This is a genomic window from Nocardioides nanhaiensis (assembly GCF_039542785.1).
GTDB lineage: Bacteria > Actinomycetota > Actinomycetes > Propionibacteriales > Nocardioidaceae > Nocardioides > Nocardioides nanhaiensis.
In genome coordinates this window covers 1-55,082 of sequence record NZ_BAABIM010000002.1, presented here as the reverse complement: position 1 = coordinate 55,082, position 55,082 = coordinate 1, and the positions used below count along the sequence as shown (strand labels likewise).

Sequence of the window (55,082 nt, the reverse complement as noted above, 5' to 3'; positions counted from 1 at the left end):
CCAGCTCGGTGTCGCGCCCCTCGTCACCGGTCACGAGGGCGTCGACGCCGGCCGCGACCTCGCGGTGCACGCGGGTCTTGCCGCTCGCCCGCAGGGCGGCCTCGAGCTCGTCGGCGTGGCGCACCTCGATGCCGAGGGAGGCCTGCAGCTCGCCCAGCGAGGGGCGGCGCCCGGCCCACAGCTCGCCGTACTGCCGGTCGCGGAAGAACTCGTCGGTCTCGCGGGTGGCGCGGGGGCGGGCGTAGAGCACCGCCTCGCCGTCCTCGATCACCAGCGTGGCGTCGGAGGTCTGGTTGCCGCAGTAGTAGGTGTGCGCGGTGTCGACGCGGAAGCGGTAGTCGGTGTCGTTGCTGCGCACCCGGTAGCCGCCGCCGGGCAGGACCAGTCGCTCGCCGGGGAAGGCATCGGCCAGGGCGCGGCGCCGCTGCGCCATCTGCTCGGCCGCCGGGTGCGGGGCGACCTCGCGCTGCCGGTCGTCCCAGCCGGTGCGCATGAAGGCCAGGTAGGCCTCCGGCACGGCCGGGTCGTGGGAGGCGACCTGCGTGGCGCCGGTGGCACCGTCGACGTCGGCGGTCTCCGGACCGGCGGGCTCGACGGCGGGCTCGGTGGGGGTGCTCTCCTGCTCGCTCACCCGGCCACTCTACGGCGCGTGCCGGACGGCTGCCGTTCGCCGCGTTGCCGCTGGTGGGACGCCTTCTCGATAGGGTTCCCCTGTGTCCCCCTCCCCCCGTCGCGAGAGCATCGCGTTCACCCTCACGGTGAGCGTGCTCGTGGGCGTGGGTGCCGTCGCGATGCTGGTGCTGCTCGCGTTCTCCGGGGCGCCCTCGATCACCCTGCTGGCCACCGTGCTGGCCGCGATCCCCGTCGTCCCGCTGGTGCTCTGCTACCTCTGGCTGGACCGCTACGAGCCCGAGCCCAAGCGGCTGCTGGCCCTCGGGCTGGCCGGGGGTGCCTTCGTCGCGACCGTCTCGGCGATCCTGATCGGCGGCATCGGGGGCCTGGTGGTGCCCGTCACCGAGACCCAGTCGCTCGCCGTCGTCGCGCCCGTCACCGAGGAAGCCACCAAGGGCCTGTTCCTCCTGCTGCTCCTGTGGTGGCGCCGCCACGAGCTCGACGGCCTGCTCGACGGCATCGTCTACGCCGGCATGGTGGGCATCGGCTTCGCGTTCACCGAGAACATCCTCTACCTCGCGGCCGCCTACAACGGCAGCGACGGGCTCGGCCCCGGCGGCGTCGCCGGCATCACCGCCACGTTCGTGCTGCGCTGCCTGATGAGCCCGTTCGCGCACCCGCTGTTCACCACCTTCATCGGCCTCGGCGTGGGCATCGCGGTGGCCTCGCGCAGCAGCGCCGTGCGCTGGCTGGCGCCGGTGGCCGGCTACGTGCTGGCCGTGCTGGCCCACGGTCTCTGGAACGGCTCGACGGTCTTCGGCGCGGGCGGCTTCTTCGGCGTCTACGTGGTCCTGATGGTGCCCGCCTTCGTGGCGCTGGTGGCGCTGGCCGTGTGGGCCCGGCGCTCCGAGGCGCGGGTGCTCGGCGCCGCCCTGGGCGACGCCGCCTCCCGTGGGTTGCTGCCGGCCACCGACATCGGCTGGGTCGTCGACCTGCGCGCCCGCCGCACCGCACGCACCTACGCCCGGCAGCGCGGTGGCGAGCAGGGCCTGACCGCCATGCGCGAGTACCAGCAGGCCGTCGTCGAGCTCGGGTTCCTGCACCACCGGCTGCTGCGCGGCACCGCCCCCGCCGACTGGCAGGCGCGCGGCCAGGAGCACGTGGCCCGCATCGCAGCCGTGCGTCCCTGGATCGCCTTCCCCGGACAGGTGGTGCCCGTTCGATGAGCGACCCCGACACCAACCGGATGCTCACCGCGCTCGTGCGGCTGCGCGGCGCGCTGCAGCAGGTGGCGCTGCCCCTGGAGATGCCCGGCGCCGCCGAGCAGCGCGAGGCCCAGCGCGAGATGGTCGACCAGCTCGAGGACTACCTGCTGCCGCGGCTGATGACGCTCGAGGCGCCGCTGCTCGCCGTCGTCGGCGGCTCCACCGGAGCCGGCAAGTCCACGTTGGTCAACGCTCTCGTGGGCACCGTCGTCACCACCCCCGGCGTGCTGCGGCCCACCACCCGCTCCCCGGTGCTCGTGCACCACCCCGACGACGCCTCCTGGTTCGGCCAGGACCGCCTGCTGCCCGACCTGGCGCGGGTCACGCACTCCACGAACGACCCCGACGCCCTGCAGCTCGTGGCCTCGGAGAGCGTGCCGCGCGGGCTCGCGGTGCTCGACGCGCCCGACGTCGACTCGGTCGAGGAGCGCAACCGCCAGCTGGCCGCCCAGCTGCTGGCCGCCGCCGACCTGTGGATCTTCGTCACCTCCGCCGCCCGTTACGCCGACCAGGTGCCGTGGGGCTTCCTCAAGCAGGCCGCCGAGCGCTCCACCGCCGTGGCCGTGGTGCTCGACCGCACCCCCACCGAGGCCGTCGAGACCGTCGCCTCGCACCTGGCCCGGATGCTCGCCAGCCGCGGCCTGAAGGACTCACCGCTGTTCACCGTCACCGAGGGCACGATCGGCGAGGACGGGCTGTTGCCCGCCTCGCACGTCGCGGAGATCCGCGGGTGGCTGGAGTCGCTCGCCGCCGACACCGAGGCCCGCGCCCTCGTGGTGCGCCAGACCCTCGACGGCGCCGTCCGGTCGCTGAGCCGCCGCACCCACGCCGTCGCCGACGCCTCGGCCGAGCAGGTCGCGGCCGCCGAGCGCCTGCGCACCGACGCCGACCGCGCCTACGAGGAAGCCCTGCAGCAGCTCACCGCCGCCACGGCCGACGGCACCCTGCTGCGCGGCGAGGTGCTCGCGCGCTGGCAGGAGTTCGTGGGCACCGGCGAGCTGCTGCGCTCGCTCGAGGACAGGGTGGGCCGCATCCGCGACCGGCTGGTCAACGCCGTCAAGGGCAAGCCCCAGCAGGCCGAGCGGGTCACGGTCGCCGTCGAGTCGGGCCTGGAGTCGCTGATCCTCGAGCACGCCGAGGCCGCCGCCGAGCGGGCCGAGGCCTCCTGGCGACAGCTGGCCGCCGGGCAGAACCTGCTCGCGCAGGCACCCGAGGACCTCGGCCGGGCCTCGCGCGACCTGCGCCGTCGCGCCGAGCGCGCGGTGCGCGACTGGCAGGGCGACGTGCTCGAGATGGTGCGCGTCGAGGGTGCCGACAAGCGGGGGACTGCGCGGTTCCTGGCGTTCGGCGTCAACGGTCTCTCGGTCACGCTCATGGTCGTCGTCTTCGCCCACACGGCGGGCGTCACGGGCACCGAGGCCGGCATCGCCGGCGGGTCCGCCGTGCTCGGGCAGAAGCTGCTCGAGGCCGTCTTCGGCGACCAGGCCGTGCGCACGCTGGCCGAGCGCGCCCGCCGCGCCCTCGAGGAGCGTGTCCGCGCGCTCCTGGAGGAGGAGCGCCGGCGCTACGCCGTCCTGGTCGACGGGCTCGGTCTGCGTCCGGGCGTGGCCGAGCAGGTCCGCGAGGCCTCCCGGCGCGTGGACGACGTACGCTTCGCCGCCCGTGCGGGCGGCACCACCGGCGCCGGACCCGCCGGACCCGCCGGCACCGCGGGGCACGCCGGGCACGACCGAACGGCGGGCTCCGCCGTCCCATCGACCACCCGGGGAGGAGACGCGTGAGCGGAGTGCTCGAGAGCGCTCGCAAGCTGCTGACGCGCAACAGCGCCGAGATCGGCGCGCGCGTGGAGGGCCTGCACACGGCCGCGGAGATCGCCGAGGGGCGGCTGCCCGCCGAGGCGGTCGACGACGCCCGCGCGGTGGCCGAGAAGGCCGCGGCGCGGCTGCGGCTCTCGGCCGAGCACACCGTGGTCGCCATCGCCGGCGCCACCGGCTCGGGCAAGTCCTCCACCTACAACGCGCTCACCGGGCTCGAGCTCTCCTCGGTGGGCGTGCGGCGACCCACCACCTCCTGGGCCACCGCCTGCGTGTGGGGCAGCGAGGGCGCCGACGAGCTGCTGGAGTGGCTCGGCATCCCCGCGCGTCACCAGACCACCCGCGACTCGATGCTCGACGGTCGCGACGGCGCCCGCGACCGCGACCTCGACGGCGTCGTCCTGCTCGACCTGCCCGACCACGACTCCACCGAGGTCTCCCACCACCTCGAGGTCGACCGGCTCGTCGAGCTGGCCGACCTGCTGGTGTGGGTCCTCGACCCCCAGAAGTACGCCGACGCCGCCATCCACGACCGCTACCTGGCGCCGCTGGCGACCCACGGCGACGTGATGGCCGTGGTGCTCAACCACATCGACACCGTGCCGGCCGAGCGCCGCGAGTCGATGGTCGACGACGTGCGCCGGCTGCTCGCCGCCGACGGGCTCCCGCAGGTGCCGGTCTTCGCCATCAGCGCCCGGCACGGCATCGGCGTCGACGAGCTGCGCGGCTTCATCGCCCAGCGGGTGGCGGCCAAGAAGCAGACGCGGTTGCGGCTCGAGGCCGACCTGCGCGCGGCCGCCGGACGGCTCGAGGAGGTCGGGGGCGCCGGTGCTCCCCGCACCTTGGAGAAGAAGAAGGTCTCGGGCCTGGAGGACGCACTGGCCGAGGCGGCGGGCGTGCCCACGGTGGTGTCCGCCGTGGAGTCCTCCGTGAGGCTGCGCGCCGGTCGTGCCACCGGCTGGCCGATCGTCTCCTGGGTGGGCCGCCTCAAGCCCGACCCGCTCAAGCGCCTGCACCTGGACCTCGGGTCCGCCGGCAAGCAGCTGGCGGGCACCGCGCGCACGTCGGTGCCGAGCACGACGCCGGTGCAGCGGGCGCGCGTCGACAGCGAGGTGCGGGCGCTGGCCGACGACGCCTCGCGCGGGCTGGGCAAGCCCTGGGTCGAGGCCGTCCGCCGCGCCTCCACCTCGCGGCTGCCCGACCTCGGCGACCGGCTCGACGCCGTCCTCGGCGCGGCCGACCTCGGCGTGGACCGGCTGCCCGGCTGGGTCCGGTTCGTGCGGCTCGTGCAGTGGCTGCTCATCACCGCGGCGCTGCTGGGTGGTGCCTGGCTCGTCGCCCTCGGCGTCGTCGCCTGGTTGCAGCTGCCCGAGCTGCCCACCCCGCAGGTCGGCCCGGTGGCACTGCCCACCCTGCTGCTGCTCGCCGGGGTGCTGCTCGGGGTGCTGCTGGCCCTGGTCTGCCGCGCGCTCGTGGCGGCCACCGCCCGCTCGCGCGCTGCCGCGGTCGACTCCCAGCTGCGCCGTGCGGTGCACGACGTGGCCGAGGAGCTCGTGGTGCAGCCCGTGTCGGTGGAGCTGCAGGCCTACACCACGCACCGCGAGGCGCTGCAGCGGGCGCTGGGCTCCACCCGCCGCTCCTGACCCGCGGCCGGTCCGGCCCACGAGTCGTCCACAGGAGCCGCTCGCGGGGCTCGTCCTCCACAGGTGCCGGGTCGCTGCTCGTCGTCGTCCGGGGAGCCGGTGCAGCCCGGGCTCCTCCCGGGGGCGAGGGACGCCCCCGGCCGTGACGCAGGAGGTCCAGATGGCCCACGACACCATGATCACCGTCCAGGGGTACGTCGGCAGCGACGTGCGACTCGTGCAGGCAGGCGGGCACCCGGTGGCCAACCTCCGGGTCGCCACCACGCCGCGCCGCCGGGTGCGCAGCACCGGCGAGTGGGTCGACGGCGAGACCCAGTGGTTCGACGTCAGCGCGTGGCGCGGCCTGGCCGAGCACGTCGCCGAGTCGGTGCACCGGGGCGACCCCGTGCTCGTGCACGGGCGTCTCTCGGTGCGGCGCTTCACGCGTCAGGACGGCACCGAGGGCATCGCTCAGGAGATCGAGGCCCTCGTGCTCGGCCACGACCTCACGTGGGGCGTCAGCCGATTCACCAAGGCGGTGCGCCCCCAGGCGGCACCTGCCGCCTGAGGGGCGCCGCCGGGACGCGTCAGGGCCTCTAGGCACGCCAGACCGGGTCGACGGCCAGGTCCAGCACCTGCTCCGGTGCCAGCGGGGGAGTCGGGGCCGAGGGCTCCTCGTAGCCCGGCTTCTCGCCCGAGGAGTCCGCCACGTAGAGGTAGACCGAGGCTCCGTCGTCGGCCACCAGCACGGTGCTGTGGTAGGTCGTGCCCCGCTCCCGGTCGGTGCTCAGGCGTCCGGTCAGCTCACCGTCCGGGGAGGAGACCTCCGTGCAGGTCACGACGGCCGCGGCGCCCGGACGCTCGCGGGGGCACCGGGCGTCCCGCAGGACCGGGCGGCCACGCTCGTCGCCGAGGCTCGGTGCTCGCAGCAGCAGCTGGAAGGCGCCGGACCCCGCGGGGCCGGTCAGCACGCCGCTGAGCGCACCGTCCGCCGTCTGCGGGCCCGCACCGTCGCCGTTGTCGAAGGTGGTCAGCGCGCTGGTCACCCGCACGTCGTCGGGCAGCAGCGTGCGCAGCGTGCGCAGCATCTGGGGGGAGGGGGTGTCCCACCAGCCGGCGGGCGCCGGCGCCTCGGTGGGCTCGAGGGGCGGGGGCGTCTGCTCCACGCCCTGGCCGGCGGGGCCGACGGGGCGGTCGCTGCCGCCCGACAGCGCGACCGCGAGCCCGCCCACCAGGGTCACCGAGGCGGCCACGGCCAGTGCCAGTCCGGCGCGACGGCGGGTGAGGGCCCGGCGTCCGTCGGCGACGGCGGTGGCCACCAGGGCGGCGGAGCCGCCCGGGGCTCGCAGGTCGGCGAGGGTGTCGTGCAGGTGACTGTGCAGCGGCTCGTGCAGCTCCGCGTCCAGCTCGTCGTGCTCGAGGTCGAGGTCGTGGGTCATCGGTTGCTCCGGGAGGTCTGGTTCGGGGTGTGGCGAGGGGTGTCGCCGGGGATCTCGTCGAGGGGTTCGGTGAGGAGGCCGCGCAGTGCGCGCAGGGCACGCAGGCTCCGGTTCTTCACCGCCGCCTGGCTCAGCCCGAGGTGGGTGGCGGTCTGGGCGACGCTCTGGTCCTCCCAGAAGCGGAGCACCACCACGGCCTGGTCCAGGGGAGCCAGCTCGGCCAGGGCGGCGGCGAGGGCCAGACGCTCGGCCGGGTCCGTGTCCGGTGGTCGTCGGGTGTCGCCCGGGTGCCAAGGCTCGGGAGGCTCGGCGAAGGTCAGGTCGCGGCTGCTGCGCCGTCGTCGCTCGGAGAGGAAGGTCTTGGTCAGGATGCCGTGCACGTAGGCCACGGGGTCCTCGGCGGCCCGGACGCGGCCCCAGGCCACGTAGACCTTGGTGAGCGTGGTCTGCAGGAGGTCCTCGGCGGAAGGCTCGGAGGTGGTGAGCAGGTAGGCGCTGCGGTAGAGCCGGTCGGCTCGCGCGGCCACGAACTCGGTGAAGTCTGCGTCGGGGGTCGAGCCTCCTGTCGGGCCTCCCATCGGGCGCTCCTCACGGGTCGGGGGACGTGGTCGGGTGCGGGTGGTCACACCCCTCAGACGCGCTCACCCCCGCCTGGGGTCTCACGCCGGTTTGCCCGTAGGCTCGCCGACCATGGCGGAGTATGTGTTCACCCTGCGCAACGTGCGCAAGGCCCACGGCGACAAGGTCGTCCTCGACAACGTGACCCTCTCGTTCCTGCACGGGGCGAAGATCGGCGTCGTCGGGCCCAACGGCACGGGCAAGTCGACCCTGTTCAAGATCATGGCCGGCCTCGAGCAGGCCAACAACGGCGACGCGATCCGCGACCCCGAGGCCACGGTCGGCATGCTTCAGCAGGAGCCCCCGCTCACCGAGGGCAAGACGGTGCTCGAGAACGTCGAGGAGGCCGTCGGCGACCTCAAGGCGAAGATGAAACGCCTCGAGGACGCCTACATGGAGATGGGCGACCCCGACGCCGACCAGGACGCCCTCATGAAGGAGACCGGCGACCTGCAGACCGAGCTCGACGACGCGAACGCCTGGGACGTCGACAGCCGCCTCGAGCAGGCCATGGACGCGCTGCGCTGCCCGCCGTCCGACGTCGTCGTCGACCACCTCTCCGGTGGTGAGCGTCGCCGCGTCGCGCTGTGCAAGCTGCTGCTGCAGCAGCCGGACCTGCTGCTGCTCGACGAGCCCACCAACCACCTCGACGCCGAGTCGGTGCAGTGGCTCGAGGGCCACCTGGCCAGCTACCCGGGCGCCGTCCTGGCGATCACCCACGACCGGTACTTCCTCGACAACGTCGCGCAGTGGATCCTCGAGCTCGACCGCGGCAAGACCCACCCCTACGAGGGCAACTACTCCACCTACCTGGAGACCAAGAAGGACCGGCTCAAGATCGAGGGGCAGAAGGACGCCAAGCGCGCCAAGATGCTCGAGAAGGAGCTGGAGTGGGTCCGCTCCAACGCCAAGGCGCGCCAGACCAAGTCCAAGTCGCGCCTCGCGCGCTACGAGGAGATGGCGGCCGAGGCCGACCGGATGCGCAAGATCGACACCTCCGAGATCAACATCCCGGCCGGTCCGCGCCTGGGTGACATCGTCCTCGAGGCCGACCACCTGACCAAGGGCTTCGAGGGCCGCACGCTCATCGACGACCTCTCGTTCTCGCTGCCCCGTGCCGGCATCGTCGGCGTCATCGGCCCCAACGGCGTCGGCAAGACCACGCTGTTCCGGATGATCACCGGCTCCGAGCAGCCCGACGACGGCACGCTCACCGTCGGCCAGACCGTCAAGCTCAGCTACGTCGACCAGAGCCGCGGCGGCATCGACCCGAACAAGAACGTCTGGGAGGTCGTCTCCGACGGCCTGGACTTCATCAAGGTCGCGAACTTCGAGATGAACTCGCGCGCCTACGTGGCCTCCTTCGGCTTCAAGGGCCCCGACCAGCAGAAGAAGGCCGGCGTGCTCTCCGGTGGTGAGCGCAACCGCCTCAACCTGGCGCTGACGCTGAAGATGGGCGGCAACCTGCTGCTGCTCGACGAGCCCACCAACGACCTGGACGTCGAGACGCTGAGCTCGCTCGAGGACGCGCTGCTCGACTTCCCCGGTTGCGCCGTGGTCACCTCGCACGACCGGTGGTTCCTCGACCGCATCGCCACCCACATCCTGGCCTGGGAGGGCACCGAGGAGCACCCGGACCGCTGGTTCTGGTTCGAGGGCAACTTCGCCTCCTACGAGGAGAACAAGATCGAGCGCCTCGGCATCGACGCTGCGCGCCCGCACCGGGTGACGCACCGACGCCTCACCCGCGACTGACCCGCGCCTGACTCCGACAGCTCGACCATCCCCTCGAGCGCCCGAGGGGGCCTGGCGCTCGCCCCACCAGCACCTCGCGTCACACCGGGGGACCAATCACGGAACCGGGGGGCCAGTATTCCGGCCCCCCGGTTCCGTGATCCCACGTGGACGTGGGATCACCCCCCCGCCCCGTGGTGACGACACCCCCCGGGGCATGCGGGACGGGTCGGCCCCGCGCGCGGTCAGCCCCGCTCGCCGCGGTCGCGGATCTCCATCTCTGGGTGCCCGGAGATCAGGTGGTCGGCCACGAGGTCGAAGACCCGGCCCGCGGCGGTGAAGTCGGCGGGGTCGGCGAGGTCGACCAGGTAGGCGCGCACACCGGCGACGTGGTCGTGGGCGGCCCGCTCCAGCAGCGCGCGCCCGCGCGGGGTCAGCTCGGCCACGATGCCGCGCTTGTCGTCGTCGAGCCGGGAGCGCGCCACCAGGCCCGCCTTCTCCATCCGGTCGATCGTGTGGGTGACCCGGCTGCGACTGTGGGCGAGGGCGTCGGCGAGCGCGGCCATCCGCAGCCGCCCGTCGCGCTCGGAGAGGCGCACGAGGATCTCGTACTCGACCAGCGAGATGCCGTGCAGCTCGCGGAGGTCGCCGTCGAGGCGGTCGATGAGCAGGGTGTGGCCCATCACCAGCGCCCGCCACGCCCGCTGCTGGTCGACGTCGAGCCAGCGCGTCGACTCCTCGTCGAGATCGCTGCTCTCAGATCCTGCGGCGGCACTCACCCGCGCAGTCTAGGTTCGCGGATCCGCGCAGCGGCCCAGGACGCACCGGTGCCCCGCCGCGGATCGCGACGGGGCACCGGTGGATGTCAGGCCGGGGAGAGGACGTGGATCAGGACATCCGCTCGAGGATGAGCGCCATGCCCTGGCCGCCGCCGACGCACATGGTGATCAGGCCGGTGGACTTGTCGTGGAAGTCCAGGCTGTTGAGCATCGTGTTCTGCAGGCGGGCGCCGGTCATGCCGAAGGGGTGGCCCACCGCGATGGCGCCACCGTTGACGTTGAGGCGGTCCAGGTCGATGCCGAGGTCCTGGTAGGAGGGCACCACCTGGGCGGCGAACGCCTCGTTGATCTCGACCAGGTCGATGTCGCCGATGCTCATGTTGGCGTGGGCCAGCGCGCGCTTGGTGGCCTCGACGGGACCCAGACCCATGATCTCGGGGGAGAGGCCGCTGACGCCGGTGGAGACGATGCGGGCCAGCGGGGTGAGGCCGAGCTCGGCGGCACGGGTGTCGCTCATGATGACGACGGCGGCGGCGCCGTCGTTGAGCGGGCAGCAGTTGCCGGCGTTGACGACGCCGTCCTCGCGGAAGACGGGCTTGAGCTGCGAGACCGCCTCGTAGGTGACGCCGGCGCGCGGGCCGTCGTCGGTGCTGGCGACGGAGCCGTCGGGCAGGGTCACCGGGGTGATCTCGCGCTCCCAGAACCCCGCGTTGATGGCCTTCTCGGCCAGGTTCTGCGAGCGCACGCCGAACTCGTCGAGCTCCTGGCGCGAGAGGCCGCGCGAGGTGGCGAGGTTCTCGGCGGTCTGGCCCATCGCGATGTACACGTCGGGCAGCAGGCCGTCCTGGCGCGGGTCGTGCCAGGTCTCGTTGCTCGCCGCGGTGGCCTCGGTGCGGGCCTTGGCGTCGTCGAAGAGGTGGTTGTGGGTGTCGGGCCAGTGGTCGCTGGTGCCCTTGGCGAAGCGCGAGACCATCTCGACGCCCGCGGAGATGAAGGCGTGCCCCTCACCGGCCTTGATGGCGTGGAAGGCCATCCGGGTGCTCTGCACCGAGGAGGCGCAGTAGCGGGTGACCGTGGTGCCGGGGATGGAGTCGTAGCCTGCCAGCACGCTGACGACGCGACCCATGTTGTTGCCGGACTCGCCGCCCGGCAGACCGCAGCCGAGGATCAGGTCGTCGATGGTGTTCGGGTCGAGCGCGGGCACCTTGTCGAGCGCCGCCTGCACGATGGTGGCGGTCAGGTCGTCGGGGCGCAGGTCCTTCAGCGACCCCTTGTTGGCACGGCCGATGGGGGAGCGGGCGGCGGAGACGATCACGGCCTCGGGCATGCAGGGACTCCGATCTGAGGGGCGCGCGGCCTCGGTGCCGGCGCGGTGCTCGTCACACTAGAACAGAGCGGGGATCGCGTCTCTGGCAGAGTCCATGCCGTGCGTCACGTCTACGAGTGCCCTCTGCGGTGGGCCGACCTCGACCAGCTCGGCCACGTCAACAACGTCACGTACGTGGACTACCTGCAGGAGGCTCGGGTCGACCTGCTGCGCTCGCACGCCCGTCGCGACCCCGGCGAGGCGCTCACCGAGGGCGTCGTCGTCGTGCGCCACGAGGTCACCTACCTGACGCCGCTGACGTTCCGGTTCCGCCCGGTCAAGATCGAGTGCTGGGTCACCGAGATCCGCGCGGCCACCTTCACGATGGCCTACGAGGTCTTCCACGACGACGGCCCCGACGGCGAGCGCACCGTCTACCTGCGTGCCCTGACCGTCCTCTCGCCGTTCCTCTTCGCCACCGAGCAGCCGCGTCGGCTCACCGAGGAGGAGAAGACGACGCTCGCCGCCTACCTCGAGCCGGCGCCGCGAGCGCGTCCGGACCGCTTCGCCGTCGACCGCGCCACCGCCCACCACTACCCGGTGCACGTGCGCTTCTCCGACGTCGACGTGTACGGCCACGTCAACAACGTCCTGTACTTCACCTACCTGCAGGAGGCGCGGGTTCGCTGGTTCGCCGAGGTCAACCGCGGGCTCGAGACCGCCGGTCCCCAGTTCGTGATCGCCCAGACCGATGTCGACTACCGTGCACCGCTGCTGTTCCGGCCCGAGCCCTACGACCTGTACACGCGGCTCGCCCGGCTGGGGACGCGCTCGTTCTCGGTCGAGTCGGAGATCTGCGACGGCGAGCGCGTGCTGGCGCGCGCCCGGGTGGCGATGGTCTTCTTCGACCTCGAGTCCGGGCGCTCCCGCGAGCCCGACCCCGCCGTTCGCGAGCGGCTCGAGGCGCGCCTGGAGCGGGATGCGGTGACGTCGGGCTAGCACCCCGCGCCCATGAGGTCACCCTCGGTGGCGACCCGGCCCCGCCGGTCGGTGAGTCGGTAGGCCGAGCAGTAGCGGGTGCTCAGCTGGTCACCGGCACGCAGCGTCACCGGCGCCCACCGCCCGCTCCCACGTGGCTCGAGGTAGCGCAGCCGCGGTGCGAGCAGTGCTCGCGGCGAACCGCGGTGCTTGAGCTGCAGGTCCAACCAGCGCTGCACGTAGACGCTGGTGACCGCCTGCCCGTACCGGCTGGCCGGCAGCACCAGGGGGATGTCGGTGTACTCCAGGTGCGTCGAGGAGCGCGGCACCACGAGCAGGCTGTCGACGCCTGCGGCGGCCCAGCGGTCGAAGCCGGCCGAGCGCTCCCGACGGGGATCCGGCCCGGCCGGCGTCGGGGTGGGCACCAGCGAGCTGCCGCCCGAGAGCGCCGCCGGCGTCACGGTGAACCCGTACTCCGACTGCACCGCCAGGGCCGGGACCCGGGGACGCACCGCAGGGTCGCCGTCGCCCCCGGCCAGCTTGTCCAGCGCCACCACGGTGGCCACCCGCCGGTCGGTGCCCTGCACGCGCGAGACCGCCTGTGCGCCCAGTGAGTGGCCGATGATCGCCAGTCGCATCGGCCGGCCGGCGGCGGCCCGCGGGTCGCGTCGGCGGTCCAGCCACCTGGCGAACGGGTTGTGGGTGTCGATGCGCGCACCCGCCGAACCGGGGTTGCGGTAGGGCAGCGCGGCGGTGCTGGTGAAGAAGTCGACCGCGTCCTCGGTGCCCACCACGAAGTTCGCCAGCTGCTGGAACGGGACGCCGGGGCAGCCGAGCTGCTCGCCGTCGCGCGGCGCAGCGAACGGGTTGCAGAAGGGCAGCGCGTTCGAGGTGGTGTGGGGGAGGGTCTCGCCGCGCCCCTGACCCTGCACGTCGAAGGTCAGGACGACGTACCCCCGCTCGGCGAGGTCCTGGGCCAGCCAGGAGTACATGCCCTCCGACCCCTGCACCGACCCAGGTGTGAGGACGACTCCGGGGAACGGCGGTCGCAGCCGCTGCCCCGTGTAGGGGTCACGTGCGCCCGGCAGCGGCCGGTGCACGGTGCCCTGCAGCAGTGCGCCGTAGCGGTTGGTGAACGCCACCCGGCGGGCGAGGCCGCGCGTGCCGTGCCACCCCGCGCGCAGCGGGTTGCCCACGTTCCACCCCGGCACGACGTTGCCGGCGGTGAGCGCCAGCCGGCTCGGCGTCGCCGCCTGCGCCACGAGCTGGGCCACGGTCAGCGCGGAGGTGGCCTGCACGAGCGCCGGCAGGTAGGCCGGGTTGCGCAGCTGCCCGCCCGGCCCGGTGATCCGGCCGTACGCCGCCGCCATCGCGGCCAGGTCATCGACACCCGCGACGCGCGCCGAGGTCCCCGGGGCGGGCGGGCCGGCCGGATCGACCGGGGCCGCGGGCGCGGCGCCGAGGGTCAGGGCGACGGCGAGCGAGCCGAGCAGGGCGGTCACGGAGCGCGCGAGCGGGTTCACCACCGCCCAACGACCCCGCCCCGTCCCGCGTTACCCGACCCCTCGCAGCGGCCCGGCGGGCCACCGACCTGGCGCGAACGCGCACGGGTGGGGTGCCGACCTGGCGCGAGTGCGCACGGGTGGAGGGCCGACCTGGCGCGATTGCGCACAGGTCGACCACCGACCCGTCCTTCGCTGCGCCGGGTCGGTGCCTTGTTGACGCGCATTCACGCCGGGTCAGTGCCTTGTTGACGCATGTTCACGACGGGTCGGCGGTGAGGGCGGGGTCGGGGGGCGCCTGGATGCCGGCCGCGGCGCGCAGCTTGCGCAGCCCCCGGTGCCGGGCCACGCGCACCGCGACGGCGCTGATGCCCAGGGCACGGGCGGTGCCGGCGACGTCGAGACCCAGCCCGTCGATGCAGCCGACGACGTCGCGCTCGCGCGGCGGCAGCTGCGCCAGCTGGGCGCGGACCCAGGCGTCGCCGGCCACGGCCTCCTGGGGCGCCGGCACCGGGTCCATCCACGAGTCGTCGACGACGTCGGTGGCGTAGGTCGCCCGGCGGACCACCGTGCGGTGCCGGGTCGAGGAGATCTTGCGGGCGATCCCGAAGATCCACCCGGCGAACTCGTCCGCGCTGCCCTCGAAGGAGTGCATCTTCTCGGCGGCGACCACCCAGGCGTCGGCGGCGACGTCCTCGGCCCCGGCGATCCCGTCGGACTGGCCACGGGTCGAGAGCCACACGACCAGACGCCCGGCGTGGGCTCGGTAGAGCTCACGCCAGGCGTCCGGGTCGCCCGCCTTCGCAGCGCGGACGAGGTCGTCGTCAGGCACCCCTAGGAATCTCCCGCCGATGCGGTGTCGGAGGCGTCGAGGGTCCCGGGCCGGTTGCCGCGATCGCCCGGCGAGTCGGGCCGGCCCTGGCCCGGCCCCTGCGTCCCGGGTTGCTCGGGCTGGCCGGTGCGGGGTGTCGGCAGGTCGGAGGGTCGCCCGCGCGGGGGCTCGGTAGGCCGGACCCCTCGGCCGTCGTCGCGGCCGTTCTCGCCGGGGTCCTGGCGCCCTCGGCCCTGACCGTTGCCGCCGGGGTCGGCGTCCTCGCCGGCGTCGGCGGGCCGGCTCGGCGGGGCGGAGGAGGGGAGGAGCCCGGAGGCGTCGGAGGCCGCGTCCGAGGGTCGCCCCGAGGACGCACCCCGGTCCCGGCGAGAGGCACCCTCGCCGGGACCGGGCGTCGGTGCGCCGGGGCTGCCCGGCCCGACCCCGGGAACCGCGGGAGATCCGGCCGGGGAGCTCGGGGACCGACCCGGCACCAGCTCGGACGTCGGGGCGGACGGCGGCCCGGTGGGGTCCTGCTCACCGGAGGGCAGCACCCAGGTGACGGCGGCGACCGCACCGCCCACGGAGACCGCCAGCAGGGCGGTGGTGGCCACGGCCAGCCGGACGCCGAGGGGGCGGCGTGACCGGCCGGCCGCAGCGACGGAGCCTGCGCGGGCCAGGGCGGCGAGCCGCCCCGCGGTCACCTCGTCGAGCTCGTACGGGGGGACGTCGAGCTCGAGATCGGGGTGCTTGCGCTGCATGGCCTCGCTCAGTCTCCGCACCGGCCCCGAGGGACCGGCTGATCGGGGTGGATCGGTGGTTCAGGTGTCGATGAGAGCTGCTGTGGTGCCCGGCACCGGAGTCGGGGCTCCCTCCCTCCCCCGACGCCGGGCACACACCGGGTACCTGTCACGGCACCGCTGTGGCGTTACCAGGTGCGGGAGAATTTTCTCGTTCCGCGATCGCGGCGGCACCGTCAGGGTCCGGCGACCCGGAACACCGGCCAGCCGATCTCGGTGCGCCACGCGGTCGGGTCGTCGGTGTCGCGCGGGCCCACGAGGTAGCGCTCCCGGACCGACCCGGCCACCGTCAGCGCGTTCCGCACGACCCAGGCCCCGAGCTCGCCGTAGGTCACCTCGGCGCCGTCGTGCTCGCCGTGGTGGGTGGTGACGACGAGCTCGACCTCGGGCAGCCGTACCGGGTGGACGCGTCCGCGCGTGCGTGGCTCGGACGAGGGCCGGTAGAGCAGCACGTGCCCCCGGCCGTGCTCGAAGAGCGCGTTGTCGTAGAGGCCGCCGGCCGGGCCGTCGTCGGCGGGGCCCAGCACCGCGTCGAGCTCGGCCATCGCCCCGGCGAACCACGCGGCGACGTCGCCCTCGTCCACGTCGTCCTCGACGGCGGCGACCGTCACCGCGGGCTCGGAGCGCACCTCGACCTCCAGGGGTGCCGGCTCCGGCGCCAGCAGCCGTCGCAGCGAGGTGACGGCCGCCCGGGTCCGCGCCAGCTCGGACTCCAGCCGTCCCAGGTGCTCGGCCACCAGTGCCCCCCGCTGCTCGGGGTCCGGGGAGCGCAGGATGCGCCGGACGTCGGCGAGTGGGACGTCGAGCTCGCGCAGCCGTTGGATCACCTGGGCGGTCGGGATCTGGTCGACCGAGTAGTAGCGGTAGCCGCTCCCGGCATCCACCATCTCCGGCTCGAGCAGCTCCGCCTCGTGGTAGCGCCGCAACGTGCGGATGCTCAGGTGCGTCACGCGCGAGAACTCGCCGATCGCCATCATGCCTGGATCCGGGGGAGAGCGCGGAGCTGGTCCGGAGGCGCTCGTTCGCGCCGAGGACCACGCGCATCCTGCACCCGGGCGAGCACCGCGTGGAGCTTCAGGTGAACGGGCGGCGGTTCGGCGAAGCCCGGTTCGAGCTGCTGCCACCACCTCACGCCCGCACGCGGGAGGACCCGGTCACCTGAGCGCGGCCTGGCGGTCTACTCGAAGGTGTTGACCATGAACTGCGCGGCGTGGGTGACGTACTCCCAGAACCGGGCGTCCTGCTCCGGGGTGAGGTCGGCGGCGTCGAGTCCGGCGCGGAAGTGGTGCAGCCAGCGGTCGCGCGCCTCGGGGTTGACGGCGAAGGGGGCGTGGCGCATCCGCAGCCGCGGGTGCCCGCGCTGCTCGGAGTAGGTGGTGGGCCCTCCCCAGTACTGCACGAGGAAGAGCAGGAAGCGCTCCTCCGCAGGAGCGAGGTCCGCCTCCGGGTAGAGCGGCCGCAGCACCTCGTCCTCAGCCACCCCCGCGTAGAAGGTCGACACGATCGTGCGAAAGGTCTCGAACCCGCCGATCTCGTCGTAGAAGGAGGTCTCGCTCACCCGGTCATCCTGCCGGAGTGCCCTGCGAGGTGCTGCCGCCGGGGCGGGTGGGCTCGTCGTCACCGTCGTCGTGGGCGCCGGCCTGGGACGCCGCCTTCTCGTCGCGGTGCCACACGACCCGCTGGGCGAAGGGGATCTCGATGCCCTCGGCGTCGAAGCGGCCCTTGATGCGCTGGCGCATCTCGCGCGCCACCGCCCACTGCTCGAGCGGCGCGGTCTTCAGGGCGACCCGCACGGTGACGGCGTCGGCGGCCAGCTCCTGCACGCCCCACACCGAGGGGCGCTCGATGATGCGGCCCTCGAAGTCCTCGTCCTCCCACAGGTCGGTGGCCACCTCGTCCAGCACGCGCCGCACCCGGCCCAGGTCCTCGTGGTAGGCGACGGCGACGTCGAGCACGGTGCGCGCCCAGTTCTGGCTCATGTTGCCCACGCGCAGGATCTCGCCGTTGCGGACGTACCAGACGGTGCCGTTGACGTCGCGCAGCCGCGTCACCCGCAGGCTCACCGCCTCCACGGTGCCCACGGCCTCGCCGAGGTTGATCTCGTCGCCCACGCCGTACTGGTCCTCGATGATCATGAAGACGCCCGAGAGGAAGTCGCTGACCAGCGACTGAGCGCCGAAGCCCAGCGCGATGCCGATGATGCCGGCGCTGGCGATGATGGGCGCGATGTTGACGCCGATCTCACTGAGCATCATCGTCACGATCACCGCCGCGACGACGCCGGTGATGATGCTCTTGAGCAGCGAGCCCATGGTCTTGGCGCGCTGCACCCGGCGGGTGTTGCCCGCGGCCAGTGACAGCGACGGCGCCGCGGCCGGCGTGGGTTCCTCGCCCCGTCGGGCGGCCGCGCGGCGACGGCGCCAGCGACCCACGCCCTGGGGGAGCACGCCGTCCTCGGCGCTCACCACGAGCCGGTCCACGAGACGGTGCAGCACCCAGCGCAGCAATAGGCCCAGCAGCAGCAGCCCGATGAGGGCGCTGGGCTTGCCGATCACCCAGTCGGAGATGGTCGCCAGCGTCTGGTTGCCGCTCCAGTCGAAGACCCGCTCGCAGACCTGCTCCTCCTCGCTGCACGGGCTCGCGGCCGTCGACACTCCGGGGAGGGGGACGGGCAGGGCGCTCAACGGGGGGTGTGACATGCGCCCATGCTTAGCATCCGAGGCGACGAGGATCGAGCCGTGCCGATACCCTGGAGGCGTGACCTCCGCGAACTCCGCTGCACCGCGCCGCGCCACCGCTCCCGCTGTGTCCCGACTCACCTCCGCCGCCCTCGCCGTCCTGGCCGCGACCACCGTCGCCGTGCTGGCCGGAGCGGTCCTCGCCGCCCCGGCGAGCGCCGACGTCCCGGAGGGCTGGCCCGAGGCGCCGGGCGTCGACATCCTCACCATGCTGGGGCTGTTCGTCGGCCTGCCGGTGCTGATGGCCGTCGTGATCGTCGCCTTCATGTACGTGCCGCCGGTGGTGCGCGGCGAGAGCATCAAGCCGGGCAGCGGCCCGGTCACCGACCAGTGGCTCGGCGGCCCTCGCCGCAGCGCCGGCGAGCTCGCCGCCCCCGACGGCGCGCAGTCCCGGGCCGGTGGTGCCAGTGGCCGCTGGTGACCCCTTCAGCAGCAGCGAGCGTGCCGCGCTCGACGAGGCGATGCGCCAGGCCGAGCAGCGCTGCCGTGCGGAGTTCTCGGTGTTCGTCGGCGCCTCGCACGGCGACCCCCGCGCGTTCGCCACGAGCCTCCACAACTCGCTGGTGGCGCCGTCGCGGAGCGTCCTGATCATGGTCGACCCGTCCGCGCGCGCCGTCGAGGTCGTCACGGGCGGGCACGTGCGCCAGGAGCTCACCGACCACGAGGTCGAGCTGGCCGTGGCCTCGATGCAGAACGACTTCGCCGCCGGTGACCTCGCCGGCGGCCTGCGGCGCGGCATCACGATGCTGGCCGACCACGCTGTGCCACTGCCCAGCCGGCACGGCGAGGACGACGACTGACCGGCGTTCGGCGCCTCGCAGCTCAGCTGGCGATGAACAGGGTGACCTGGCCGGTCTCCTCGCGGGCTCCCTCGAAGTAGGGGAGGTCCCAGGTCGTCGAGCCCGTCGCGGCGGGGGCGTCCTCGAGGCCCGCCCGCAGGTAGGCGAGCGCGGCGGCGTGGTCGCCGAAGACCGCGCGGGTCGCGAAGTCGTGGCGCACGACCGCCTCGAAGCTGCCGCGCAGCAGGGCCTCGCCGTTCTCGCTGCTGAAGGGCAGGTCGACCGGCGCACCGCCGGCCTCGCTGCGCAGGGACGCCACGTGGCCGGCGCCGTGGGTGACGGCGACCAGCACGCCTCCGGGGGCCAGCACCCGACGCAGCGCGGCGATGCCCGCGGGCACGTCGTCGAGGTGGTGCAGCATCCACATCGCCGCGGCCGCCTCGACGTGGCCCGCGGGGAAGGGCAGGTGGTGCAGGTCGGCGACGCGGGCGTCGATGCCGCGCCGCGAGGCGAGGTCGACCATCCGCTCGGAGAGGTCGACGGCGAGCACCTCGGCGTCCGGCAGGGCCGCCACCAGGCGGGCGGCGAACTCGCCGGTGCCGCAACCCACCTCGAGGACCCGGTGCGGCTGCGCGCCGCGCAGGACGGCGAGCGCCTCCGAGGCCGGGTCGAGGCCCTCGGCGGTGGGCAGCCACGCCTGGCGGCGCACGTCGAGGAGGGCCTCGGTGGCCACCTGCTCGCGGATCGCCGTGGCGTCGTCCATCGTCATCTGGTCGGTTCACGTCCCGTCATCGCGTCGACGTCGAGGGCGGCGTCGAGCTGCTCCTCGGTGAGTTCTCCGCGCTGCAGGTACCCCAGGTCGACGACGGCATCCCTGATGGTGACGCCGTGCGCCAGCGCGTGCTTGGCGATGGCGGCCGCGGCCTCGTAGCCCACGTGCTTGTTGAGCGGGGTGACCACCGAGGGCGAGGACTCCGCGTAGCGCCGCATCCGCTCGGCGTCGGCGGTGAGCCCGGCGATGCAGCGCTCGGCGAGCAGCGGTGCGCACGCGGCGAGCAGGCGCACCGACTCCAGCACGTTGCGCGCGATCACGGGCATGGCCACGTTGAGCTCGAAGCTGCCGCTGGCGCCGGCCACCGTGACGGCGGCGTCGTTGCCGATCACCTGGGCGCACACCATCAGCGTGGCCTCGGGCAGCACCGGGTTGACCTTGCCCGGCATGATGCTCGACCCGGGCTGCAGGTCGGGCAGGTGCAGCTCGGCGAGACCGGTGGTGGGACCCGAACCCATCCAGCGCAGGTCGTTGCAGATCTTGGTGAGTCCGACCGCGACGGTGCGCAGCACCCCGCTGAGCTCGACCAGCGAGTCGCGGGTGCCCTGCGCCTCGAAGTGGTCGCGTGCCTCGGTGAACGGCTGCCCGGTGGCCTCGGCGAGCGCGGCGATGGCGCCGGCGGCGAAGCCGGGCGGCGTGTTGATGCCGGTGCCGACCGCGGTGCCGCCCAGCGGCAGCTCGCGCACCCGCGGGAGCACCGAGGTCAGGCGCTCGCCGGCGTAGCGCACGGTGGCGGCGTACCCGCCGAGCTCCTGGCCGAGGGTGACCGGGGTGGCGTCCATCAGGTGGGTGCGCCCGGACTTGACCAGCGAGGCGAACTCCTCGGCCTTGGCGGCCAGCGCCTGCTCGAGCACCTCGAGCGCCGGCAGGAGGTCCTCGACGACGGCGAGGGTGGCGGCGACGTGGATGGCCGTGGGGAAGGTGTCGTTGCTGGACTGGCTGGCGTTGACGTGGTCGTTGGGGTGCACCTCGCGACCCAGGCTGCGGGTGGCGAGGGTGGAGACGACCTCGTTGGCGTTCATGTTGCTGCTGGTGCCCGAGCCGGTCTGGAAGACGTCGACGGGGAACTCGGCGTCGTGCTCGCCCCGCGCGACGGCGCCGGCGGCCTCGGCGACGGCCTCGGCGAGGTCAGGCTCGAGCACACCCAGCGCTGCGTTGGTGCGGGCGGCCGCCGCCTTGACCTGGCCCAGCGCGTGCACCAGCCGAGGTTCCAGCGGGGTGCCGCTGATCGGGAAGTTCTCGACCGCCCGCTGGGTCTGTGCGCGGTAGAGGGCGTCGGCGGGCACCTGGACCTCGCCCATGGAGTCGTGCTCGGTGCGGAACTCGGTCATGGGATCGACAGTAACCACGGGCACCGACGTCGGCCCGCCCTCCTCGGCCCGAGCCCTCGCCAGGTGCGGCACGGCGTCCTGCGTCGGAGTCCGCCCGTAGGCTGCCCCCCATGTCGGCGTGGCTGGAGGGACTGAGCACCCTGCAGGTGCTCCTGCTGGTGGTCGCGGTGGTGGTGGGCGGCTCGATCCTCGCCGCGCTGGTGGGCGGGCTGCTGGTCCGCCAGGGGATGCGGCAGCCCTGGGTGGTGCGCCGTGCCGGGGGGCTGGCCACCAAGCTGCTGCTGCTGATCCGCCGTCCGCTCACGATCGTGGTGCTCGACGAGGTCGCCGCGGTGATCCAGACCGGTCGCTACACCAAGAACATCTCCGACGCGCTGCTGGAGAACCACGACCAGCTGCTGGCGCTGGTGGCCGAGAAGGTGCGCAACGACCCGAACGCGCGCCTGGTCAGCAAGCTGCCCGGCTACGACACCGTCGTCGGCGAGGTGAGCGAGACGGTGCTGCGCATCATCGTGGAGATGCTCAGCGACCCGCGCACCGACGAGCTGGTCTCCGACCTGCTGCGCAACAACCTCGAGCAGATCCGCCAGGCGGTGCGCCAGCGCGAGCACGAGGAGCTCGGCGACATGGCGCCGCCCGACCCCATCCCCCCCAGCGCCTCGGAGCTGGCGCGGCGCGCCGGGTCGCGCCGACGTCGCTGACCCGACCTCGCGCCGCCGGGTGTGAGCACGCCCTCCTCGTGCCGGGCCGGCTCCGGGGGTACCGACAGGGCATGAGCTCGACGCCTGGAGAGACCACCCGCCGCGACGACGAGGCGCACCCGACGTCGGGGCGCGACGTCACCGTCAGTGGCCAGCGCGAGCGTGAGGCGGCCGCGACCGAGGAGGACTCCGATGACGGGGCCGGCCAGGTGAGCGAGGTCGGGACGCTGGCCGACGCGGGCGAGCCGATCGAGCCCGACCAGGCCGTGGCCGGCGCGCCCGACGGGGAGAGCGGCGCCGCCGACGAGGGTGCGGCGGGTCCGAACGCGATCCCGCCGGAGAACCGCGAGGCCAACCGCGCCTGATCGAGCCTGACCGCGGCAGACCGGGTGGCCGCGGCTGCGCATAGTTCTAGTACTATGCGAACTATGTTGTTCACCGTGGACCCGTCCAGCACCGTCGGCCTGGCCGACCAGGTGGCCGGTCAGGTCCGTGCGTCGCTCGCCGCGGGGCGGCTCGCCCCGGGCGACCGGCTGCCGGCGGCCCGCGAGGTCGCGACCGGGCTCGGCATCAACATGCACACGGTGCTGCGCGCCTACGCGGCGCTGCGCGACGAGGGGCTCATCGAGCTGCGCCGGGGACGGGGCGCCGTCGTGCGCGCCGACCTCGACGACCTCACCGCCCGCCTTGCGGCCCTGCGCGAGCGCGTCGGTGCCCTGCTCGCCGAGGCAGCGGCGCTGGGCCTGGGGCCCGACCACGTCATCGAGGAGATCAGGAGCTTTCCGTCATGAGCACACACCCGCGCACCCGCGCCGACCTCGGCCGCGACCTCGCCGCCGGACTCCTGCTGCTGGCTGCGCCCGTCGTCGTCGTGACCGCACGGGCGCGCCTGGGCGACCGCGTGCCCGACCCGGTGGCCACGCACTGGAGCGGTGGCGGGACGGCGGACGGCTCCACGGCCCTGCAGCCCTACACCGTGGGCGTGCTCGTGGCCGTGGCCGTCGCAGCAGCCGTCGGTCTGGGGACGCTGGTGGCGCTGCGACGCCGTCCCGGGCGGGCCGGCGCGGTCGCCGTCGCCGGCTGGGTCGCCGGGCTGCTGGCCACCACCTACGCCGCGACGCTGCTCGCCTCGCGCGGTGCCGCCCGGGCCGAGGACGTCGCGCTGCCCTGGTGGCTGGTCGTGGCGGTGGTGGTGCTGCCGCTGGTGCTCGGTGCCGTGCTGCTGGTGGTCGTGCCGCCGGGCCGCGTCGAGCGCCCGTCGGCCGCGACGCCGCCGCCCACCGACCTCGTGCTGGTGCAGGGCGAGCGCGCGACCTGGGTGGGTGGCGCCGGCTCGCGCCCGCTGCTGGGCGTCGCGGCCGTCGTGGGGGTGGCGGCGGTGCCGTTGGCGCTGGTGCAGCTGCCGCTGGGCCTCGGGGCCGGCCTGCTGGCGCTGGTGCTCTGCGCCGTGCACCGGATCAGCGTCCGGGTCGACCCGACCGGGGTGACGGTGGGCTGGGGCCTGGTGCGGTGGCCGCGGCAGCACTTCGAGCTCGCCGGGCTGGAGGGCGCCGAGGTGACCGAGATCGACCCGGCGGCCTGGGGTGGCTGGGGCTACCGGGTCACCGCCTCCGGGCGCGCGTGCGTGGTGCGTCGAGGGCCCGGACTGGTGCTGCGGCGCCGCGGCCAGGTGCCGGTGGCCATCAGCGTCGACGACCCGCAGGGAGCGGCCGCGCTGGTGAACGCCTACCTGCACCGCCGCGCCGTCGACGCCCCGATGTAACGCTGCGCCGTCGTCGCGGCAGGACCAGGGTGAGGGCGCACGGCAGCCACGTCGTCGCGCCCCCTCGCCATGAGTGGGACGACGCCGGCAGCAGCCGGTACCCCCCGACCGCTGGTGGTGAGGTGTGGGCGGCCCCGGGTGCAGCGGCTCCGGGGGCGCCCGACGACCACGACGCCGTCCCGGGCTCCCCCCGGCTCAGGACGGCGTCGTGGCCGGCGCCACCACCTCGTCGGTGCCACCGGCGGGCGTGGCCGGCGGCGCGGGCGAGGCGGCCGGGTGACGGCGCCGCAGACGCCGCAGGCCCCGGTGCCGCGCCACTCGCAGCGCCACGGGGCTGATGTCCAGCACCTCCGCGGCGGCCCGCGGCTCCATGCCCAGCCCGTCGACCAGCCCGACGACGGCGCGCTCGCGCGGAGGCAGCGAGGCCAGCAGCTGCCGGGCGACGTCCCCGGCCTCGACGCCGGCTGCCGGCCCGGGGGCGGGCGGCAGGTGGGCGCCCACCTCGCCGGGCTGGGTGCGGCGCCGGTCGGCGCGGCGTCGGCTCCCGGCGGACTTCTTGCGCGCGATGCCGAACAGCCATCCCGCGAAGTCGTCGGCGGAGCCCTCGAAGTCGGCGATCCGGGTGGCGGCCACCAGCCAGGCGTCGTGGGCCACGTCCTCCGGCGCGGCGGTCACCTCACCGGTCGGGCGGGTGCGCAACCACGCCTCGAGGCGTCCGGCGTGGCGGGTGTAGAGGGTGCGCCACGCCTCCGGGTCGCCGGCCTTGGCGGCGGCGACCAGCTCGTCGTCAGCCACCGTCGTCACCTCCCTGGGGCCCCGGCCCGGCGGTGATCCCCACCGAGGCGTCGGCCGAGGGGCTGGCGGAGGGGGCGGTGGGTGCCGAGGGCGTGGGGGAGGGCGAGGCGGAGGGGGAGGGGAGGGAGGTCCCCGGCAGGGGGCTGCCGGTGACCTCGGGAGGCTCGGGGGTCGCCGGCGGCGAGGGGGTCGGCTGCGGCGCCCCGGACGGGGTGGTGGTCAGGGGTGCCGTGGGGCTGCTGCCGGGAGCAGAGGGGCGCCCTTCGCCGGACCCACCCGGCTCACCGGTCTCGTCCGGCCGTCCGGATCCCTCGTCTCCCGGGGGTGTCCCGGGGTCGACCGGGGTGTCGGGATCCCGGGGCGCGCCCGGCCCGGTGGGGGAGATCGGCGCGGGTGACCGGTCGCCGAGGTCGGGCAGGCCCGGTATCCGCAGCGCGCCGGTGGCCCACGCACCGCCGACCGAGACCACCAGGATCACGGCCGCTGCGGCCACCAGGGCCAGGCCGCGGCGCGCGGCGGCGCGTGGCGTCGGCGTGCTCGCCCTCGCCAGCTGCGCGAGCTGCTCGACGACGTGGTCCTCGGGCACCTTGACGGCGTCGCGCAGACCGAGGTCGAGCGGGTCCGGTCCAGGTCGCACGGTGCCTCCCCTCGGGTCGCCCGCACGGACAACGAGCACCCGGTACCCCGGGCTGCTGCCCGACCTACTGGGCCGAGCGCACCCGGATGCCGGAGAGCGGGACCGTGACAGTACCCGAGGGATCGGTGAAGAAGTCGTTGCCCTTGTCGTCGACGACGATGAACGCCGGGAAGTCCTCGACCTCGATCTTCCAGACCGCCTCCATGCCGAGCTCCTCGTACTCGAGGACCTCCTGGCTGCGGATGCAGTCCTGGGCCAGGCGCGCCGCCGGGCCGCCGATGGAGCCCAGGTAGAAGCCGCCGTGGGTGCCGCAGGCCTCGGTCACCGCCTTCGAGCGGTTGCCCTTCGCGAGCATCACCATCGATCCGCCGGCGGCCTGGAACTGCTCCACGTAGGAGTCCATGCGCCCGGCGGTGGTCGGGCCGAAGGAGCCGGACGCCATGCCCTCCGGCGTCTTGGCGGGCCCGGCGTAGTAGACCGGGTGGTCGCGCAGGTAGTCGGGCATCGGCTCGCCGGCGTCGAGCCGCTCCTTGATCTTGGCGTGCGCGATGTCGCGGGCCACCACCAGCGGTCCGGTGAGCGAGAGCCGCGTCTTGACCGGGTACTGGGAGAGCTGGGCGAGGATCTCGCTCATCGGCCGGTTGAGGTCGACCTGCACCACCTCGCCGCCGCTGATGTCCTCGGCCACGCCGGCGTCGGGCATGTATTGGGCGGGGTCGGTCTCGAGCTGCTCGAGGAAGACGCCCTCGGGCGTGATCTTGCCCAGCGCCTGGCGGTCGGCCGAGCAGGAGACGGCGATGGCCACCGGGCAGGAGGCGCCGTGCCGGGGCAGGCGGACCACGCGGACGTCGTGGCAGAAGTACTTGCCGCCGAACTGCGCCCCGATGCCGAAGCCCTGGGTGAGCTTGAAGACCTCCTCCTCGAGCGCGAGGTCGCGGAAGCCGTGCGCGGCCATCGATCCCTCGGTGGGCAGCTCGTCGAGGTAGTGCGCCGAGGCGTACTTGGCGGTCTTGAGCGCGTACTCCGCCGAGGTGCCGCCGATGACGACGGCGAGGTGGTACGGCGGGCAGGCGGCGGTGCCGAGCGAGCGGATCTTCTCGTCGAGGAACTCGAGCAGGCGAGTGGGATTCAGGACGGCCTTGGTCTCCTGGTAGAGGAAGGACTTGTTGGCCGACCCACCGCCCTTGGCCATGAAGAGGAACTTGTACTCCGGCTTCCCCGAGGACTGGGGGGTGGAGTAGAGCTCGATCTGCGCCGGCAGGTTGGTGCCGGTGTTCTTCTCCTCGAAGGTGGTCAGCGGCGCCAGCTGGGAGTAGCGCAGGTTGAGCTTCGTGTACGCGTCGTAGACCCCGCGCGAGATCGCCTCGCCGTCGTCGGCCCCGGTGAGCACGCCCTCGGACTTCTTGCCCATCACGATCGCGGTGCCGGTGTCCTGGCACATCGGCAGCACGCCGCCGGCCGAGATGTTCACGTTCTTGAGCAGGTCGAGCGCCACGAAGCGGTCGTTGCCGGAGGCCTCGGGGTCGTCGATGATCCGGCGCAGCTGCGCGAGGTGCGCGGGCCGCAGGAAGTGCGCGATGTCGTGCATCGCCTCCGCTGTCAGCCGCTGGATCGCCTCGGGCGTGACGCGCAGGAACTGCTGCCCGTCGGCCTCGAAGGTGGAGGCTCCCTCGGTGGTGACCAGGCGGTAGGGCGTCTGGTCGGGACCGATCGGCAGCAGGTCGGAGTAGCGGAACTCGGGGCCGGTGCTCACGCCGCGATGCTAGTGGTGACCACCAGCGCTCGGTCGTCGCCCTCAGGCGGGGCGGTATCGCGCCGGCCCGCCCCGGAGCTCGAGGCCCGCGCCGTCCGCGCGCCAGCGCACCGGGAGCGGGTCGACCACGCCGCCGGTGAACACGCCGTCCGGGCCGCGGTTCTCGAAGGCGAGCAGCTGCCAGGCCCCCTCGTGCTGCACGAGTCGACCCACGTAGAGGTCCTCGCTGGTGAGCCGGACGGCGCGCCGCGCGTCGACGGGCGAGCCGACGCCCGCGACCGGAACCGACCAGACCCCGCTGGCCCCGGGCGCGGCGTCCGGCATCTCGGGCGACAGGCACGAGAAGAGCAGCACCCAGCGACCCTCGACGCACCCCAGGTTGACCACCTCCAGCTGGTCGAACCGGCCGGCGGGTCCACCCAGTGGCGGGCCGACCTCCCAGTGCTCGAGGTCGCGGGAGGTGGCGTGCGCGACGACGCCGTGGCCCCGCCCGCCCGACACCTGGCTGCGGGGCACCCGCGCGGTGACGTACATGTGCCACAGGCCCACGTCGTCGCGGACCACGAAGGGGTCGCGCCAGTCCACGGGCTCGGCCTCGTCGGCCAGGTACCAGCGCGGGTCGGCCTCGAGCCGCAGCGGCCGGCGCTCCCAGGTGATCAGGTCGGGGGAGGTGGCGGCGCCGATGCGCTGGACGCGTCCCTGCTCGGCGTGGGCGATGCCGCTGGTGAACATCCACCAGGTGCCGCCGTCGTCGCGGACCACCGAGCCGGTCCAGGTGGCGAGGTCGTCGAGGGTCTCGGGCAGTGCCTGCGGCAGCGCGTCGGGGAGGTGCTCCCAGGTGCACAGATCGGTGCTGATGGCGTGCCCCACCCGGGCGCGGTGGTGACGGGCGTTCGGGTCGCCCGGGGTCCGCGGCGCCCGGAGGAAGAAGACGTGGTGGTGCTCGCCGTCGTGGGCGGTCCAGAAGTCCCAGACCCAGGCGTCGTCGAGCCGCAGCATCAGTGGTGCTCCTGGCGGACGCCCGGGGCCGCCACGGACCCGCCGTCCACCACGGGCATGGGCAGCAGCACCTGCGCCTGCTCGCCGTCGAGCAGCGCTCGCACACCGCGGGCGCCCATCTCGTCGAACGGGATGGCCACGGAGGTGACCGAGGGACGCAGCCACTGCGCGATCTCGCTGCCGTCGAAGGAGACCACCGAGACGTCCTCGGGCACGCGCAGGCCGAGCTCGGCCAGCGCCTGGTAGGCGCCCATCGCCACGCGGTCGGTGAGGCAGACCAGGGCCCGCGGCCGGGCGCCGCCGTGCAGCCACGGAGCGAGGCCGGCGTAGGCGCCCTCGACAGTCCACCCGCACGCGATCCGCTCGGCGGGCGGGAGGCCGGCGGCCGAGAGGGCCTCCGCGATGCCCGCCAGCCGCAGGCGCCCGGCGAGGACCTCGGGGGCCGCGTCCTCGCCGGCGACGACGATCCCGCGGTGACCGGCCTCCAGCAGCACCTGGGCCGCCGCGCGCCCCCCGGCGCGCTCGTCGGGCAGGACCGAGGTGCTGCTCGCGTCGGGGTCGGTGCAGTTGACGGTGACCACCGGCAGCGGGCCCAACCCCTCGGGCAGGCGGACCTGCGAGGTGGCGGCCGTGACGAGCAGGACGCCGTCGACCCGACGGTCGACCATCTCGGTGATGATCGCGGCGGCCGTCGCGGGCTCGCCGCCGGACTCACCGATGAGCAGCACGTGGCCCTGCTCGCGGGCCGCGCGGCCCGCCCCGACGAGCAGCCGGGAGGAGAACATGCCCCCGGCCACGTGGTCGCTGATCACCCCGATGGTGCGGCTGCGCCGGGTGCGCAGGCTGGCGGCGGCGAGGTCTGGTCGGTAGCCGGCGCTCTCGGCCACCGAGCGCACCCGCTGCTCGACGGCGGGGGAGATGCGCATCTGCGCGGTGCGTCCGTTGAGCACGTAGGAGGCGGTGGTCCGCGACACCCCGGCACGCGAGGCCACCTCGGCCAGCGTGACGCGCCCTCGCGGGCGGGCACCAGGCACGAGAGCCTCCTCTCGGGTCGTGACCATCCGGTCCGGCCGGACGGCGCTGATTCGATTCAGCGCCGCTCGGTGACCACCCTGGCCCGCGGGCACCGACGTCGTCAACTGGTCTTGACAGGCGCTGTCGGCCGCGGTGATCATGCTGCTGATTCGATTCAGCAGTGATCGCAGTCACACGTGACCAGCCATTCCGGGGAGTGCCCATGACCGTCGACCGCCCACGCCGGGAGCCGTGCGGGGAGCCGCGACGCCGGCCCCGGCCGCGCGCGGCGGCCGCCGCCGTCACCGCCAGCCTGCTGCTGGGAGGCTGCTCGGCCGGCGGCGGTGGCGCGGCCGCGGGGGGCGCGCCGGAGCTGACGATCTGGACCGACCAGCTCAAGTACGAGGCGGTGCTCGCCGTCGCCGAGCAGTTCGGTGAGGAGCAGGGCATCGAGGTGGAGGTCGAGGCGGTCTCCTCCGAGCTGCAGTCGGCGTTCGTCACGGCCAACGCGGCCGGCAACGGACCCGACGTCGTCGTCGGTGCCCACGACTGGATCGGCAACCTGGTGCAGAACGGCGCCATCGAGGCGCTCCCGCTCAACCCCGAGGAGCTCTCGGCCTACGACGAGACCGCGATCGAGGCCACCACCTACGCGGGGCAGCTCTACGGGGTGCCCTACGGCGCCGAGGCCGTGGCGCTCTACCGCAACACCGACGTCGTGCCCGAGGAGCCCGCCACGCTCGACGCCGCCATCGCGGCGGGGCGCCGCGCCGTGGCCGAGGGCCAGGTGGAGTCGGCCCTCAACCTGCCGGTCGGGCAGGAGGGCGACGCTTACCACATGGAGGCGCTGCTGACCTCCGGTGGCGGCTACCTGTTCGGCACCGACGAGGAGGGCTACGACGCCGCCGACCTCGGCATCGGCCAGCCGGGCTCGCTGGCCGCGGCCGAGCGGATCGGCGAGCTCGGCGAGCGCGGGGAGGGCGTGCTGCGCCGCTCGATCAGCGGCGACAACGCCATCGCGCTGTTCGCCGCCGGCGACGCCGCGTTCCTGATCTCGGGCCCCTGGGCCCTGGCCGACCTCGAGGGCGCCGGGCTGCCCTACGCCGTTCAGCCGGTGCCGCCGTTCGAGGGCGCCGACCCGGCCGTCCCGTTCATGGGCGCCCAGGCGTTCATGGTGGCCGCCAACGGTGAGAACAAGGCCTACGCGCAGGAGTTCGTCACCCGCGGGGTCAACAACGAGGAGGCGATGACCACCCTCTACGACCTGGCCGGTCTGCCGCCCGCGATGCTGAGCGTCGCCGAGGCCGTGGCCGCCGAGGACCCCACGGTCGAGGTGTTCACCCAGGCCTACCAGGGCGGCGCGCCGATGCCGGCCCTGCCCGCCATGGCCGCCGTGTGGGAGCCGCTGGGCCAGGCCTACTCGGCCATCGTCGGTGGCGCCGACCCCGCCGCCACCATGCGCACCGCGGGGGAGACCATCTCCTCGGCCATCGGCGACTGAGCGGCCGGGACCACCTCGATGGCTCTGCTCGCCCGCATCCTGGGCCTCGGCCTCGCGCTCGCCGTCGCGATCGCCCTCACGCCCACCCTCGTCCTGCAGGAGCAGTGGCTGCTGCTCGTGCCCCTGTGGGTCATCGTCGGCGGGCTGCTCGCCGTCTACGCCACCGGCCGGTTCGTGCCCGGCAAGTACCTGCTGCCCGGCACCCTGCTGCTGACCGTCTTCGTGCTCGTGCCGATCGTGCTCACCGCGCAGCTCTCCACCACCAACTTCGGCGACGGGACGCGCACCACCAAGGCCGAGACGGTCGAGCGGATCCTGGCCCAGTCCTTCGTCCAGACGCCCGACACCACCACCTACCAGATGACGGTGGGCACCACCGGCAGCCCGGTCACCGGCCCGTTCGTGCTCTACCTGGTCGACCCCGCCACCGACGAGGTGCTGCGCGGTGACGAGCAGGGCCTCGAGCCCGTGGAGGGCGCCGAGGTCGACGACGCCGGCCGCGTCACCGCCGCGCCCGAGGGCGACGTCGAGCTCCTGACGCCGAGCGAGGTCAACGCCGCCTCCGCGGAGGTGCTCGTGGTCGCGGTGCCCACCGACGGCGGCGAGATCCGGCCCGTCGGCGTCTCCCGCGCCATCGAGGGCACCACCCGCGTCACCTACGACGAGGCCAGCGACACCTTCATCGACGCCGAGGACGGCACCACCTACACGGTGCAGGCCGACGGCGACCGCGACTACTACGTCGACGCCGAGGGCGAGCGGCTCTCCGAGCAGTCGTGGCGACAGGGGGTCGGGCTCTCCAACTACCAGCGGATCTTCACCGACGACCGGATCAGCCGCGACTTCCTCAGCATCTTCGCCTGGACGCTGATCTTCGCGACGGTCTCGGTGCTCACCACCTTCGCCCTCGGGCTCGGGCTGGCCATCACCATGAACGACCGGCGGCTGCGCGGCCAGAAGGTCTACCGGGCGGCGATGATCATCCCCTACGCCATCCCGGGCTTCATCTCGCTGCTGGTGTGGGCCAGCTTCTACAACACCGACTTCGGGCTCATCAACGACCTGACCGGCCTGAGCGTCGACTGGTTCGGCGGCACCTGGTCGGCGCGCTTCGCGGTGATCCTCACGAACCTGTGGATGGGCTTCCCGTACATGTTCCTGGTGTGCACCGGGGCGCTGCAGGCGATCCCGGAGGACCTCAAGGAGGCCTCCTCGCTCGACGGCGCCAGCGGCTTCGCGGGCTTCCGACGGGTCACGCTGCCCCTGCTGCTGGTGGCCGTGGCGCCCGTGCTGGTGGCCACCTTCGCCTTCAACTTCAACAACTACAACACCATCGCGCTGCTCACCGAGGGCGGCCCGTTCGACCCCGCCAACCCCACCGCGGGCGGCACCGACATCCTGATCAGCTACACGATCCGCCTGGCCTTCGGCGCCGGCGGCGCCGAGATCGGGTTCGCCTCGGCGGTCTCGATGGTGCTCTTCGTGCTCACCGGCGTCATCGCCGCGCTCCAGTTCCGTGCCACCCGCCGACTCGAGGACGTCAACTGATGGCCATCACCCCTGTCCCCGGATCCGCCCCGACGCGCAGCTCGCTGCCGCGCTCGCGCTGGTGGCGCGAGGTGGGGTGGCGCCACGTCGTCGGGGTGCTCGCCGTCGTCTGGGCGCTGGTGCCGGTGCTCTACATCGTCTCGGCCTCGCTCAACCCCAGCGGCTCGGTGGCCTCGACGACGCTGGTGCCGCGCGAGGTCAGCCTGGTCAACTTCCGAGAGCTGCTCACCAGCGACTCGATCCCCTTCGGCCGCTGGGCGCTCAACACGGTGCTGGTGTGCACGGTCGTCACGCTGGCCCAGCTGCTGTTCAGCGCGCTGGCGGCCTACGCCTTCTCGCGGTTCCGCTTCCAGGGCCGCCGCGGTGGCCTGCTGGCCCTGCTGCTGATCCAGATGTTCCCGCAGTTCCTGGCCGCCGTCGCGCTGTACACGATGATCAGCTCCATCGGCGACGCCGTGCCGGCCATCGGGCTCAACACCCTGCTGGGATACACGCTGGTGCTGATGGGCGGCGCGCTCGGCCAGGTGTGGCTGATCAAGGGCTTCTTCGACACCATCCCGCTCTCGCTCGACGAGGCGGCCAAGATGGACGGCGCCGGCCACGCCACCACGTTCTTCCGGATCATCCTGCCGCTGGTGCGGCCCATCCTCGCCGTCAGCGGACTGCTGGTGTTCGTCTCGGTCATCGCGGAGTTCCTGCTGGCCTCGATCTTCCTCACCGACAACAACCGCAAGACCCTCGCCGTCGGGCTCTACGGGCTCATCGACGGCGACCGCTCCAACAACCTCGGGCTCTTCGCCGCCGGAGCAGTGCTCACCGCGGTGCCGGTGGTGGCGCTGTTCCTGTGGCTGCAGCGCTACATCGTCGGCGGCATCACCGCGGGCGGCGTCAAGGGGTGATCGCCGCGGCCGCCCGCGTCTCGTAGCCTGGAGCCGTGACCGAGCCCGAGCAGATGCGGATCTCCGACGCGGACCGCCACAAGGTGGCCGAGGTGCTGCGCGAGGCCGCCGGCGAGGGCCGCCTGGACCTCGAGGAGCTCGACGAGCGGCTCGAGGCCACCTACGCCGCCAAGGTGTACGGCGACCTGGTGCCGCTGCTCGTGGACCTGCCCGCCGGGGAGGTCGACATTCCCCAGGTGACGACGCCCGCGGTGCGCGCGGGCGGCCAGCCGGTCCCCGCGGACACCCCGACCCACGCCTCGAGCCTGGCGATCATGAGCGGGCAGGACCGCAAGGGCGTCTGGGCCATCAGCCCCACGCACACCGCCCTCGCGATCATGGGTGGGGTGACCCTCGACCTGCGCGAGGCGATCTTCACCGCACGCGAGACCGTGATCACCGCCAACGCGATCATGGGCGGCGTCGAGGTCTACGTGAACGCCCATACCCACGTCGTGGTGGAGGGCGTGGGGATCATGGGCGGCTTCGACCAGGGCCGCGACAAGGTGGACGCCGAGCTCGACGCCGGCTCGCCCGTGGTGCGGGTCAAGGGCGTCGCCCTGATGGGCGGCGTCACCGTCACCCGCAAGCAGATGCCCGGCGAGGGCGGACGGCTGCGCAAGATGCTCGGCCACTGAGGTCCCCAGGAGCGGTGAGGCTTTCCGGTGATCGAGTAGCGCCGTCCCGAGGGACGAGGGGCGGGGCGTACCGAGATCCCGGGCGGCCGGGCGCCCTCGGTGACCCGTGCGGGGTGAGGGTGGGTGGCTCGGCGTCGGGGGTCTCGGTACGGCCGGTGTCTCGCGAGCTCGCCACCGGCCTACTCGACCAGCGGTGGGTGGGTGTTGTCGGTGATCGAGTAGCGCCGCCCTGAGGAGCGGTGGGTGTGGTCGGTGATCGCCGCCACCGGCCTACTCGACCAGCGGTGGGTGGGTGTTGTCGGTGATCGAGTAGCGCCGCCCTGAGGAGCGGTGGGTGTGGTCGGTGATCGAGTAGCGCCGCCCTGAGGAGTGGTGGGTGTTGCCGGTGATCGAGTAGCGCCGTCCGAGGGACGAGGGGCGGGGCGTACCGAGATCCCGGGCGGCCGGGCGCCCTCGGTGACCCGTGCCGGGTGAGGGTGGGTGGCTCGGCGTCGGGGGTCTCGGTACGGCCGGTGTCTCGCGAGCTCGCCACCGGCCTACTCGACCAGCGGTGGGTGGGTGTTGCCGGTGATCGAGTAGCGCCGTCCCGAGGGATGAGGGGCGGGGCGTGCCGAGATCACGGACAGTCGAACGCCCTCCCGCACCGCGCGGCGGTGGGGGAGGGCGCTCGTCGAGTCGGACCCGCGGGGGGGGGTCAGCCGGCGTGGGCCGCCTGCTGGCGCTCGGGCACACGCCCGGCGCGCTCGAGGTCGATGGTGAGGTTCTCGCCGGTGGCGGGGTCGAAGAGGTGCATCTTGGAGGTGTCGACCCAGATCTCGGCGTCGTCGCCCTCGGCGATGGTGCTCGCGCCGTCGAGGGAGACCACCATCTGCGTGCGCAGGCCCTCGCCGTCGAGGTCCTTCTCGAGCTCGGCGAGCTGGCTGCGCACCGCGTCGGGGGCCTCGAACGGGATGTAGGCGTAGGCCTCGTTGCCCAGCCACTCCACGGCCTCGACCTTGGCGCGGAAGGTGGAGCCGCCGCTCTCGTTCTTGACCGCGGCGTCCTCGAAGTGCTCGGGGCGGATGCCGGCGATGAGCACGTCGCTGGTGGCGTTCTCGACGCGCTGCGCACTCCGCTCGGGGATCTGCACGTCGCCGAAGGGCAGCGTGACCGTGGTGCCGTTGACGGTGGCGGGCAGGAAGTTCATCGGCGGCGAGCCGATGAAGCCGGCCACGAACAGGTTGCCCGGGTTGGTGTACAGCTCGCGGGGGGTGGCGAGCTGCTGCAGGATGCCCCGCTTGAGCACTGCCACGCGGTCACCCAGCGTCATCGCCTCGGTCTGGTCGTGGGTCACGTACACGGTCGTGATGCCCAGGCGCTTCTGCAACCGCGCGATCTCGGTGCGCATCTGGCCGCGCAGCTTGGCGTCGAGGTTGGAGAGCGGCTCGTCGAAGAGGAACGCGTCGGCGTCACGCACGATGGCGCGCCCCATCGCGACGCGCTGGCGCTGACCACCCGAGAGGTTGCCGGGCTTGCGCTCCAGGTGCTCGTCGAGGTCGAGGGTCTTGGAGGCGGTGCGGACCTTCTCGTCGACCTCGGAGTCCGAGGCCCCGGCGAGGCGGAGCGGGAAGGCGATGTTCTCGTAGACGCTCAGGTGCGGGTAGAGCGCGTAGTTCTGGAACACCATCGCCAGGTTGCGCTCGCGCGGGGCGAGGTCGTTGACGCGGCGGTCGCCGATCATCATGTCCCCGTCGGTGATGTCCTCCAGCCCCACGATCATCCGCAGCAGGGTGGACTTCCCGCAGCCCGAGGGCCCGACGAGGATCATGAACTCCCCGTCGGCGACGTCGATCGAGACGTCGTTGACGGCCGGGAAGCCGTCGCCGTACTTCTTGACGATGTTCTTCATGTCGATGGCAGCCATGACTCAACCCTTCACTGCGCCGGAGGTCAGGCCGGCGACGATCTTGCGCTGGAAAATCAGGACGATGATGATGATCGGGATCGTGGAGACGACGGCGCCCGCCGCCAGCAGCGAGGCCGGGCGGTTGAACGGGTCCGCGCCCACGAAGAACGACAGCGCGGCCGGGATCGGCCGGGCGCTCTCGGTCGAGGTGAGCGAGATGCCGAAGACGAAGTCGTTCCAGGCGAAGAAGAACGTCAGGATGGCGGCGGTGAAGACGCCGGGTGCCGCCAGCGGCACGATCACCTTGCGGAACGCCTGCCACGAGGTGGCGCCGTCCACCTGGGCCGCCTGCTCCATCTCCCACGGGATCTCGCGGAAGAAGGCCGACAGGGTCCAGATGGCCAGCGGCAGCGTGAAGGACATGTAGGGGATGATCAGGCCCGGCCAGGTGTCGTAGATGCCGAACGTGCGCCACATGTCGAACAGCGGCCCCACCAGTGAGACCACGGGGAACATCGCGATCACCAGCGCCGTGGTGAGCACGAACTTCTTGCCCTTGAACTCCAGCCGTGCGATCGCGTAGGCCGCCAGCGTGGCCAGGATGACCGACAGCGTGGTGGCGATCAGCGAGATGCCGATGGAGTTGAAGATCGCGCGGCGGAACTGGTCGTCGGCCAGCACGTCGGAGTAGTTCTGCCAGCCCGCGCCACCACCGGCGGCGGGGAAGAACCCGGGGCTGCCGTTGGTGATGGCGGCCTGGGACTTGAAGGAGAGCGAGATGATCCACGCCACGGGGAGCAGGCACCAGACCAGGATCAGCGCGACCCCGACCACCATGCCGATCTTCTGCTTCATCTCAGGACTCCTGTCGGGCTGCGGCCAGGTCGACGCGGAACAGCTTCACGATGATCGCGGCGACGAGGATGACGGAGAGGAACAGCAGGACCGAGAGCGCTGATCCGATACCGAGCTGGAACTGCTCGATCACCTGCCGGTAGGTGAGGAACGAGATCGACTCGGTGCCGTTGGCGCCGGCGGTCATCACGAAGATGTTGTCGAAGATGCGGTAGGCGTCGAGGGCGCGGAAGAGCACCGCCACCATGATCGCCGCGCGCATGTTGGGCAGGATCACCTTGAACAGCCGCTGCCACCACGTGGCGCCGTCGACCTTGGCGGCCTCCAGCATGTCCTCGCTGACCTGCGCGAGGCCGGCCAGCAGCAGCAGCGACATGAACGGCGTGGTCTTCCAGATCTCCGAGACCATGATGGCCGCCATCGAGGAGGGGTACTCCGCGAACCAGTTGAAGTCGGCGCCCACGAACGGCAGCCAGCTGTTGATGAAGCCGTTGGTGTTGGAGAAGGCGAACTGCCAGGCGAAGCCCGAGACGACGGTGATGATGCCGTAGGGGATGAGGATCGAGGTGCGGATGACCCCGCGCGCGAAGATCACGCGGTGCATGACCATCGCGAACGCGAAGCCGATCACCAGCTCGACGGCCACGGTGACGACCATGATCAGCACGGTGTTGGCGGTGGTGGACCAGAAGAGCGGATCGGTCAGCGCCGTCACGTAGTTGGAGGCCCCGACGAACTCGCGGTCGTCGGGCGCGGTGAGGCTGTAGCTGAAGACCGAGAGGTACAGCGCGCGCAGCATCGGGAACGCGGTGACCAGCAGCATCAGGATCAGCGCGGGAGCCACCAACCGGCGACCCAGGCTGTTCTCGGCCTTCGCGCGGTCCGACTCCTCCGGGGCCGCGACCCCCTGGTGCCCGGTGCGGGGCGGGGCGGTGGTGCTCACAGGATCGCCTCCGTCTTCAGGACCTGCCGCAGGAACTCCGCGGACTCCTCGGGAGTGGTGTCGGGATCGACGTTGGTGGGCGAGTGCCAGCGCGACTGCACCGCGCCCGAGATCTGGCTGTAGAAGGCGCTCTTGGGGCGGGGGCCGCCCGTCTCGAGGCTGCTGCTCCAGAGCTCCAGCAGGTCGGCCGGATAGGCCTCGACCAGCTCGGGGGAGTCGTAGACGGACTGGCGCGAGGGCATCAGGCCCTCGTTGACCGCCAGCTGCGCCTGCGCCTCCGGGCTGGTGACGCAGAGCGCCGCCTCCTGCGCGAAGTCGAGGTTCTCGGAGTACGCGCCGACGCCGATGTCGATACCGCCCACCGGGGGCCGGGACTCCTCACCCTCCACCGTCTGCGGGTATCGGGCCCACCCGAGGTCCTCCAGCTGGGCCTCGTCGGCGGGACCGCCGGTCTGCCCGACCGTGCCCGCGTAGTTCTGGTAGACGAAGGTCCAGTTCACCATGAACTCGCCGGGGCCGTCTGCCGGGAACATCCGGCCCAGCGAGGTGCCCTCGTTGGAGGTCGTGAAGTCGGGCTGGGTGGCGCTGGAGTCGGCGAGCTTCTGGATGACGGCGGCCGCGGCACGGCCGGCGTCGGAGTCGAGCGTGACCTCGGCGTCCTTGCCGTCCTCGACGGTCTCGGGGTCCAGGATGTTGCCGCCGGCGCCCTGCATCAGCGAGTTGATCCACACCACGTAGGCCTCGTACCGGTTGGCCTGGACGCCGACGGTGGCGCCCTCCACCGAGTCGGCGGCGTCGATGACCTGGTCCCACGTGACCGGGGTGTCGGGGCCGATCTCGAGACCCGCCTCCTCGGCCAGCGACTTGCGGTACCAGAGCACCTGGGTGTTGGCCCACTGCGGCGCGGCCACCACCTGGTCCTCCCACTGCACCGTCTCGCCGGGCGCCGCGAGCACGTCGTCGTCGAGCACCTGGTCGGCCATCTCGCCGTCGAAGGGCTCGAGCCAGCCGGCGTTGGCGAACTCCGGCACGAAGACCGGGTCCAGGCTCATCAGGTCGGTGGAGGAGTCGCCGGCGGCGAGTCGCCGGGCGAGCTGGGTGCGTTGGTCGGTGGCGCTGGCGGGCAGCAGCTGGATGGCGATGTCGTACTGGTCGGTGGAGCAGGACTCCGCCAGCGCCGTCAACGTCTCCTGGCCGTCGGGGTTGATGTACCAGTTGAGCGTGGGCTTGCCCTCGTCGCCGCCGCAGGCGCTCAGCAGCCCGGCGCTCAGCACGAGCGCGGCCAGGCCCGGTAGGCGGCGCCGGAGCCGGCCGGCCCCGGGGGATGCGGGTCGTCGTCGTGCTCGCTGCACCGAGATCGCCTCCTGTTGGTGGTGTGGATCACACCGTGGTGTCTGCTCCCGGATTTGTCCACCCGTGGCGCACGGACGGTATCCACCCGTGTCCTGACGATGCGCCGACCCGACGACGGGGCCGCGGACAGGAGCCCGGGTGGCGGGCGGCAGCACGTAGGGTGACCCAGGTCACTTCACTACGGATCGTCCGGCACGTACCTGCCGGTGAAGGGAGCTAGGTCGACATGGCCACAGTGACGTTCGAGAAGGCCCAGCGCTGGTACCCCGGCGCCGATGCCCCGGCAGTGCCCGGCATCGATCTCGAGATCGGCGACGGCGAGTTCATGGTGCTCGTCGGACCCTCGGGATGCGGCAAGTCCACCACCCTGCGGATGCTGGCCGGGCTGGAGGAGGTGAACGAGGGCAAGATCTTCATCGGTGACCGCGACATCACGCACACACCGCCCAAGGACCGCGACATCGCGATGGTCTTCCAGAACTACGCGCTGTACCCGCACATGAGCGTCGCCGACAACATGGCGTTCGCGCTGAAGATGGCCAAGGTGCCCGAGGCCGAGCGCAAGGAGCGGGTCAAGGAGGCCGCGGCCCTGCTGGGGTTGACGGAGTACCTGGACCGCAAGCCCAAGGCGCTCTCCGGCGGCCAGCGCCAGCGCGTGGCCATGGGGCGCGCCATCGTGCGCAGCCCCCAGGTGTTCTGCATGGACGAGCCGCTCTCCAACCTCGACGCCAAGATGCGCGTCCAGACCCGCACCGACATCGCCAAGCTGCAGGCCGACCTGGGCGTCACCACCGTCTACGTCACCCACGACCAGGTCGAGGCCATGACGATGGGCGACCGGGTCGCGGTGATGAAGGACGGCTACCTGCAGCAGGTCGACAGCCCGCTGGGCCTCTACGACAAGCCGGTCAACCTGTTCGTGGCCGGGTTCATCGGCTCCCCGCAGATGAACCTGCTCGAGGCGCGGGCCGAGGAGGGCCAGGCGCGCATCGGTGAGTACCTCGTACCGGTCGACCCCGCCGCCTCCCACCGGATGCGCGGCAACGTCACCGTCGGCGTGCGCCCCGAGGCGTGGCGCGTCGTCGGAGCCGAGGGGGGCGGCCTCCCGGTGCGCGTGACGGTGGTCGAGGAGCTCGGCGCCGATGCGTTCGTCTACGGCACCAGCGGGGTGGAGGGCACGCCCAGCAACATCATCGTGCGGATCAGCGGACGCGACCAGGTGCGCAAGGGCGAGACGATCCACGTGACCACCGACCCCGCCAGCGTTCACGTCTTCGACACCGACACCGGGGAGCGGCTCTCGGAGTAGCCCGCTCGACCAGCCGTCGTGGTGGCCCACCCGGCCCGACCAGCAGGCCCTGTCGCTGGTCGAGCCGGGTGGCGCCACCCGGCCCGACCAGCAGGCCCTGTCGCTGGTCGAGCCGGGTGGCGCCGCGGTTCAGCGGGCGCGCGCAGCAGTGCGGGCGACGACGTCGGTGATCGTGGGGAACAGCTCCGGCGGGATGTCGTGGCCCATGCCCTCGACGAGCAGGAGCTCGGCGCCCGGCAGGGCCGCGGCGGTGGCGCGTCCGCCGGAGACGTGCACCATCTTGTCGGCGAGGCCGTGCACCACGGCGGCCGGCACGTGCAGGCTCGCCAGCCGTGCCGAGCGGTCGGGCTGGCTGACGACGGCCGCCATCTGCCGCAGGGTGCCCGCCGCGCTGACCCCGCGGTCCCACGTCTCCGCCGCGCGGGCGCGCGCGGCGTCGTCGTCCTGCGGGAATCCCGGCGAGCCGATCAGGCGACCGATGGTGACGCTGCCCTCGACGTAGGCCTCGCGGCCGCTGCGACCGCTCAGCAGCACCGGGATCAGGCTCGGGTGCTGCCAGCCGACGGTGCGGCGGCCGGTGGTGGACATGATGCTGGTGAGCGAGCGGACCCGGGAGGGTGCCTGGATCGCCATGGTCTGGACGATCATGCCGCCCATCGAGACCCCGGCGACGTGCGCCGACTCCCAGCCCAGGTGGTCCATGAGGCCGAGTGCGTCGCCCGCCATGTCGCCGATCCCGTAGGGCGCGTGCCCGCCGAGGCCCAGGAAGGAGCGGACCAGCGCAGCGCGGCCGACCCGGCCCTGCGCGCGGCTGGAGCGCCCGATGTCGCGGTTGTCGAAGCGGACGACGAAGAAGCCCTGCTCGGCGAGCATCGAGCACAGCTGCGGGTCCCACCACGTCATCGGCCCGTTGAGGCCCATCACCAGCAGCAGCGGCTCGCCGTCGGGGTCGCCGAAGGTCTGGTAGCACAGCTCCATGCCGGGCGCGATCGGCGCGAACAGCTCGGGGGAGACGGCGACCTCGGGCTCCGCGGACCGGGTGCGGCGTCGGGGGACGGGACCCGAGGGTGCGGGCGGGCTCGGGGGGCTCGGAGGTGCGGCCATGCCACCAGTCAACCAAATGCTCCAGACCAGACACGCGACCGTGCCACTTCCACTGTCAACGATGGGTACCGCTTGTAACGTGAGTCACATGCCCCCCGCCAATCTCGGGTCCTTCCTGCTCCCCGACGGCTTCCGTCGGCCCCCCGTCGTCGCCGTGCTGCGCGAGGCCAGCGTGGTGCCCGAGGTCGGTCGCTACGTGCTGACCCGGCGCCAGGACCGTCGCTACCGGCGCTCGGAGCCCTACGCGGCCCGCCTGGCCCGGCTCGACGCCGACCCGGTGCTGCTGGTGCCCGGCTTCCTGGCCGGCGACGCCACGCTGCGGCTGATGTCCGGGGCGCTGCGCCACCACGGGCTGCGCACCTACCGCTCGACCATCCTCAGCAACGTCGGCTGCACCCTCGACGCCGCGAGCCTGCTCGAGAGCCGCCTGGAGTCGATCGCCGAGCGCCGCGGCAGCCGGGTGCAGGTGGTGGGCCACAGCCTCGGCGGCATGCTCGCCCGCGGTCTGGCCGTGCGGCGCCCCGACCTGGTCTCGCGGATCGTCACCATGGGCAGCCCGATGCTCGCGCCGGGTGCGCACCACCCCACGCTGGGGCTCGGGGTCGAGGTGCTCGTGCGGCTGAGCCGGTTGGGCGTGCGCGGTGTGATGACCTCCGAGTGCGTCGGCGGTGACTGTGCCCGGGCCAGCTTCGAGGAGAGCCGCGAGGCGGTGCCGCACGACGTCGAGTTCACCGCCATCTACTCCCGTCGCGACGGCATCGTCGACTGGCGGGCGTGCGTCGACCCGGCCGCGGAGGCGGTCGAGGTGACGGCCTCGCACGTGGGCATGGCGGTCGACCCGCGCGTCATCGCCGCCGTGGTGGCCGCGACGACGCGGCCCGCACTGCGCTCAGCGCTCGAAGTCGACGCTGGCGTAGGCGCGTAGCTTCGCGAGCTTGTGCTCGCTGGTGATCGAGCGGATCGTGCCGCTGCGCGAGCGCATCACCAGCGAGTGCGTGCTGGCGCCGCCGGCGCGGTAGCGCACGCCGCGCATCAGCTCGCCGTCGGTGATGCCGGTGGCCACGAAGAAGCAGTCGTCCCCGGTGACCAGGTCGTCGGTGCTGAGCACCGTGTCGGGGTCGAGGTCCAGGCCGGCGTCCAGCGCGCGCTGGCGCTCGTCGTCGTCCTGGGGGCGCAGCTGGCCCTGGATGACGCCGCCGGTGCACTTCATGGCGCAGGCCGCGATGATCCCCTCCGGGGTGCCGCCCATGCCCACCAGCAGGTCGATGCCGGTGTCGGGGCGGGCGGCCATGATGGCGCCGGCCACGTCGCCGTCGACGATGAACTTGATGCGCGCACCGGTGGCCCGGATCTCGTCGACCAGGCCCTGGTGGCGGGGGCGGTCGAGCAGCACCACGGTGACGTCCTCGGGCGAGCTGCCCTTGGCCTTGGCGACGCGGTGGATGTTCTCGGCCACGGGGTCGCGGATGTCGACGACGTCGGCGGCCTCCGGGCCGGTGACCAGCTTGTCCATGTAGAAGACCGCCGAGGGGTCGTACATGGTGCCGCGCGGGGCCACCGCCAGCACCGCGATGGCGTTGCTCATGCCCTTGGCCGTCAGCGTGGTCCCGTCGATGGGGTCGACGGCGACGTCGCACTCGGGGCCGGTGCCGTCGCCGACCTGTTCGCCGTTGTAGAGCATCGGGGCGTTGTCCTTCTCGCCCTCGCCGATGACGACGGTGCCGCGCATGCCGATGCTGCTGATCATCACGCGCATGGCGTTGACCGCGACGCCGTCGGCGCCGTTCTTGTCACCGCGTCCGACCCAGCGCCCGGCGGCCATGGCGGCGGCCTCGGTGACGCGCACCAGCTCCAGGGCGAGGTTGCGGTCGGGTGCCTCGGGGGTCGTCGTCATGCTGGCGATCCTAGTGTCACGCGGGGTCGTCGGTCGCGTACGTCGCGACGGCGGTCGCCTTGACGGCGAGCCAGACCTCCACGCCGGGCTCGAGGCCCAGGTCGCGCGCCGCCAGGGGCGTGACGTCCGCGATCAGGTCGGGGCGGGCTGCCACCTGGACGCGGACGGCGTCGCCGTGGGGGGCCAGGGTGCGCACGGGGCCGTGCCACACCAGGCGGGCCGACCCGACGGGCTGCTCGAGCGAGAGCGTGACGTCGCTGGGCCGGAAGGCGGCGAGACGCCCCTCGCGGCGCACCACGTTGAGCCCCACCAGGCGAGCGACGTGCTCGGTGCGCGGCCGGGCGGCGACCTCCTCCGGCGGCCCCTCCTGGGCCACCCGTCCGCCCTCGAGCACCACCACGCGGGTGGCCAGGGTGAGCGCGTCGAGGGCGTCGTGGGTCACCAGCACCGCGACGCCCCCGAAGTCGGCGAGGTGGCGGCGCAGCTCGACGCGCAGGTCGGCCGCGACGCCGACGTCGAGCCCGGCCATCGGTTCGTCGAGCAGCAGCAGCGCGGGCTCGGTGACCAGCGCCCGGGCGATGGCCACGCGCTGGGCCTGACCTCCCGAGAGCTGGCTGGGCCGACGCCCCGCCAGCTCGGCCAGACCGACCCGCTCCAGCCAGGCGGCGGCGGCCTCGCGGGCCCGTGCGCGCGGGGTGCCGCGGGCCCGCAGCCCGAAGGCCACGTTCTCGAGCGCGCTCAGGTGGGGGAAGAGCACCTGGTCCTGGAAGACCAGCCCCACCCGCCGCTCCCGCACGGGCTGGGCCAGCAGCTCGCGGTCACCCAGCCGTGCGTGACCCGCGGCGGGCACCAGACCGCTGAGGGCGTGCAGCAGCGTGGTCTTGCCGGCGCCGTTGGGCCCGATGACGGCGAGCACCTCGCCGGGGTCGGCGCGCAGCGCGACGTCGAGCCGGCCGGGCACGGTGAGGGCGAGGTCGAGACCGGGGCCCGTCACGACCGCACCGTGCCCAGCCACCGGTCGCGCAGCGCCACGAGCACCAGCACCGAGATCGCGAGCATCACCAGGCTCAGTGCCTGGGCGGTCTCGGCGTCGCTCTGCCGGGCGACGTAGATGAGGGTGGGCATCGTCTGGGTCGTGCCCGGGTAGTTGCCGTTGAAGGTGATGGTGGCCCCGAACTCGCCCAGCGAGCGGGCCCAGCCCAGCACGGTGCCGGCCACGATGCCCGGTAGGGCGAGCGGCACCGTGACGCGGCGGAACGTCGTCCAGCGGCCGGCGCCGAGGGTGGCCGCGGCGGCGTCGTACTGGGAGCCGGCGGAGCGGAACCCGCCCTCGATGCTGATGACGACGAACGGGAGGCAGACGAAGGTGTGGGCCAGCACCACGCCCCAGGTGGTGTAGGGGAAGGCGAACCCGGTGAGGTCGAGCACCGGCTCGCCCAGCCAGCCCGAGCGGCCGAACGCCGCGCGCAGCGCGATGCCCGCCACGACCGGGGGCAGCACGAGCGGCACGGTGATCAGTGCTCTCACCAGGCCGCGACCGCGGAAGTCGACCTTGGCCAGCAACCACGCGAGCGGCAGCCCGAGCAGGAGGCAGGCGCCGATGGCGAGCGTCGAGGTGAGCACCGAGAGCCACAGGGCCTCGCGCAGCGCCGGCGTCGCCAGCCTCGCGGGCAGCCCCGGCCAGTCGGTCTGCCCGACCAGCGCCACCAGCGGCACGGTGAGCAGCAGGACGGCGAGCACCGCCGGGACCACCAGCAGCGCCGGCGGTCGGCCGAGCGGATCGCGGTGCCGGGTGGGTGCGGCGTCGGCGAGTGTCGTCACGGCAGGGTGAAGCCGGCGTCCTCGAGCGCCCGGCGGCCCTCCTCGCCGAGCACGTAGTCGACCCACGCCTGCGCCAGCTCGGGGTCCTCGGACTGCGCGAGGTCGGCCACGTAGTACGAGGTCGGCTGCTCATCGGCGCCCTCGATCGGCACGGACTCCACGGCGTCGCCGGCCGCGACGGCGTCGCTGGCGTAGACCAGGCCGGCGTCGGCCTCGCCGGAGGTGACCTTGTCGAGCGTCGCGCGCACGTCCTCCTCGAGGCTGGCGGGCTCGGCGCTGACCCCGGCGTCCTCCAGCACCGCCAGGGCGACCCGGCCGCAGGGCGCCTCGTCGGCGCACCGCACCCAGGTGGTCCCCTCGAGGTCGGCCAGCGAGGAGATGCCCGCGGGGTTGCCGGGCGGCACCACGATCGTGAGCACGTTGGTGGCGAAGACCTGCACGTCCTGGGCGGCGTCGGCGTCCTCGGCGACGGTCATCGAGGTCTCGTCGGCGGTGGCCAGGACGTCGCCGGGCGCGCCGTCGGCGGCCTGCTCGGCCAGGTCGGTGCTGGAGCCGAAGGAGAACTCCACCTCGGCGCGCTCGGACTCCTCGAAGTCGGTGCCGAGCTGCTCGAAGACGTCGGTGAGCGAGGCCGCGGCGAGCACCTGGATCCTCCCCGCCTCGCCGGAGCCGGCGTCGTCCGCGCCACCGCAGGCGGCCAGGGGCAGGGTGAGCAGGAGCGCGGTGGTGAGCAGGGCGGGACGGCGCAGGGTGCGCATGGCGACCTCCAGGGTCGGACGGGTTGACCGGTCGGGGCAGGGGAGTGGGGGTCGGCGTCAGGGGCGCTCGACGACGACGTTGGTGGACTTGACCGAGGCGACGGCGCGGGCGCCGGGCTCGAGCCCGAGCTCCTCGGCGGCCTCGCTGCTCATCAGCGAGACGATCCGGTAGGGGCCGCAGATCATCTCCACCTGCGCCATCACGGTGTCGCGGGTGACCCGGGTGACGATGCCGGCCAACCGGTTGCGGGCGCTGACGGCGGAGGCGCGGGTGCGCTCGCGGTCGGGGTGGTCGGCCAGCGACTCGGCCAGCGCGGCGAGGTCCGGGCCGGCGATGACCACCGGACCCTCGCCGGCGGGCGTGCGGGTGGCGCTGAGGCGGCCGGCGTCGACCCAGCGGCGCACGGTGTCGTCGCTGACCCCGAGCAGCTCGGCGGCCTCGGCGACGCGGTAGGTGCTCACAGGCACAGTGTGCCGCATCTGCGGTTGTTTGTGCGCTGAGTCGCCGCAGAATCGGCTCTGCAGGCTTTTTCGCGGCCTCAGGTGAGGACTGCCAGCACGCCGACCGCCACGAGCAGCGAGACCGGCGTCAGGGTCAGCGAGACGCGGTGGAAGCCGGCGAGGTCGGGGCGCTCGCCGTCGCGCAGCAGGGTCCGGCGCCACAGCAGGTTGGCCAGTGAGCCGGTGAGCGTCAGGCCCGAGCCGATGTTGAGCCCGAGCAGCGCGGCGAGCACGGCCGCGTCGCCGAGCGGGGCCACCAGGGGGACCAGCAGCAGGGTGGCGGAGAGGTTGGTGACCAGGTTGGCCAGCGCCGTGGCCAGCAGCGCGATCACTAGCAGACCGCGCAGGTCGGTGCTCCCTGGCAGCAGCTCGCCGACCAGCTCGCCCAGGAAGCCGGTGGCGATGGCGGCCACCACGACGCCCAGGGCGAGCACGAACAGCACGAACTCCAGGTGCGCCGCCTCGAGCGCCCCGCGCGCGCCGAGCAGGCGGTGCCGCGCCGCCCAGCCCACCAGCGCCGCGGCCGTCACCCCGGCCACCCACACCGGCTCGACCCCCAGCGGTGAGGTGACAGCGAACCCGGCCAGCATCAGCGCGACGGCGGCCGCGGGCACCGCCGGGCGGGCGTCGTCGGTCTGCGCGGGGCCGGCAGGGCTGTGGGGGCTGGACGACGGGACCGCGCCTGCGTGTGCGACGGGGCGCAGCTGCCGGCGGAACAGCAGGCGCAGCCCGGCGTACTCGACCACCAGCACCGCGGCCAGCACGGGTGCCATGGTGAGCGCGAAGCCGGCGAAGGTCAGCGAGAGGCTGCTCATCGCCAGCAGGTTGGTCAGGTTGCTCACCGGCAGCAGCAGGGAGGCCGAGTTGGCCATCCGCAGGCACGCGTAGGTGCCGGGCTCGGGGCTCGCCCGCGTGGCGCGCGCCGCCGCCAGCACCAGCGGCGTCAGCAGCACCACCGTGGCATCGAGGCTCAGCACCGCGGTGACGGCGGCCGCCAGCACGAACGCACCGGTGAAGAGCCGCACCGGGCCGGCGCCGCCCCGGGTCAGCGCCGCGGCCGCGACCGCGAACAGTCCCGCCCGCTCGCAGACCTGGGAGACCACCAGGATCGCGGCCAGGAAGCCGGCGACGGCCAGCAGGTCGCGCACCGCGGTCCAGGCCTCCTCGGTGCCGAGCAGGCCGACCGAGAGCGCCAGTGCCGCGGCTCCCACGGAGACACCGGCCTCCACGCGCCGTCGCGGGTGCGCGTAGGCCACCGCCAGCAGGGCCAGCAGCGCCACCACCGGCACGGCCTCGCGCAGCAGGGACGCGGTCGAGGTCGTCATCCGCGCACCACCCGCCCGACCCGCTGCCCGACCGTCTGCACCGCCGCAACCTAGTCGGTGTGAAGATGGGTGCCGTGAGCGAGCCGACCCCCGAGCCCACCGGCAAGGCTGCCCGCTACCAGCGCTCCACCGGCGCCCTGGTGGGATCGATGATCGTCACCGTGGTGGTGGTCGTCCTGGTCGTGGTGCTGCGGGGCTGCATCAGCGCCGACCTGGAGGTCACCCCCGAGTCGGTGGACTACCGCGAGTCGGTGAGCCAGGCCCAGGGCGCGGACATCGAGGTGGTCTACCCGCCCGCGCTGCCCGAGGGCTGGATCGCCACGCAGGTGGAGGTCGAGCCGGGCGAGCCGCCGGGCTTCTCGCTGAACATGCTCACCGGTGACCAGCAGTTCGTCGGGGTGCGGCAGAGCTCCGAGGACGACGTCGACGACCTGCTCGACGAGCTCGTCGACGAGAGCGCCGACGAGGCGGGCACCTACGAGGCGCAGGCCTCCGTGGCGCCGACCTGGGAGGTCTACACCGACGACGGCGGCGACCGCGCCTACGCCACCACGTTCGGCGACTACAGCCTGCTGGTCTACGGACCCGTGGACGCCGCCGACCTCGAGGGCCTGGTGGAGTCGCTGACCACCGCTCCGGTCACCTCCTGACTCGGCTCGCCCGGCTCACTCGTCGGCCTCGTCGGCCTCGTCGGGGTCGTCGGTGGCACGCGCGAGCCGCTCGGCGGCACCGTCGAGCCAGGTCTGGCACAGGTCGGCCAGGTGCTCGCCGCGCTCCCAGAGCGCCAAGGACTCCTCGAGCGTGGTGCCGCCGGTCTCCAGGCGGCGCACCACCTCGACCAGCTCGTCGCGGGCCTCCTCGTAGCCGAGCTCCTCGTCGGCGGTGTCAGGCATGGGGGTCCTCCTGGGGGTGGTCGGGCGGGGCCGCGGACTCGGCGTGGTCGGTGGAGAGCACCTGGGCGTGCACCCGGCCGTCGGCGACCCGGACCGAGACGCGGGCGCCGTCGGCGACCTCGGCGGTGCTGGTGACCACGTGCCCGGCGTCGTCCTGCAGGACGGCGTAGCCGCGCTGCAAGGTGGCGAGCGGCGAGAGGGCGCGCACGCGCGCCCGCTGGTGGCCGAGGTCGTCGTGGGCGCGGTCGAGCCGGTGGCCCAGGCTGCGCCGGGCGCGCTCGCGCAGACCGTCGAGCTGCTCGACGCGGCTGCGGACCAGCACCTGCGGGTCGGCCAGCACGGGGCGGGAGCGCAGCGCCTCCAGGGTGGAGCGCTCGCGCACCAGGCGCCCCTGGACGGCCGCGCGCAGCCGGTGGCGGGCCTGATCGACGGCGGAGAGCTCGTGGACGACGTCGGGCACCACCAGCTTGGCGGCGTCGGTGGGGGTGGCGGCCCGCACGTCGGCCACCAGGTCCATTAGCGGGTTGTCGGGCTCGTGGCCGATGGCCGAGACCACCGGCGTGCGCACGGCCGCCACCACCCGGATCAGTCCCTCGTCGGAGAACGGCAGCAGGTCCTCGACCGAGCCGCCCCCGCGGGCGACGACGATGACCGCCACCTCGGGTCGGGCGTCGAGCCGGCGCACGGCCTCGATCACCTCCCCGGCGCAGCGCGAGCCCTGCATGGCGGCGGGCGCGACCTCGATGCGCACCGCCGGCCACCGCCGTCGCGCGATCTCGAGCACGTCGCGCTCCGCGGCCGACCCCGGCGAGGTGACCAGCCCGACCACGCCGGGCAGGAAGGGGAGCGGGCGCTTGAGCTCGGGGGCGAAGAGGCCCTCGGCGGCGAGCAGGCGGCGTCGTCGCTCGAGGCGGGCGAGCAGCTCGCCGAGCCCGACCATGCGGATCTCGCGCGCCGCCAGCGAGAGCGTGCCGCGATTGGCGTAGTAGGAGGGCTTGGCGTGCACCACCACGCTGGCGCCCTCGACCAGCGGCGGGTCGAGGCTGTCGACCAGCGTGCGCGGGCAGGTGACGGTGACCGAGATGTCGGCCAGCGGGTCGCGCAACGTCAGGAACACCGTGGCCATGCCCGGGCGACGGCTGACCTGCGCGACCTGCCCCTCCACCCACACCGCACCCAGGCGGTCGACCCAGCCGGCGATCGCCGTGGCGATCTGCCGCACCGGTGCCGGTGCCTCCAGCGAGGTCTCCAGGGCCATGGGCGCGAGGGTAGGCCACCACGCCGACAGGCCCGGGCGCCGCCGCATGTTGCTGACGCGTGGGACCAGTTCCAGGGGTCTCGGTGACGGGTGGTGCTACTCGCGGCGGTCAGCAACATGCGACCGCCGGCGCCGAGGCGGCCGTGCGACCCCCGGGCTCCTAGACTGGCCCCATGACGACCGACATGGGCATGCCGCCGATCCTGTCTCCGGACGAGGCCGAGCGCACCGTCCTGCTCGCGGCCCCGCGCGGCTACTGCGCCGGCGTCGACCGCGCCGTCGTCACCGTCGAGAAGGCGCTCGACCTCTACGGCCCGCCGGTCTACGTGCGCAAGCAGATCGTCCACAACAAGCACGTCGTGCGCACCCTGGAGGAGCGCGGCGCGATCTTCGTCGAGGAGCTCGACGAGGTGCCCAAGGGTGCCACCGTGGTGTTCTCCGCCCACGGCGTCTCGCCCGAGGTGCACCGCCAGGCCGCCGAGCGCGAGCTCAAGACCATCGACGCGACGTGCCCGCTGGTCACCAAGGTCCACCACGAGGCCAAGCGCTTCGCCGCCGACGACTACGACATCCTGCTGATCGGTCACGCCGGTCACGAGGAGGTCGAGGGCACCGCGGGCGAGGCGCCCGAGCACATCCAGCTCGTCGAGAGCCCGGCCGACGTGCCGAACATCGAGGTGCGCGACCCCGCCAAGGTGGCCTGGCTCTCGCAGACCACCCTCTCGGTCGACGAGACCCTCGAGACCGTCGCCGCCATCCGCGAGCGCTTCCCGCTGCTGCTCGACCCGCCCAGCGACGACATCTGCTACGCCACCCAGAACCGCCAGCTGGCGGTCAAGGAGATCTCGCCCGGTGCCGACCTGCTGATCGTGGTCGGCTCGGCCAACTCCTCGAACTCGGTCCGGCTGGTCGAGGTGGCCCTCGAGGCCGGCGCCAAGGCCTCGTACCGCATCGACGACGTCTCCGAGCTCGACGAGGCCTGGCTCGAGGGCGTCGAGACGGTCTCGGTCACCTCCGGCGCCTCGGTGCCCGAGGACCTCGTGGAGGGCGTGCTCGCCTTCCTCTCCGAGCGCGGCTACCCCGACGCCCGCGCGGTCCACTCCGCCGAGGAGTCCCTCATCTTCGCGCTCCCCAAGGAGCTGCGCCGCGACCTCAAGGCCGCCGGCCGCCGCTGACCTGGCGTGACTGCGCACGGGTGGAGCGTCGACCTGGCGTGAGTGCGCACTGATGGAGCGTCGACCCGGCGTGAGTGCGCACGGATGGGACATCGACCCGGCCTGAAAGCGCACGGGTGGGGCGTCGACCTGGCGCGACTGCGCACGGGTGGGACATCGACCTGGCCTGAAAGCGCACGGGTCGCGCGTCGACCTGGCGCGACTGCGCACGGGTGGGACATCGACCTGGCGCGACTGCGCACGGGTGGGACATCGACCCGGCCTGGAAGCGCACGGGTGGCGCGTCGAGCCGTCCGTTCCTGCGCCAGGTCAGCCGAGCAGCGGGTCGCCGGCGCGGCGGCGCTCGGTGCGCAGGTGCCACCACACCTGGGCCAGCACCAGCAGACCCAGGACGACGGCGCCGGGCAGCAGCCACCAGGGTGCGGGAGGCGCCGGGGCGGGGGCGGCCTCGGGCGGTGCGGGAGGTGGGCCGGAGGGCGCCAGGTCGAGGGTGAGGCTCTCGCCCTCGGCGGCGGCCAGCAGCACGGTGCCGTTGAGCGCCGACCAGCCCTGCTCACCCACCCGGTCGACGACGGTGCTGGTGAGCGGCGCCGTGCCGTCCGCGCGTCGTCGCGCCCAGGTTCCCAGCACCAGCACCGGTCGGTCGGCGGCACCCGCGACCTCCAGGGTGGCGTAGGCCTCGGCCTCGGCCAGGCTGCTGGTCGCGGCGTCGCCGGCGGCGCGGTCCAGACCCAGCCCGCGCAGCGGCCCCAGCGGCAGCGGTGCGCCCAGGGCCTCGGCGTCGTTGCGGTTGGCGCCCACGAGCAGTCCGGCGGAGAGGCCGCTCACGAGCTCGGAGGGGTCCACCACGCTGACCTCCAGCGGTGCCCCGGCGGCGCGCTGGAGCGCTGCCAGCAAGGCCGCACCCTGAGCGGCGACGGCGACCCGCTGCCGTCCTGTCTTGCGCACGGCGACGGGCACGCTGCCACCGAGCACCTGGGGGAAGGCGGCGAGCCCGGAGCCGGCGGCCGACCCGGGGGTGCCGGTGACGGTGGAGGCCTCGGCGTCGAGGGTCAGCTCGAGCGGAGCGAGGGAGGCGGGGTCGGGACAGGTGCCGTCCACAGGGAGGACGGCGAGCGTGAGGCGCACCCGGTTGACGGGGCGCAGCCGCCAACCCGGCACTGTCGCGTCCACCTCGAGGGCAGGGTCCTCGTCGAGCACGGTCGAGTCGACCAGCTCGTCGTTGACGTAGGTGTTGAGCTGCGCGCGGCTGCCGGCGTCGAGGAGGCCGTGGGTGCCCTCGAGGTGCAGCACCAGGTCCTGCAGCGGACCGCCGAAGAGGTCCTGCGCCACGGTCAGCTCCGCGGTGGCGGGGCCGGAGCCGCGCAGCGTGGTGGTCGCGAGGCCGAGGTCGGCCAGGGGCACCTCGGCCTGGGCCGACCGGGCGGCCGCGAGAACGCCGGCGCTGGCCGAGTCGGAGCCGCGCACCACCTCGGTGGTGGGTGTGGCCAGCTCGCGCGCCGCCTCGACCAGCTCGGAGCCCGGGCCGGTGACCACCAGCCGCGAGAGGCCGAACTCGGTGATCACCTCGGTGCTCACCTCCGCGGCGTCCTCGTCGGGCACCAGCTGCAGCACGCGCTGCCCCAGTCCCGCCCGGGGCAGGACGACGCCCGGCGTGCCGAGCACGAGGTCGGTCGCGGCCGGGTACACACCGGCGAGCGAGGTGATCGCGGTCAGTCCGGCACGCAGCACCTCGTCGTCGGCGCTGGGGGGCACCAGCACGTCGACGCGGGTCGAGAGACGCGGCCAGAACTCCTCGGGGGAGGTGGGTGGCGCCTCGGTGCCCACGTAGCCCAGCTGCACCTCCTGCAGTCCCACGGTGGGCGGACGCAGGGGAGGGCACCCCGTGGTGGACGCCTCGGGGGTGTAGCGGACGCCGAGCGTCAGCACCCCGTCGACGACGTCGGAGGCGTAGACCGGCACGGCGACGTCGAGGTCGGGCTCGGGCACCACGGCGGCCGCCTCGCGCTCGCCGACGAGCAGCGTGACCACGCCGCCGGTGGCCTCCGTGGCGACCTGGGCGGTGACCGACGTGGGGGTGATCCCGGCCGGCACCGGCACCGCCACGGAGGCGGTGTCGCCGCCCACGGCGCGTACCTGGACGGGCAGCGAGGAGTCCTCGGCGACGGCGGCGGGGGAGAGGCCGAGCAGGGCAGGCGCCACCAGCAGCGGGACCGAGGCGGCCACCAGGGCGACGCGGGTGCGGAGCAGACGCGACACCGGTCCCCCTCCTCGTGCCTGGCCGGGTAGCGTGCCGAGTGTCCCACGGTGGGGCGGAGCCCAGCGGAGGAGGTCGGCGCGTGGCGCGGTACGTGGACGTGCACCCGGAGAACCCCCAGCCGCGGTTGGTGCGGCAGGTGGTGGAGGCGCTGCGCGACGACGCGCTCATCGCCTACCCGACCGACTCGGGCTACGCGCTGGGCTCGCGGGTGGGCAACCGGGAGGGGCGCGACCGGATCCTGCGCATCCGGGGCCTCGACGACCGCCACCACTTCACCCTCGTGTGCCGCGACTTCTCGCAGCTGGGCCAGCTGGTCCACGTCGACAACGCTGCGTTCCGGGCGGTGCGGGCGGCCACCCCCGGGCCGTACACGTTCATCCTGCCGGGCACCCCTGAGGTCCCGCGCCGCCTGCTGCACCCGAAGAAGCGCACGGTGGGGGTGCGGATCCCCGACCACGCGGTGGTGCGGGCGTTGCTCGAGGAGCTCGGTGAGCCGTTGCTCTCCAGCTCGCTGATCCTGCCGGGCGAGACCGAGCCGCGCACCATGGGCTGGGACGTCAAGGAGGAGCTCGAGCACCAGGTGGACGTGGTGATCGAGGCGGGCGAGACACCGGCCGAGCCGACGACGGTCGTGGACTGGTCCGACGGCGCGCCCGAGGTGCTGCGCCGTGGCGCGGGAGATCCCGACCGGTTCGGCTGAACCGGGTCGGTCGCGCGTGTCAGTCGCGCGTGACGAACCCGCGCCGGATGAGCAGGACGGCCAGCGCGAGGGCGTAGCCCACCAGCAGCGCGACGCTGTGGTGGGAGAGCCCGCGGATGAGCGCCTGCAGCATCGAGTCGTCGGCCCGACCCAGCGCGGCGGGCGAGGTGGCGGCCAGCAGCACGAACAGCCCGGCCATCAGCAGGGGCGGCAGCACCCCGACCACGAAGAAGTCCGCGGGCCGCACCAGGAGTGCCAGGCCGGTGCAGATCATCACGAAGCACACGTCGAAGAGCACGGTGACGCGGTCGAGCATCGCGACGTCGAGCACCGCGACGGTGAGCGTGAGCGCGGCTCCGAGGGCCACGACGGACGTGCCGCTCTCGTGGCCCTCCTCCCACAGGGTGCGAGGTGGGTGGGTCATCCCGACGCGGGGCTCCCGGATCACAGGGCCACGCTAGGCCGCTCGTCGGGCGGGTCGGCGGAGCCGCGCCGCAGCGGGCCCGTCGGGTCGGCGCCGCCCTCGGCCGGCCCGACCGGCCTCTCGACGGCGCGCAGCTCGACCGGGCGGGGGCTCTCGAGCTCCTCCGCGGTGACGCCGAGGTCGCGGAAGCGCCGCGCGGTGACCAGCACGCGCGACTCCAGGGAGCCGAGTGCGCGGTTGTAGTGCTCGGTGGCGCCGTTGAGCGAGCGCCCCAGGCTGTGCAGGTGGCCGGCGAAGGTGCCGAGCCGCCCGTGCAGCTCGCGACCGAGCTGGTGCACCTCGGCGGCCTGGCGGTCGAGCGCCTCGTGGGTCCAGCCGTGCGCCACCGTGCGCAGCAGCGCGATCAGGGTGGTCGGGGTCGCGAGCACCACGTGCTTGGCGGCGGCCTCCTCGAGCAGCGCGGGGTCGGTCTCCAGGGCCGCGGCCAGGAAGGACTCGGCGGGCACGAAGAGCACGACGAACTCCGGGGAGTCGGGCAGGGCCTGCCAGTAGGCCTTGCCGGCCAGCTGGGTCACGTGGGTGCGCAGCTGGCGCGCGTGCCGGACCAGGTGGTGCTCGCGCGCGGCGTCGTCGGTGGCTGCGGTGGCGTCGAGGTAGGCGTCGAGCGGCACCTTGGCGTCGACCACGACCTGCCGACCACCGGCCAGGTGCACCACGAGGTCGGGACGCAGTGCCCCGTCGGCGCTGCGGACCTGCTCGGTGAAGTCGCAGCGGTCGACGAGCCCGGCCAGCTCGACGGCGCGCCGCAGGTGCAGCTCGCCCCAGCGCCCACGGACCTGGGGCTTGCGCAGCGCAGTGGTGAGGGAGGCGGTCTCGCGTCGCAGCGACTCGGTGGAGTCGCGCACGTGGTGCACCTGCTCACGCAGCTGGCCCTGCCAGGTGGCCCGCTCGCGGTCGAGGTGGTGCAGCAGGTCGGCGAGCCGGTCCAGCCCCTGCATGACCTCGGCCTGCTCGACCATGCCCTGGGCTGCCTCGCGCTGGTGCTCGGGGCGCGACCGGGCCCACAGCACGCCCAGGGCGGCACCGAGCGCGAGGCCGAGCAGCAGCACCACGAGGCCCGTCAGCAGCGTCAGGATCTCCATGCCTGCACTATGGACGCGACCACCGACAAGGCCGCAGCGGCGCCCGAGGTACGAGGGCGACGCGTGTGCGGGCGCAGGTTGAGCAAGCCCCGCGACCGAGGAACGAGGTCGCGACGGGCGAGTCGAAACAGTGAGGATGTAGGTACCTGGTCCAGGGGTCTGACTTAAGTCGAAACTGACGCCCCTGGTGGTTGTCCTCAAGCGGGACCTGTCGGCCCCTGGACCGGGTGCTCGAT

55 protein-coding genes (1 of these 55 running past the window's edge) are annotated in these 55,082 nt (G+C 73.6%); 21 read left to right on the top strand and 34 right to left on the bottom strand.

Features of this window, described 5'->3' with window-relative positions; genetic code table 11:
* Positions 1-631 carry the start of an aminopeptidase P family protein gene (locus ABD948_RS08300; RefSeq protein ID WP_345264630.1) on the bottom strand. Its footprint begins 854 nt before the window's first position, so 631 of the gene's 1,485 nt are visible here — the first part of the coding sequence; it begins with the start codon at positions 629-631; its stop codon lies beyond the left edge, outside the window.
* Between the two features lie 82 nt (positions 632-713).
* Between ABD948_RS08300 and ABD948_RS08295 the strand changes: the two genes are divergently transcribed.
* The 4 genes from ABD948_RS08295 (at position 714) to ABD948_RS08280 (ending at position 5,881) form a co-directional block, all read left to right on the top strand.
* Positions 714-1,838: a PrsW family intramembrane metalloprotease gene (locus ABD948_RS08295; protein WP_345264628.1), complete on the top strand. Its 1,125-nt coding sequence runs from the start codon at positions 714-716 to the stop codon at positions 1,836-1,838.
* Positions 1,835-3,658 (top strand): dynamin family protein, encoded by a 1,824-nt coding sequence (locus ABD948_RS08290; protein ID WP_345264626.1) that lies wholly within the window; start codon positions 1,835-1,837, stop codon positions 3,656-3,658. Before ABD948_RS08295 ends, ABD948_RS08290 begins: the two co-directional genes overlap by 4 nt.
* Positions 3,655-5,334, top strand: a complete 1,680-nt coding sequence (locus ABD948_RS08285; RefSeq protein WP_345264624.1) for a GTPase — start codon at positions 3,655-3,657, stop codon at positions 5,332-5,334. Before ABD948_RS08290 ends, ABD948_RS08285 begins: the two co-directional genes overlap by 4 nt.
* Positions 5,335-5,494: 160 nt before the next feature.
* Positions 5,495-5,881 (top strand): single-stranded DNA-binding protein, encoded by a 387-nt coding sequence (locus tag ABD948_RS08280; RefSeq protein ID WP_345264622.1) that lies wholly within the window; start codon positions 5,495-5,497, stop codon positions 5,879-5,881.
* A gap of 28 nt (positions 5,882-5,909) precedes the next feature.
* Here ABD948_RS08280 and ABD948_RS08275 read toward each other — a convergent pair whose 3' ends face one another.
* Together ABD948_RS08275 and ABD948_RS08270 are read right to left on the bottom strand one after the other, a co-directional pair.
* Positions 5,910-6,752, bottom strand: coding sequence for a serine/threonine-protein kinase (locus ABD948_RS08275; RefSeq protein WP_345264620.1), 843 nt, complete (start codon positions 6,750-6,752; stop codon positions 5,910-5,912).
* Positions 6,749-7,330 carry a SigE family RNA polymerase sigma factor gene (locus tag ABD948_RS08270; protein WP_345264618.1) on the bottom strand — a complete coding sequence of 194 codons (582 nt, stop codon included), beginning with the start codon at positions 7,328-7,330 and terminating at the stop codon, positions 6,749-6,751. The genes ABD948_RS08275 and ABD948_RS08270 overlap by 4 nt, the downstream gene beginning before the upstream one ends.
* Before the next feature lie 112 nt (positions 7,331-7,442).
* On the opposite strand from ABD948_RS08270, the gene ettA reads away from it, so the two are divergent.
* A complete protein-coding gene (gene ettA / locus ABD948_RS08265) occupies positions 7,443-9,125 on the top strand; it encodes an energy-dependent translational throttle protein EttA (RefSeq protein ID WP_345264615.1) in 1,683 nt (560 codons plus the stop codon).
* A 224-nt stretch (positions 9,126-9,349) separates the two neighbouring features.
* Here ettA and ABD948_RS08260 read toward each other — a convergent pair whose 3' ends face one another.
* Together ABD948_RS08260 and ABD948_RS08255 are read right to left on the bottom strand one after the other, a co-directional pair.
* Entirely contained in the window at positions 9,350-9,883 is a 534-nt protein-coding gene (locus tag ABD948_RS08260) for a MarR family winged helix-turn-helix transcriptional regulator (protein WP_345264613.1), read from the bottom strand.
* A 109-nt stretch (positions 9,884-9,992) separates the two neighbouring features.
* The gene (locus tag ABD948_RS08255) at positions 9,993-11,210 is read right to left on the bottom strand and encodes an acetyl-CoA C-acetyltransferase (RefSeq protein WP_345264611.1); all 1,218 of its coding nucleotides are present in this window, start codon (positions 11,208-11,210) and stop codon (positions 9,993-9,995) included.
* A 99-nt stretch (positions 11,211-11,309) separates the two neighbouring features.
* On the opposite strand from ABD948_RS08255, the gene ABD948_RS08250 reads away from it, so the two are divergent.
* Complete coding sequence (locus ABD948_RS08250) at positions 11,310-12,188, top strand: acyl-CoA thioesterase (RefSeq protein WP_345264609.1); 879 nt, start codon at positions 11,310-11,312, stop codon at positions 12,186-12,188.
* On the opposite strand, the gene ABD948_RS08245 is transcribed toward ABD948_RS08250, so the two are convergent.
* From ABD948_RS08245 to ABD948_RS08220, 6 genes are all read right to left on the bottom strand, one after another.
* Positions 12,185-13,669, bottom strand: coding sequence for an alpha/beta hydrolase family protein (locus ABD948_RS08245; protein ID WP_345264607.1), 1,485 nt, complete (start codon positions 13,667-13,669; stop codon positions 12,185-12,187). The genes ABD948_RS08250 and ABD948_RS08245 overlap by 4 nt on opposite strands.
* A gap of 259 nt (positions 13,670-13,928) precedes the next feature.
* Positions 13,929-14,501 (bottom strand): RNA polymerase sigma factor, encoded by a 573-nt coding sequence (locus ABD948_RS08240; RefSeq protein ID WP_345264606.1) that lies wholly within the window; start codon positions 14,499-14,501, stop codon positions 13,929-13,931.
* A 2-nt stretch (positions 14,502-14,503) separates the two neighbouring features.
* Positions 14,504-15,241, bottom strand: coding sequence for a hypothetical protein (locus ABD948_RS08235; RefSeq protein ID WP_345264604.1), 738 nt, complete (start codon positions 15,239-15,241; stop codon positions 14,504-14,506).
* Between the two features lie 215 nt (positions 15,242-15,456).
* Positions 15,457-16,257, bottom strand: a complete 801-nt coding sequence (locus ABD948_RS08230; RefSeq protein WP_345264602.1) for a MerR family transcriptional regulator — start codon at positions 16,255-16,257, stop codon at positions 15,457-15,459.
* Positions 16,258-16,457: 200 nt separating this feature from the next.
* A complete protein-coding gene (locus ABD948_RS08225) occupies positions 16,458-16,838 on the bottom strand; it encodes a globin (RefSeq protein WP_345264600.1) in 381 nt (126 codons plus the stop codon).
* A gap of 4 nt (positions 16,839-16,842) precedes the next feature.
* Positions 16,843-17,979: a mechanosensitive ion channel family protein gene (locus ABD948_RS08220; RefSeq protein WP_345264598.1), complete on the bottom strand. Its 1,137-nt coding sequence runs from the start codon at positions 17,977-17,979 to the stop codon at positions 16,843-16,845.
* Between the two features lie 58 nt (positions 17,980-18,037).
* Between ABD948_RS08220 and ABD948_RS08215 the strand changes: the two genes are divergently transcribed.
* On the top strand, positions 18,038-18,439 hold the full coding sequence (locus ABD948_RS08215) for a hypothetical protein (RefSeq protein ID WP_345264596.1): 402 nt from the start codon (positions 18,038-18,040) through the stop codon (positions 18,437-18,439).
* Positions 18,426-18,818, top strand: a complete 393-nt coding sequence (locus tag ABD948_RS08210) for a DUF5130 family protein (protein WP_345264594.1) — start codon at positions 18,426-18,428, stop codon at positions 18,816-18,818. The genes ABD948_RS08215 and ABD948_RS08210 overlap by 14 nt, the downstream gene beginning before the upstream one ends.
* Positions 18,819-18,840: 22 nt before the next feature.
* Here the strand turns inward: ABD948_RS08210 and ABD948_RS08205 are convergent, their stop codons facing one another.
* On the bottom strand, positions 18,841-19,560 hold the full coding sequence (locus tag ABD948_RS08205; RefSeq protein ID WP_345264591.1) for a class I SAM-dependent methyltransferase: 720 nt from the start codon (positions 19,558-19,560) through the stop codon (positions 18,841-18,843).
* 2 nt (positions 19,561-19,562) lie between these two features.
* Positions 19,563-20,960: a class II fumarate hydratase gene (locus ABD948_RS08200; protein WP_345264589.1), complete on the bottom strand. Its 1,398-nt coding sequence runs from the start codon at positions 20,958-20,960 to the stop codon at positions 19,563-19,565.
* Positions 20,961-21,070: 110 nt separating this feature from the next.
* Between ABD948_RS08200 and ABD948_RS08195 the strand changes: the two genes are divergently transcribed.
* The 4 genes from ABD948_RS08195 to ABD948_RS08180 all read left to right on the top strand — a co-directional run bounded on the left by ABD948_RS08195 (position 21,071) and on the right by ABD948_RS08180 (position 23,423).
* Positions 21,071-21,661 carry a hypothetical protein gene (locus ABD948_RS08195; RefSeq protein WP_345264587.1) on the top strand — a complete coding sequence of 197 codons (591 nt, stop codon included), beginning with the start codon at positions 21,071-21,073 and terminating at the stop codon, positions 21,659-21,661.
* 71 nt (positions 21,662-21,732) lie between these two features.
* Positions 21,733-22,026 (top strand): hypothetical protein, encoded by a 294-nt coding sequence (locus tag ABD948_RS08190; RefSeq protein ID WP_345264585.1) that lies wholly within the window; start codon positions 21,733-21,735, stop codon positions 22,024-22,026.
* A 63-nt stretch (positions 22,027-22,089) separates the two neighbouring features.
* The gene (locus ABD948_RS08185; RefSeq protein WP_345264583.1) at positions 22,090-22,452 is read left to right on the top strand and encodes a GntR family transcriptional regulator; all 363 of its coding nucleotides are present in this window, start codon (positions 22,090-22,092) and stop codon (positions 22,450-22,452) included.
* Positions 22,449-23,423 (top strand): hypothetical protein, encoded by a 975-nt coding sequence (locus ABD948_RS08180; protein ID WP_345264581.1) that lies wholly within the window; start codon positions 22,449-22,451, stop codon positions 23,421-23,423. Before ABD948_RS08185 ends, ABD948_RS08180 begins: the two co-directional genes overlap by 4 nt.
* Positions 23,424-23,618: 195 nt before the next feature.
* Here the strand turns inward: ABD948_RS08180 and ABD948_RS08175 are convergent, their stop codons facing one another.
* The 5 genes from ABD948_RS08175 to ABD948_RS08155 all read right to left on the bottom strand — a co-directional run bounded on the left by ABD948_RS08175 (position 23,619) and on the right by ABD948_RS08155 (position 28,641).
* On the bottom strand, positions 23,619-24,218 hold the full coding sequence (locus ABD948_RS08175) for an RNA polymerase sigma factor (RefSeq protein WP_345264579.1): 600 nt from the start codon (positions 24,216-24,218) through the stop codon (positions 23,619-23,621).
* Positions 24,211-24,855: a hypothetical protein gene (locus tag ABD948_RS08170; RefSeq protein ID WP_345264577.1), complete on the bottom strand. Its 645-nt coding sequence runs from the start codon at positions 24,853-24,855 to the stop codon at positions 24,211-24,213. The genes ABD948_RS08175 and ABD948_RS08170 overlap by 8 nt, the downstream gene beginning before the upstream one ends.
* A gap of 64 nt (positions 24,856-24,919) precedes the next feature.
* Positions 24,920-26,608 carry a fumarate hydratase gene (locus ABD948_RS08165; protein WP_345264575.1) on the bottom strand — a complete coding sequence of 563 codons (1,689 nt, stop codon included), beginning with the start codon at positions 26,606-26,608 and terminating at the stop codon, positions 24,920-24,922.
* A 42-nt stretch (positions 26,609-26,650) separates the two neighbouring features.
* Positions 26,651-27,607, bottom strand: coding sequence for a glycoside hydrolase family protein (locus ABD948_RS08160; RefSeq protein WP_345264573.1), 957 nt, complete (start codon positions 27,605-27,607; stop codon positions 26,651-26,653).
* The gene (locus ABD948_RS08155) at positions 27,607-28,641 is read right to left on the bottom strand and encodes a LacI family DNA-binding transcriptional regulator (RefSeq protein WP_345264571.1); all 1,035 of its coding nucleotides are present in this window, start codon (positions 28,639-28,641) and stop codon (positions 27,607-27,609) included. Before ABD948_RS08155 ends, ABD948_RS08160 begins: the two co-directional genes overlap by 1 nt.
* A 203-nt stretch (positions 28,642-28,844) precedes the next feature.
* Here ABD948_RS08155 and ABD948_RS08150 point away from each other — a divergent pair, with 203 nt between their 5' ends.
* The 4 genes from ABD948_RS08150 to ABD948_RS08135 are packed head-to-tail and all read left to right on the top strand — an operon-like array spanning position 28,845 to position 33,246.
* The gene (locus ABD948_RS08150) at positions 28,845-30,122 is read left to right on the top strand and encodes a sugar ABC transporter substrate-binding protein (protein WP_345264569.1); all 1,278 of its coding nucleotides are present in this window, start codon (positions 28,845-28,847) and stop codon (positions 30,120-30,122) included.
* 18 nt (positions 30,123-30,140) lie between these two features.
* Positions 30,141-31,670, top strand: coding sequence for an ABC transporter permease subunit (locus ABD948_RS08145; protein ID WP_345264567.1), 1,530 nt, complete (start codon positions 30,141-30,143; stop codon positions 31,668-31,670).
* The gene (locus tag ABD948_RS08140; protein WP_345264565.1) at positions 31,670-32,569 is read left to right on the top strand and encodes a sugar ABC transporter permease; all 900 of its coding nucleotides are present in this window, start codon (positions 31,670-31,672) and stop codon (positions 32,567-32,569) included. Before ABD948_RS08145 ends, ABD948_RS08140 begins: the two co-directional genes overlap by 1 nt.
* Positions 32,570-32,604: 35 nt before the next feature.
* The gene (locus tag ABD948_RS08135) at positions 32,605-33,246 is read left to right on the top strand and encodes a DUF1707 SHOCT-like domain-containing protein (RefSeq protein ID WP_345264563.1); all 642 of its coding nucleotides are present in this window, start codon (positions 32,605-32,607) and stop codon (positions 33,244-33,246) included.
* 694 nt (positions 33,247-33,940) lie between these two features.
* On the opposite strand, the gene ABD948_RS08130 is transcribed toward ABD948_RS08135, so the two are convergent.
* The 4 genes from ABD948_RS08130 to ABD948_RS08115 are packed head-to-tail and all read right to left on the bottom strand — an operon-like array spanning position 33,941 to position 38,281.
* A complete protein-coding gene (locus tag ABD948_RS08130) occupies positions 33,941-35,149 on the bottom strand; it encodes an ABC transporter ATP-binding protein (RefSeq protein WP_345264561.1) in 1,209 nt (402 codons plus the stop codon).
* 3 nt (positions 35,150-35,152) lie between these two features.
* Positions 35,153-35,986, bottom strand: a complete 834-nt coding sequence (locus tag ABD948_RS08125) for a carbohydrate ABC transporter permease (RefSeq protein WP_345264559.1) — start codon at positions 35,984-35,986, stop codon at positions 35,153-35,155.
* A gap of 1 nt (position 35,987) precedes the next feature.
* On the bottom strand, positions 35,988-36,929 hold the full coding sequence (locus ABD948_RS08120) for a carbohydrate ABC transporter permease (RefSeq protein ID WP_345264557.1): 942 nt from the start codon (positions 36,927-36,929) through the stop codon (positions 35,988-35,990).
* Complete coding sequence (locus ABD948_RS08115) at positions 36,926-38,281, bottom strand: extracellular solute-binding protein (protein ID WP_345264555.1); 1,356 nt, start codon at positions 38,279-38,281, stop codon at positions 36,926-36,928. The genes ABD948_RS08120 and ABD948_RS08115 overlap by 4 nt, the downstream gene beginning before the upstream one ends.
* A 227-nt stretch (positions 38,282-38,508) precedes the next feature.
* Here ABD948_RS08115 and ABD948_RS08110 point away from each other — a divergent pair, with 227 nt between their 5' ends.
* A complete protein-coding gene (locus tag ABD948_RS08110) occupies positions 38,509-39,591 on the top strand; it encodes an ABC transporter ATP-binding protein (RefSeq protein ID WP_345264553.1) in 1,083 nt (360 codons plus the stop codon).
* Positions 39,592-39,720: 129 nt separating this feature from the next.
* Here ABD948_RS08110 and ABD948_RS08105 read toward each other — a convergent pair whose 3' ends face one another.
* Entirely contained in the window at positions 39,721-40,695 is a 975-nt protein-coding gene (locus ABD948_RS08105) for an alpha/beta fold hydrolase (protein ID WP_345264551.1), read from the bottom strand.
* Between the two features lie 88 nt (positions 40,696-40,783).
* Between ABD948_RS08105 and ABD948_RS08100 the strand changes: the two genes are divergently transcribed.
* Positions 40,784-41,620 carry an alpha/beta fold hydrolase gene (locus ABD948_RS08100; protein WP_345264549.1) on the top strand — a complete coding sequence of 279 codons (837 nt, stop codon included), beginning with the start codon at positions 40,784-40,786 and terminating at the stop codon, positions 41,618-41,620.
* Here the strand turns inward: ABD948_RS08100 and glpX are convergent.
* From glpX to ABD948_RS08070, 6 genes are all read right to left on the bottom strand, one after another.
* A complete protein-coding gene (glpX, locus tag ABD948_RS08095) occupies positions 41,585-42,589 on the bottom strand; it encodes a class II fructose-bisphosphatase (RefSeq protein ID WP_345264547.1) in 1,005 nt (334 codons plus the stop codon). The genes ABD948_RS08100 and glpX overlap by 36 nt on opposite strands.
* Before the next feature lie 16 nt (positions 42,590-42,605).
* Positions 42,606-43,583 (bottom strand): sulfate/molybdate ABC transporter ATP-binding protein, encoded by a 978-nt coding sequence (locus ABD948_RS08090; RefSeq protein WP_345264545.1) that lies wholly within the window; start codon positions 43,581-43,583, stop codon positions 42,606-42,608.
* Positions 43,580-44,410 carry an ABC transporter permease gene (locus ABD948_RS08085; protein WP_345264542.1) on the bottom strand — a complete coding sequence of 277 codons (831 nt, stop codon included), beginning with the start codon at positions 44,408-44,410 and terminating at the stop codon, positions 43,580-43,582. Before ABD948_RS08085 ends, ABD948_RS08090 begins: the two co-directional genes overlap by 4 nt.
* Positions 44,407-45,168 (bottom strand): molybdate ABC transporter substrate-binding protein, encoded by a 762-nt coding sequence (gene modA / locus ABD948_RS08080; RefSeq protein ID WP_345264539.1) that lies wholly within the window; start codon positions 45,166-45,168, stop codon positions 44,407-44,409. The genes ABD948_RS08085 and modA overlap by 4 nt, the downstream gene beginning before the upstream one ends.
* A gap of 57 nt (positions 45,169-45,225) precedes the next feature.
* Positions 45,226-45,630: a TOBE domain-containing protein gene (locus tag ABD948_RS08075; RefSeq protein ID WP_345264537.1), complete on the bottom strand. Its 405-nt coding sequence runs from the start codon at positions 45,628-45,630 to the stop codon at positions 45,226-45,228.
* Positions 45,631-45,707: 77 nt separating this feature from the next.
* The gene (locus ABD948_RS08070; RefSeq protein ID WP_345264535.1) at positions 45,708-46,994 is read right to left on the bottom strand and encodes an SLC13 family permease; all 1,287 of its coding nucleotides are present in this window, start codon (positions 46,992-46,994) and stop codon (positions 45,708-45,710) included.
* Between the two features lie 74 nt (positions 46,995-47,068).
* On the opposite strand from ABD948_RS08070, the gene ABD948_RS08065 reads away from it, so the two are divergent.
* Positions 47,069-47,644 (top strand): DUF4245 family protein, encoded by a 576-nt coding sequence (locus ABD948_RS08065; RefSeq protein ID WP_345264533.1) that lies wholly within the window; start codon positions 47,069-47,071, stop codon positions 47,642-47,644.
* A 15-nt stretch (positions 47,645-47,659) separates the two neighbouring features.
* On the opposite strand, the gene ABD948_RS08060 is transcribed toward ABD948_RS08065, so the two are convergent.
* Positions 47,660-47,887 (bottom strand): exodeoxyribonuclease VII small subunit, encoded by a 228-nt coding sequence (locus ABD948_RS08060; RefSeq protein WP_345264531.1) that lies wholly within the window; start codon positions 47,885-47,887, stop codon positions 47,660-47,662.
* Positions 47,880-49,145, bottom strand: coding sequence for an exodeoxyribonuclease VII large subunit (xseA, locus tag ABD948_RS08055; protein ID WP_345264529.1), 1,266 nt, complete (start codon positions 49,143-49,145; stop codon positions 47,880-47,882). Before xseA ends, ABD948_RS08060 begins: the two co-directional genes overlap by 8 nt.
* A gap of 173 nt (positions 49,146-49,318) precedes the next feature.
* Between xseA and ABD948_RS08050 the strand changes: the two genes are divergently transcribed.
* Entirely contained in the window at positions 49,319-50,320 is a 1,002-nt protein-coding gene (locus ABD948_RS08050; RefSeq protein WP_345264527.1) for a 4-hydroxy-3-methylbut-2-enyl diphosphate reductase, read from the top strand.
* 309 nt (positions 50,321-50,629) lie between these two features.
* Here ABD948_RS08050 and ABD948_RS08045 read toward each other — a convergent pair whose 3' ends face one another.
* Entirely contained in the window at positions 50,630-52,579 is a 1,950-nt protein-coding gene (locus ABD948_RS08045) for a cellulose biosynthesis cyclic di-GMP-binding regulatory protein BcsB (protein ID WP_345264525.1), read from the bottom strand.
* 80 nt (positions 52,580-52,659) lie between these two features.
* Between ABD948_RS08045 and ABD948_RS08040 the strand changes: the two genes are divergently transcribed.
* Positions 52,660-53,280, top strand: coding sequence for an L-threonylcarbamoyladenylate synthase (locus tag ABD948_RS08040; protein WP_345264523.1), 621 nt, complete (start codon positions 52,660-52,662; stop codon positions 53,278-53,280).
* 19 nt (positions 53,281-53,299) lie between these two features.
* Here the strand turns inward: ABD948_RS08040 and ABD948_RS08035 are convergent, their stop codons facing one another.
* Both ABD948_RS08035 and ABD948_RS08030 read right to left on the bottom strand, forming a co-directional pair.
* Positions 53,300-53,728, bottom strand: a complete 429-nt coding sequence (locus ABD948_RS08035) for a DUF6542 domain-containing protein (protein ID WP_345264521.1) — start codon at positions 53,726-53,728, stop codon at positions 53,300-53,302.
* The gene (locus ABD948_RS08030) at positions 53,725-54,846 is read right to left on the bottom strand and encodes a DNA recombination protein RmuC (RefSeq protein WP_345264519.1); all 1,122 of its coding nucleotides are present in this window, start codon (positions 54,844-54,846) and stop codon (positions 53,725-53,727) included. The genes ABD948_RS08035 and ABD948_RS08030 overlap by 4 nt, the downstream gene beginning before the upstream one ends.
* Positions 54,847-55,082 lie beyond the last annotated feature (236 nt).

What these genes read in the sequence shown, in the direction of transcription:
- ABD948_RS08290 (WP_345264626.1), top strand. Translation starts at nt 1,835, where the DNA reads ATGAGCGACCCCGACACCAACCGGATGCTCACCGCGCTCGTGCGGCTG.
- ABD948_RS08280 (WP_345264622.1), top strand. Translation starts at nt 5,495, where the DNA reads ATGGCCCACGACACCATGATCACCGTCCAGGGGTACGTCGGCAGCGAC.
- ABD948_RS08275 (WP_345264620.1), bottom strand. Translation starts at nt 6,752, where the DNA reads ATGACCCACGACCTCGACCTCGAGCACGACGAGCTGGACGCGGAGCTG.
- ABD948_RS08270 (WP_345264618.1), bottom strand. Translation starts at nt 7,330, where the DNA reads ATGGGAGGCCCGACAGGAGGCTCGACCCCCGACGCAGACTTCACCGAG.
- ettA (WP_345264615.1), top strand. Translation starts at nt 7,443, where the DNA reads ATGGCGGAGTATGTGTTCACCCTGCGCAACGTGCGCAAGGCCCACGGC.
- ABD948_RS08255 (WP_345264611.1), bottom strand. Translation starts at nt 11,210, where the DNA reads ATGCCCGAGGCCGTGATCGTCTCCGCCGCCCGCTCCCCCATCGGCCGT.
- ABD948_RS08235 (WP_345264604.1), bottom strand. Translation starts at nt 15,241, where the DNA reads ATGCAGCGCAAGCACCCCGATCTCGAGCTCGACGTCCCCCCGTACGAG.
- ABD948_RS08230 (WP_345264602.1), bottom strand. Translation starts at nt 16,257, where the DNA reads ATGATGGCGATCGGCGAGTTCTCGCGCGTGACGCACCTGAGCATCCGC.
- ABD948_RS08220 (WP_345264598.1), bottom strand. Translation starts at nt 17,979, where the DNA reads ATGTCACACCCCCCGTTGAGCGCCCTGCCCGTCCCCCTCCCCGGAGTG.
- ABD948_RS08205 (WP_345264591.1), bottom strand. Translation starts at nt 19,560, where the DNA reads ATGGACGACGCCACGGCGATCCGCGAGCAGGTGGCCACCGAGGCCCTC.
- ABD948_RS08200 (WP_345264589.1), bottom strand. Translation starts at nt 20,960, where the DNA reads ATGACCGAGTTCCGCACCGAGCACGACTCCATGGGCGAGGTCCAGGTG.
- ABD948_RS08195 (WP_345264587.1), top strand. Translation starts at nt 21,071, where the DNA reads ATGTCGGCGTGGCTGGAGGGACTGAGCACCCTGCAGGTGCTCCTGCTG.
- ABD948_RS08190 (WP_345264585.1), top strand. Translation starts at nt 21,733, where the DNA reads ATGAGCTCGACGCCTGGAGAGACCACCCGCCGCGACGACGAGGCGCAC.
- ABD948_RS08185 (WP_345264583.1), top strand. Translation starts at nt 22,090, where the DNA reads ATGTTGTTCACCGTGGACCCGTCCAGCACCGTCGGCCTGGCCGACCAG.
- ABD948_RS08180 (WP_345264581.1), top strand. Translation starts at nt 22,449, where the DNA reads ATGAGCACACACCCGCGCACCCGCGCCGACCTCGGCCGCGACCTCGCC.
- ABD948_RS08160 (WP_345264573.1), bottom strand. Translation starts at nt 27,607, where the DNA reads ATGCTGCGGCTCGACGACGCCTGGGTCTGGGACTTCTGGACCGCCCAC.
- ABD948_RS08150 (WP_345264569.1), top strand. Translation starts at nt 28,845, where the DNA reads ATGACCGTCGACCGCCCACGCCGGGAGCCGTGCGGGGAGCCGCGACGC.
- ABD948_RS08145 (WP_345264567.1), top strand. Translation starts at nt 30,141, where the DNA reads ATGGCTCTGCTCGCCCGCATCCTGGGCCTCGGCCTCGCGCTCGCCGTC.
- ABD948_RS08140 (WP_345264565.1), top strand. Translation starts at nt 31,670, where the DNA reads ATGGCCATCACCCCTGTCCCCGGATCCGCCCCGACGCGCAGCTCGCTG.
- ABD948_RS08130 (WP_345264561.1), bottom strand. Translation starts at nt 35,149, where the DNA reads ATGGCTGCCATCGACATGAAGAACATCGTCAAGAAGTACGGCGACGGC.
- ABD948_RS08125 (WP_345264559.1), bottom strand. Translation starts at nt 35,986, where the DNA reads ATGAAGCAGAAGATCGGCATGGTGGTCGGGGTCGCGCTGATCCTGGTC.
- ABD948_RS08110 (WP_345264553.1), top strand. Translation starts at nt 38,509, where the DNA reads ATGGCCACAGTGACGTTCGAGAAGGCCCAGCGCTGGTACCCCGGCGCC.
- ABD948_RS08105 (WP_345264551.1), bottom strand. Translation starts at nt 40,695, where the DNA reads ATGGCCGCACCTCCGAGCCCCCCGAGCCCGCCCGCACCCTCGGGTCCC.
- ABD948_RS08100 (WP_345264549.1), top strand. Translation starts at nt 40,784, where the DNA reads ATGCCCCCCGCCAATCTCGGGTCCTTCCTGCTCCCCGACGGCTTCCGT.
- glpX (WP_345264547.1), bottom strand. Translation starts at nt 42,589, where the DNA reads ATGACGACGACCCCCGAGGCACCCGACCGCAACCTCGCCCTGGAGCTG.
- modA (WP_345264539.1), bottom strand. Translation starts at nt 45,168, where the DNA reads ATGCGCACCCTGCGCCGTCCCGCCCTGCTCACCACCGCGCTCCTGCTC.
- ABD948_RS08070 (WP_345264535.1), bottom strand. Translation starts at nt 46,994, where the DNA reads ATGACGACCTCGACCGCGTCCCTGCTGCGCGAGGCCGTGCCGGTGGTG.
- ABD948_RS08060 (WP_345264531.1), bottom strand. Translation starts at nt 47,887, where the DNA reads ATGCCTGACACCGCCGACGAGGAGCTCGGCTACGAGGAGGCCCGCGAC.
- xseA (WP_345264529.1), bottom strand. Translation starts at nt 49,145, where the DNA reads ATGGCCCTGGAGACCTCGCTGGAGGCACCGGCACCGGTGCGGCAGATC.
- ABD948_RS08050 (WP_345264527.1), top strand. Translation starts at nt 49,319, where the DNA reads ATGACGACCGACATGGGCATGCCGCCGATCCTGTCTCCGGACGAGGCC.
- ABD948_RS08030 (WP_345264519.1), bottom strand. Translation starts at nt 54,846, where the DNA reads ATGGAGATCCTGACGCTGCTGACGGGCCTCGTGGTGCTGCTGCTCGGC.